Here is a 57,671-nt window from a genome sequence, read left to right as displayed (position 1 = left end):
TCGTCCCCACCGTCGCGATCGTCACCGGGCCGTCCGCCGGACACGGCGCACTGGCCGCGCCGCTGTCGGACTTCGTGGTCATGGTCGACGGCCACGGCGCACTGTTCACCGCCGGACCGCCGCTCGTCGCCGCATCCACCGGGGAACAGGTCGACAAACAGACGCTCGGTGGGCCGCAGGTCGCGATCGACATGTCCGGCGTCGCCCACAATATCGTCGAATCCGATACCGCGGCACTGGCACTGGTGCGCCGCTACCTGTCGTATCTGCCGGGCAGTGCGTGGCAGCGGCCGCCGTGGAGCGATACCGGGGACGTCGGTGCGCGCACCCTGCCGGAACTTCTCGACCTGATCCCGGTGAACCAGCGGCGCGCCTACGACATGCGGGCGATGGTGGACGCGGTCGCCGACGCCGGGACCGTCACCGAGATCCAACCCACCTACGGGCGGTCGATCGTCACCGCACTCGTCCGCATCGGCGGGCATGCGGTCGCGGTCGTCGCGAATCAGCCGACGGTCGCCGCCGGTGCGATCACCGTCGACGCGGCCGACAAGGCGGCGGCGTTCCTGCAGATGGCCGGCGCCTTCCACCTGCCGGTGCTGTTCCTCGCCGACAATCCCGGTGTCATGGCCGGAACCGCCGCCGAGAAGGCCGGCATCCTCAAAGCCGGGGCCCGCATGTTCGCGGCGCAGCACCGGTTGCGCGGACCGAAATTTCATGTGACGGTGCGCAAGGCGTTCGGATTCGGCAGTTCGGTGATGGGCATGAACCCGTACGACGACCAGACCATGACCCTCGCGTTCCCGGCCGTCACCCTCGGCGGTATTCCCGCCGACGTCGGTGGCCGCACCGCGAAGGAGGACGACGCCACCCGCCGCGCCCTCGTCGACAACGAGGCGTCCGGACCGTGGGGGCTCGCCCGGACCCTCGTCTACGACGACGTGATCGATCCGCGTGAACTGCGGAACATCCTGCTGCGCGGCCTCGCCGGGAGCGTGCGGGACACCCCGGTCGCACCCGTCGCACAGTACGGGTACCTGCGCTGACTTTTCGACACGAAACATCCGGTGAGAGTGAGGAAGTAGATATGGCAAGCCAGTGGGAGATCGAGTACGGCTACTCGGATGCGGTGCGCAGCGGTGATCTGCTGTTCTGCTCCGGACAGGTCGGTCTCGAAGCGGACGGCAGTGTCCCGTCCGATCCGACGCGGCAGTACGAGCTGGCGTTCGCGACGATCGGGGCGCTGCTCGAGGCGAACGGCGTCGGACCGCAGGACCTCGTGGACCTCACCAGCTTCCACGTCGACTACCCGAACCACATGGCCGAGTTCATGGCGGTGAAGGCGAAATTCCAGGAGGATGCACGACCGGCATGGACCGCGATCGGTGCTGCCGCCCTGGGGAAGCCGGGCATTCTGGTGGAGATCAAGGCGACGGCCCGCATCGCGTAGCGGTCGGAGGCTGCGGCCCCGGACACACACTTTCTGTTCCGGACAGTTGTGTACGAATCCTCGAGTTTTGTACAAAACTGCGTTCAGCATGGATCTGTGTGTGCCGGAGCCGCTGCCGACACGTCGTCGACCGGGTCCACCGGGCCGCGGAGAAGGCGCCCGATCGGACCCTCGTCGAGGGCGAACGCCTTCGTGAACACCGCGGCGCCGACGACGATCCCGTACGCCACGAACATCCAGCCGAGCGCGGTGAACACGAGTCCGAGTGCGCCGAACTTGGTTTCGGACGCCTCCACCGCGATCGGCAGGAAGACGTTGCCGGCCAGTCGCAGTACGGCGAGCCCGGCAGCGGTGGTCAGGCCCATCGCCCACAGCACCCGCGCCGACAGACGCTGCTCGGTGAGCAGATGCGGGATCAACGCCCACAGCGCCACCCACACCGCGAACTGGGCGCCCATCGTCAGCCAGACACCGAGATAGGGGACACCGCCGAGAGTGCGGGCCGCACCGATCAGCGCCGCCGCCGACCCCATCGACAGCAGCACCGCGATCCACCGCTACCAACTGGTGAACCGGAGCGTCGGCACCTTCCAGATCCGCCCGTACATGCGCCCGAGAGCACGCGCGAACGACGTTCCGCCGATGAGGACCATCAGTGTGCCGACGATGCCGAACGCGGCGAACGACGGATCGTCGAGCCCGACAGCGTCCACACCGACACCGACACCGACACCGTCGACGTCGATCCCGAACTGGTCGAAGAACCCCCGGGTGACGGCATCGTGATTACCGAGGCTGGACGCCACGATCGCCACCGGCAACACCGACGTGAACGACTGGGCCGCCAACGTCATCGACCGGTCCGCCCACTCGGCGTCCGCGAACCCGGACAGCACACGCTGTGCAGTCCGTCCCGCCGGAGTGCTGCGCAACCAACCCTGCGCAGACTCCGAACGAGCAACCAAGGCCTCCCGCGCCAACGCGACAGTGAACTTCGACGAACGCACAGTGGTTCCGAACCTTTCGGCACGACAAGACGATGCGCCCAGCGTAGGCGACCGATTCGCCCGTCCTATCCGGAAAGACGCGTGTCACGGGGGCGAGTCACCGCAAACCGCTGGCCGGGTTGCCATTCCGGCGTACCGTCGGGCGGGCGTGCTCCGGTAGGGCGACCACAGGGGAGTGTGACGGCACATGGGCAGGGGTATCTCTCGACGCACCTTCACCCGCGGACTCGCGTACACCGTCGCCGCGGTCGGACTCGGCACCGGAGTCGCCCGAGGCCAAGACCTCGGGGACCTCGGCGACCTAGGAAACATCGACCCGTCCCGGCCACTGCTGTACGCGTCCCCGCACCTCGAACCGTTCGTCGACGACCTACCCCGACTCCCGCACCTCACCGGCACCAGTATCGAACTGCAGGCCGGCAGCACCACCCACCGCTTCCACCGCGACCTCGCCCCGTCACCCGCCCTCTCCTACGGCGGCGTCGACTACCTCGGGCCCACGATCGAAGCGCACCGCGACGACCCGCTCACCGTCACCTACCGCAACGACATCACCGTCCACCCCCTCGCCGCCGACTTCGACACCACCCTCCACGGCGTCACCGACCGGGACCGCACCGCCGTCCCCACCTCCATGCACCTGCACGGCGCCGTCACCCCACCCGAACACGACGGCCACCCCATGTATCTGCAACGCCCCGGACAGGGCCACGTCCACCACTTCCCGAACGGGCACGAGGCCACCGGACTCTGGTACCACGACCACGCCATGGGCATCACCCGTCTCAACGTGTACGCCGGCCTCGCCGGCATGTGCCTGCTCCGCGACGACTTCGACACCGGCACACCGCAGAACGCGTGGGGACTACCGTCCGGCGAGTTCGAGATCCCCCTCGTCATGCAGGAAAAACTGTTCACCGCCGACGGACACCAGAGCTACCGCGTCTCCCCGCTGCTCCCACCCGGCCGCTGGGACCCCGCCACCCCCGGCGACGTCGGCGTCGTCAACGGCACGGTGTGGCCGAAACTCGACGTGGCCCGCGGCATGTACCGGCTGCGGATCCTCAACGCGGCGTCGTTCAGCATCTGGAATCTGTTCTTCGGCAACCGAATGCGTTTCTGGATCATCGGCGCCGACGGTGGCATGCTGCCCGCGCCACTCCCGTCCACCCAGGTGCGTCTCGCCCCCGGCGAACGTGTCGACCTCCTCGTCGACTTCGGTGGACTCGAACCCGGCACGACGGTGGAGTTGTGCAACGACGAACCACCCCCGCTCGGGGTCGCACAACGCGGCGTCCGCGCGATGCCGCTGTTCTGCCGCTTCCGCGTCGCCGCCGGGCCGGGACGCCCGACCGCCGTACCGGAAACCCTGCGCGGCGGACCCGGGCAGCCCGCCGACCTCGAACCCGTCCCCACCCCGCAGGCGCGGCGCACCGTCACCGTCCTGCAACTGCCCGACCCCGCCACCGGCGGTGTCCTCATGTCCCTGAACAATCTGCGGTTCGGCGACCCGGACATCGAGATGCCCCGCCAGGGCACCGTCGAGCAGTGGGACATCGTCAACGTCTCCCCGGAACCGCACCCGATCCACCTGCACCTGGTCAACTTCCGGGTGCTCGGACGCCAGCGCATCGACGTCGACCGGTATGTCCGGGACCATCCGCAGCCGGCCGTCGGCACCCGGTGGGCGCCCCCCGTCGACGACTATCTGACCTCGCCGCTGCTCCCGCCGCAGCCGTGGGAGACCGGACGCAAGGACACCGTCGTCGCCGACATCGGCAGTGTCACCCGGATCGTCGCCGTGTTCCCGACCTCCGACGACCTCGGCTTCGACCCCGACGCCACCTTCGGGGCGCCGGCGGGGGAGTCCGATCATGCCGGCCACGAGATGCCGGCAGCGGGCCCTCTGCAGGGCTACGTGTGGCACTGCCACATGCTCGATCACGAGGACCACGACATGATGCTCGGATTCCGCACCGTCGCAAACTAGACCCAATCGTTATCTTGACTCATTCCAGAAAAGGGGCATACTGGGTTCATGCCCCGAGGAGATCACGACTTCGACGCCCGCACTCGGTTGCGCGCCGCCGGCCTGCGGGTCACGGCACCCCGCATCGCGGTTCTGGACGTGGTTGCCGCGCATCCGCATTCGGGTGTCGACGCGATCACGGCGGAGGTGCGACGCCGGCTCGGGTCGGTGTCCACCCAGGCGGTCTACGACGTGCTCGGGGCGTGCGTCCGCGCGGGACTGCTGCGCCGCATCGAGCCCGCGGGGTCCCCGGCGCGGTACGAGGCCCGCACCGGGGACAACCATCACCATCTGGTGTGCCGCGCATGCGGCACGGTCGTCGACGTCGACTGCGTCGTCGGCCGCGCACCCTGCCTGGAGTCCTCGAACGATCACGGTTTCGAGATCGACGAGGCCGAGGTCGTGTTCTGGGGTCTGTGTCCCGACTGTCGCAACGATTCGGTGACAACCGGGGCGCACACCGTTACCAGCTCACACAATCAAGACGATCCGAAGAGCACCACAGCCCACTAGTGCCAGGAGGCTTCTCGCCATGACGTCCGGACAGTCACGCCCGACCACGAACAACTTCGGTATTCCCGTTGCGAGCGACGACGAATCGCTCACCGCGGGCACGCAGGGTCCCATCCTTCTGCACGACCACTACCTCATCGAGAAGCTTGCACACTTCAACCGGGAGCGGGTGCCGGAGCGGGTCGTGCACGCCAAGGGCGGCGGCGCGTTCGGTGAACTCGTCGTCACCGGCGACGTCAGCAAGTACACCAAGGCGACGTTCCTGCAGCCGGGCAAGAAGACCGAGTCGCTGGTGCGGTTCTCGACCGTCGCCGGCGAGCAGGGCAGCCCCGACACGTGGCGGGATCCGCGCGGGTTCGCGATGAAGTTCTACACCGAGGACGGCAACTACGACCTCGTCGGCAACAACACGCCGATCTTCTTCATCAAGGACCCCATCAAGTTCCCCGACTTCATCCACTCGCAGAAGCGGCTGCCGGGGTCGGGCCTGCGCGACCACAACATGCAATGGGACTTCTGGACGCTGCGCCCGGAGACCGCGCACCAGGTGACGTGGCTGATGGGCGACCGCGGCATCCCGAAGACGTGGCGGCACATGGACGGGTTCGGCTCGCACACCTACCAGTGGGTGAACGCGGCCGGGGAACGCTTCTGGGTCAAGTACCACTTCAAGACCGACCAGGGCATCGAGTACCTCACCGCCGCCGAGGCCGACACGCTCGCCGGCACCGACCCGGACTACCACCGCGCCGACCTGTACAACGCGATCGAGCGCGGCGAGTTCCCGAGTTGGACGCTCAAGGTGCAGATCATGCCGGTCGCCGAGGCGGAGGGCTACCGCTTCAACCCGTTCGACCTGACGAAGGTGTGGTCGCAGAAGGACTACCCGCTCATCGAGGTCGGCAAGTGGACGCTCGACCGGAACCCGGAGAACTTCCACGCGCAGATCGAACAGGCCGCATTCGAGCCGTCGAACCTGGTGCCCGGCATCGGCTTCAGCCCCGACAAGATGCTGCTCGGCCGTGTCTTCTCGTACGCCGACGCCCACCGCTACCGGATCGGCGCCAACTACGCGGAGCTACCGGTGAACACCCCGAAGAACCCCGTCAACTCCTACTCCAAGGAGGGGCCGATGCGGTACACGTTCAACTCGGCGGACACCCCGGTGTACGCGCCGAACTCGTTCGGCGGACCGCACGCGGACCCGTCCGCGGCCGGCGACGAGGGCCTGTGGGGTATCGACGGTGAGGCGGTGCGTGCCGGCTACATCGAGCACGCCGAGGACGGCGACTTCGTCCAGGCCGGCACCCTCGTCCGGGACGTCCTCGACGACGGGGAACGCGCCCGACTCGTGTCCAACGCCGTCGGACACATCCTCGGCGGCGTACGGGAGCCGATCCTGTCCCGCGTCTTCGAGTACTGGAAGAACGTGGACACCGACCTCGGCAAGAAGATCGAGGAAGGCGTGCGCGCCGGACTGAAGTGATCGACCGGTGAGGAAGGACCCGCTGCCGGAGCGTTCTCGGTGGCGGGTCCTTCGACTCTCACTCGCCGGTCAGGGGAGCATGCTCCACCAGTAGACGAGTGTCGCCGCCACCCACAGCAACACAGTGCTCATGGCCACCTCCCGTGCGTTCGATCGGACTCGGAGAACTTCCCTCCATCATGCCTTTCGAGTACCGGATGCGGAACGGCGGTCGGCCTGTCGGTGGCCGTTGCTAGCGTCTGATCCGAGGGGCCCGAGGCTCGGGCCCCTCGATTGTTGATGCTCGGTGCTCGAAAGGTGCGGTCCCCTCATGGTGATGGGTGCAACCCATGCAATGTCCGGTGCCGCGGTCGGCCTCGCCGTCGCGGACCTGCTACCCACGGACTGGGGTGGACCCACGTCGACGGCCGAGACGTTCGCATTCGCGGGGGTGTGCGCGGGGGCGGCGCTGCTACCGGACCTCGACACCACCCAGTCCACCGTCGCCCGCTCGTTCGGCCCGATCTCGAGAACCCTCGCCGCCGGCATGGACTCGCTGTCGCTCGGTGTGTACCGGGTGACGAAGGGCCGCAAGGACCCGAACCGCCGCGGCGGGCACCGCACGTTCACCCACACCGCACTGTTCGCGGCCGGACTCGGCGCGGGCGTGTCGGCGCTCGTCGGGCAGTTCGGTCGGCCCGCCCTGATCGTCACCCTGTTCTTCACGCTCGGCCTGGCGCTGCGCGGCCTGTTCGGGCACTGGGCGCGGGACAAGGGATGGCTCGTCGTCACTGCGGCCGCCGCGTTCCTGTCGATCCTCACCTGGCAATGGTTTCCCGACGAGGTCGGCTCCACCGGGCTCGGGGTGGCGGTGGCCCTCGGCTGCGCCGTGCACTGCCTCGGAGACATGATCACCAAGGAGGGGGTGCCGTTCCTGGCGCCGTTCGTGCCGTTCGGGGGACGCCGCTGGTGGGAGTTGCGGTTGCCGTCGTTCCTGGCGATCCGGGCCGGTGGCGGCTTCGAACGCGCCTTCCTCGGCCCGGCGCTCACCCTGGTGACCGTCGCGCTCGCGGTGTGGTCGATCGACGGGGCCCCCGAGGCGATCACCGATGCGCTGCGGAACTCGGTGCAGATGACGGAGTAGCGGACCGGCGGTTCGGTCGCCTCTCGGCGAAAGGCGCAACGCAGCTCCAGCCGAACGGAACCCTGCGAAGGCGATGATATTGAGCCCGGGGGACACGAACCGCCGATCCGGCCTGTTCAACCACGCCCGCGGCGCGGTTATTCCTACTTTCCTCCGGGCCTGATCTCGTGTGGGGGTCCGCACAACGAAGAAGACCCCGTCCGAAGGAATCGGACGGGGTCTTTCTGTTCTTCACTGGTCGGGGTGGCGGGATTCGAACCCACGACCTCTTCGTCCCGAACGAAGCGCGCTACCAAGCTGCGCCACACCCCGGTGTTGAACCTCGATCAGCCTACATGACCGATTGGCCCGGGGTTAAATCGGCTGGTCACCGCCCCAAAACAGCGTTTTTCTCGGCTGCCGTGACGCGGTCGACGGCGGTGTTCTCGCGGGGTGCGGGCACCAGCGTCAGCAGTGTCGCCTCGGGGCGGCAGCAGAACCGGGCCGGCGCGTACGGGGACGTGCCGACGCCCGCCGACACGTGCAGGCGCATGTGCGCACCCCACTGCGACGGACCCTTCACCCGCGACCGGTCCAGCTGGCAGTTCGTCACCAGCGCGCCGTAGAACGGCAGGCACAACTGGCCGCCGTGCGTGTGCCCGGCCAGGACCAGGTCGTAGCCGTCGTCGGCGAACCGGTCGAGGACCCGCGGCTCGGGGGAGTGCGTGATGCCCAGCTTGAGCTGCGCCAGCGGGTTCGGTGGGCCGGCGATGGTGTCGTAGCGGTCGCGCTTCAGGTGGGGGTCGTCGACGCCGGCCGCCGCGATCCGCACCCCGCCGACCTCGAGTTCGCGATGCACGTGGGTGGCGTCGAGCCAGCCGCGTTCGGTGAACGCGGCCCGCAGGTCCGCCCACGGCAGCGGCGCACCGAGCACCCGGCGGTGCTCCTTCACGAAGTACTTGAACGGGTTCTTCGGTTTGGGTGCGAAGTAGTCGTTGCTGCCGAACACGAACAGTCCCGGGCGTGCCAGCAGGCCGCCCATCGACTGCACCACCGCGGGCACCGATTTCACGTGCGACAGGTTGTCGCCGGTGTTGACCACCAGATCCGGTTCGAGCCGGTCGAGTTCGCGCAGCCAGTTCTGCTTGAGCCGCTGGTTCGGCATCATGTGCAGGTCGCTGATGTGCAGGACGCGCAGGGTCGCCGAACCCGGCTCGAGCACCGGCAGCGTCGCCTCCCGGAGCACGAACGCGTTCCGTTCGATCAGCGAGGCGTAGCCGACGCCCAACGCGGCGGCCCCGGCGGTGGCGAGTGCGACCCGGCTCAGGGCGCTGCGATTCGGGGTTCGGGCAGACAGATCAGACACCATTTCAGAATACGGGTGTACGCAATGAAGATGCAGGACACCGCGCTGGGCGCGTAGCGTTCGGCGCATGGCCGACACCGTCCCCGCCCTCGAGTCCACGCTCCGCGCCGACCTCACCACCGCGATGAAGCAGAAGGATCAACTGCGGCTGTCCACGCTGCGCATGATCCTCTCCGCGGTCCAGAAGGAGGAGACCTCCGGCAAGGAGTCCCGCAAGCTCACCGACGACGAAATCCTCAAGGTGCTCGCGAAGGAATCGAAGAAGCGCGGTGAGGCCGCCGAGATCTACACCCAGGCCGGACGCGGTGAACTCGCCGCCAACGAGCGGGCCGAGGCGCAGGTCATCGACGCCTACCTGCCCACCCCGATCACCGATGCCGAACTCGCCGACATCGCCGACACCGCGATCGCGCAGGCCGCCGAGGAACTCGGGGAACGCCCCGGCATGCGGCAGATGGGGCAGGTCATGAAGATCGCCACCGACCTCGCCGCCGGCAAGGCCGACGGATCGCGGATCTCCAAGGCGGTCAAGGACCGTCTCTAGGCTGCCGACGCCGGCGCCGGTGTCCTCGCCGGCGTCGGCGCCACGTTCTTGCCGACGAACAGGATCGATGCGAGCAGGAAGCACACGGCGCCGGCGAACGTCCCCAGGTTGGCAACGTTCGGATCGAGGCTGGCCCCGTCCTGCAGGACGAACGCGCCCGCCGCGGACACGCCGAACGCGATCGACCCGAGCATGTTGAGCCAGACGCTCCGCCACTCCTTCGACCGCGGCTCCCAGTAGCTGCCGGTCCGCCACAGCACCATCACCGCGAGCACGCTCGAGACGAGGAACCCCACCGACCCCTCGGCGTTGGGGTTCCAGACCAGATGCATCTCGCCGCGCACCGTGTGCGCGTGCAGAGCCGCACCGGTGCTGATGTTGAACAGGATCGTGCCGAACAACTGGACCGCCGCCGCCAGCCAGACGGCGCGGATCGCGGTGCCGCCGCCGTCGGTCGTGGTCGCCGGTCCGCTCAGGACCAACTGGGCGAATGCGGCCGCGGTGAAGAACCACGAGCCGACGAAGAACGCGGTGTTCGCGCCCGCCACCCCCAGCAGCGTCGCCAGGCCCGGGGCGGACCCTAGCGCGAAGAGCGCCGCACCGAATACGAAACCCCAGGACTGCATGCGCAGAGTCGGGTGAATCAACATGTGCGGCAGTGTAAGTCGAAGCCGGTGCGTTCAGGGGCGTTTTGCTCGGGTAGCGAACGGATGAAACAGGGGATGAGGTTCGGTAACGTCCCGCTTGTTCGAAGTGCACGGACCCGGCTGCGGTGTTAGCGTCCCGGCATGACAGCCGTATCGGAAACTGGAAATCGCTTGCTGCTGCGCAACGTTCGGGTGTTCGACGGGAAATCGGGGACACTCGTCGACGGGGACGTGCTCATCGACGGAACCCGCATCGCCGCGGTGTCCGATTCGCCTGTCGGGGACGATCCGGCGCGGGAGACCACTGTCATCGACGGTGGTGGGCGCGTCCTCATGCCCGGGATGAGCGACGCGCACGTCCACCTCGTCGGAAATGCCAACTCCGCCCTCGACATGGTGATGGGCACCGAGGTCCACATCGCCCTCAACGGCCTCGCCGAAGCGAAGAACATGCTGCACCGCGGCTTCACTGCGGTCCGGGACATGGCCGGCGACACCGGCAGCATCAAATCGGTGATCGACCGCGGCCTGTTCGAGGGCCCGCGCATCTATCCGTCCCAGGCGGCGATCTCGCAGACCGGTGGGCACGGAGACTTCGGTTTCGTCTACGAGTGCCCCACCATCCTCGGCGGTGATCAGAGCCGCGCCGAGCAGATCGGCTTCATGCGCGTCGCCGACGGTCCCGACCGGGTCCTCGCCGCGGTCCGCGAGCAACTCAAGAAGGGTGCCTCGCAGATCAAGCTCATGGTCGGTGGCGGCGCCGCCTCCATGTACGACCCGCTGTACACCGTGCAGTTCGTCGACGACGAACTCCGCGCCGCGGTCCATGCGGCCACCGACTACGGCACGTACGTCGCCACCCACGTCTACAACGTCACCGGGATCCGCCGGGCCATCGCGGCCGGCGTCAAATCGATCGAACACGGGCACCTCGCCGACGAGGAGACCGTGGCGCTCATGGCGGAGAAGGACGTGTGGCTGTCGATGCAGCCGTTCGCGCTCGGCGACCACCACTATCCGGACCCGGACCGGGCCGGCAAGGACCGCGAAATCTGTTCCGGCACCGACAAGATCTACGAGTGGGCCAAGAAGTACGGTGTCAAGACGGCGTGGGGCACCGACCTGCTCCTCGAACCGCAGCTCGCGCCGCGGCAGAGCGAGATGGCGGCCCGGCTCGGCGACCACTACAGCAACCTCGACGCGCTGCGGATGCTCACCTCCGGCAACGCCGAACTGTTCCGCATGGCCGGCGAACGAGATCCGTACCGGCAGGCCGAATTCGGCGTTGTCGCCGCCGGCGCCTGGGCCGATGTCCTCCTGGTCGACGGTAACCCGCTCGACGACATCGGCTTGCTCGCCGATCCGGCGAAGAACCTCGCGGTCATCGTCAAGAACGGGCAGGTCGTCAAGAACTCGCTCGGGGGGCCGGCTTGGTAGAGACATATGTCGGAGACGAACAGTCGCCACCACGGGAGATCACCGGAACCCTGGTGTCCGCGAGGGGGATCGAACTCCGCGGTCCGTGGGGTCACGTGTTCGGCCCGCTCGACATCGATATCGACGCCGGTGGTGTCACCGTCCTGGTGGCCCAGGCCGGAGCGGCCCGCACCGCACTGCTCATGGCGCTGTGCGGGCGGATGCGGATCGACCGTGGATCGATCACGGCCCTCGGTTTCCGCGACAAACCGCACAAGGTGTTCACCCGGTCGGCGATCGCCTGTTTCAAGGAACTCGACGAGGTGAGTCCGTCGGTGACGGTGCAGGATCTGGTCACCGAGCAACTCCGGTGGACCTCGCCCTGGTACAGGTTCGTGCCGCGGGTCTCCGAGCAGGGAGTGGCCGACATGTGCGGGGAGGTGTTCGGGGACATCCCACTGCCGGCACTCCACGCGTTCGTCGACGACCTGCCCGAACTTCAGCAGATGCTGCTGCGGATCGCCGTCGCGAACACCCGCCGGCCCCCGCTGCTCGTGGTGGGCCGGGTCGATCGGATCGCCGACGACACAGAACGTTTCGAAGTTCTCGAGCGTCTCGTCGCGCTCGGTGAACGCCAGTCGATCATCACGGCGGATGTCAATCCGCTTCCGCCCGACTGCGGAGTCGGCGGCGTGGTCGACATGCGCGGTCTGATCGGCGCCGGTGACATCGGCGTCATGACCGAGGGGAGGTGACAGATGCTTGCCGGAATGTCGCTGGGAAGTGACTCGAAGCGGTACTTCCGCGGCACCATGCCGCGGATCGCGATCGCCACCATCATCCTCATGCCGCTCCTGTACGGGGCAATGTATCTGTGGGCCTTCTGGAATCCGTTCGGCGCGGTCGACAAGATTCCCGCCGCCATCGTCAACAACGACACCGGACGCACCGCCACCGGACAGCAGGTCGACGCCGGTGACCAGGTGGTCAAGTCACTGATCGCGTCCGGACAGTTGGACCTGGCCGAGGTATCCGAGGCCGACGCGACCGCGGGCCTGTCGACCGGCAAGTACTACTACACGATCACGATCCCCGAGAACTTCACCGAGGCCGTCGAATCCCCGAACGGCGACAACCCGGAGAAGGCCGACCTGATCTTCACGTTCAACGACGCCAACAACTACCTCGCCACGATCATCGGCCAGGACGCGTCGGAGCAGGTCATCGGCCAGGTCAACTCCACGATCGGTGCGCAGGGCGTCGGGACCGTGCTCACCGGTCTGCAGAGCGCCGGCTCGGGCCTGAAGCAGGCCGCCGACGGTGCCGGGCAGCTCGCGTCGGGTATCGATACCGCCAAGGGTGGCTCCGATCAACTCGCCTCGGGCGCAACGGAACTCTCGACGAACATGGTCACCGCACGGGACGGCTCCGCTCAACTCGCGGCCGGCGCGTCACAGCTGGCCACCGCCATCGACGGCGTCACCGGTCCACTGCTGACCGCGCTCGACAGCGGCACCGTCGCGCAGGTCGGTGCCCAGGTGACCCAGTTGCGGCAGTCGATCGAGGCGCTCGACGCCAGACTCCCGCAGCCGTCGCAGCTCCCGGCCGGTGTGCAGACAGCTGTCGATCTGCTGACCGGGATCCCCGATCCCACGGTGCAGCAGGCGGTGTCCGCGCTGACGGCACTGGCACCCCCGCAACTGCAGGCCGACACGGCGGCGCTGCGCGCCGAGATCCAGCGGCTCGCCGGCGACGCCCGCGCGCTCGAATACCAGGTCGTCGACCCGTCGAGTCCGCTGCAACGTGGCCTGGCCATGCTGCAGGGCGGACAGATCACCGGCGACGTCCAGCAGTTGCGCAACGGCGTGAACGAACTGAACACCGGTGCCGCAACCCTGCATTCGGGTCTGATCCAGCTGACCGACGGCAGCGCCGCGCTCACCGCGGGCGCCAACCAGCTCTCGTCCGGCATGGTGGAGTTGCAGACCGGATCGCATCAGCTCGCGGACGCCCTGACGCAGGGCGCCGGCCAGGTTCCCGACTGGAGCGACGAACAGCGCACCGCGACCGCCGACACCCTGTCCACGCCGGTGGCGCTGCAACAGAACACCACCAACGAGGCGTCCACGTTCGGTACCGGATTCGCCCCGTTCTTCTTGTCGCTCGCCCTCTTCGTCGGCGGCATCATCACCTGGATGTTGTTGACCCCGTTGTTGTCCCGACCCACCGTCGGTGGTGTGGGGCTGTACCGGACGGTGCTGGCGTCGTACTGGCCGGCGCTGCTGGTCGGGGTGCTGCAGGTGATCGTCATGTACACCGTGGTGCACTTCGGGGTGGGGCTCGAGGCCCGGCACGTCACCGGCACTGTCCTGTTCCTGATGTTGGTGTCCGCGACGTACCTGGCGATGATCCAGGCGTTCAACGCGATGTTCGGGGTGGCCGTCGGACGCGTGGTCACGCTCGCGTTCCTCATGCTGCAACTCGTCTCGGCCGGCGGCATCTACCCGGTGCCGACCACCGCGACACCGTTCCAGTACATCCATCCGTTCGATCCGATGACCTACACCGTCAACGGGTTGCGTCAGCTCACCGTCGGCGAGCAGGTCGACTCCCGACTGTGGATCGCCATCGCCGTCCTCGTCGGCATCCTGCTGGTGTCGCTCACCGCGAGCGCACTGTCCGTCCGGCGGAACCGCCGCTACACGATGGAACGGCTGTACCCGCCGATCGAGGTCTGACCCGATCGGTCCGCTGCTCGTCTGTTCGTCCAACCGGAGGAGAAGAAGATGCCCGACAACCTTGCCGCTCCCGCCGAGACCCTGGCGCCCGCCTACACCGGTCGCCTCGGAACCGATCCGATTCCGGCGTTGCGGATGCCCAAGTCGGAGACCGACCCGGAAGCCGCCTACCGCTTCATCCACGACGAACTCATGCTCGACGGCAGTTCCCGCCTCAACCTGGCGACGTTCGTGACCACGTGGATGGATCCGCAGGCCGACCGGCTCATGGCGGAGACGTTCGACAAGAACATGATCGACAAGGACGAGTACCCGGCCACCGCCGAGATCGAGACCCGTTGCGTCAACATGGTGGCCGACCTCTTCCACGCCGAGAACCTCTCCGCGACCGACCCGTCGTCGGCGACCGGTGTGACCACGGTCGGCTCGTCGGAGGCCGTGATGCTCGCCGGTCTGGCCCTCAAGTGGCGGTGGCGGCAGGCGCGTGAGGCCGCCGGCAAGGACACGGCTCGACCCAATCTCATCCTCGGCAGCAACGTGCAGGTCGTGTGGGAGAAGTTCTGCCGCTACTTCGACGTCGAACCGAAGTACCTGCCGATGGAGAAGGGCCGCTACGTCATCACCCCCGATCAGGTGCGGGACACGTTGGACGAGAACACCATCGGTGTCGTTGCGATCCTCGGTACCACGTTCACCGGGGAGCTCGAACCGGTCGCCGAGATCGCGGCGATGCTCGACGAGGTGGCCGCGGCCGGCGGGCCGGACGTGCCGATGCACGTCGATGCGGCGTCCGGCGGATTCGTCGTCCCGTTCCTGCATCCGGAACTGCAGTGGGACTTCCGGATTCCACGGGTCGTGTCCATCAACGTCAGCGGCCACAAGTACGGCATGACGTACCCGGGCATCGGATTCGTCGTGTGGCGGTCGAAGGAACACCTCCCCGAGGACCTGGTGTTCCGGGTGAACTACCTCGGCGGCGACATGCCGACGTTCACGCTGAACTTCTCGCGGTCCGGCAACCAGGTGGTGGGGCAGTACTACAACTTCGTCCGCCTCGGTGTCGCCGGCTACACCGCGATCATGGAATCGCTCCGCGACACCGCGCTGATGCTGTCGGCGGAGATCGCCAGGATCGACGACATGCACGTCATCACCGACGGATCCGCCATCCCGGTCCTGTCGTTCGAGGTCGTCGGCGATCCCGGCTACACGGTCTTCGACATCTCGCACGAATTGCGGGCCCGCGGCTGGCAGGTACCCGCCTACACGATGCCGGCCGACGCCGAAGACGTCGCGGTCCTCCGAATCGTGCTGCGCGAGGGCTTCTCCCGTGACCTCGCTTATCGGCTGGCGGTCGCGATCGGGGAGGTTGTCGCCGCACTGCGGGAAGGCCGCGGCGTCGGACACTCGGCGCAGGCCTTCGCACACTGACACGTCGCCCGGGCCGGCGACAGACCTCCCGGCCCGGGCATCATGTTTCGTCCCCGACACGCCACCGCTTCCGGAGGCGTCGATCCGATTTGCACCGTACGATGCGAAAAAGGTCGGCTCTCAGGGGCGGTGGTGTGTGGTAGCAGGATACGAAGTATCGGCAGTGGTGCAGTCGAGTGTGGGCGGCACGGACCGCATGCGGGGCCTCTGCGTCGCGCTCGACACGGAACTCGCGCGGCGTCCTGCCGTGAGAATGCTGGTGTGTGCGCCGGTGGCCACCGGCAAGACTGTGCTCCTCGAGGCGTGGCGGGAGCATCGCCGTGCGCGGGCCGCGCCGACCGCATGGCTGACCCTCGACAGACTCGACAACGACCCCACCCGACTTGCGCGCCGGTTGCAGGACGCGTCCGGATGTCTGGATCCGGCGGATCCCGATGCCGCGCTCGTCCTCGACGACGGCCACACCCTCGAGGACGAGCGCGGCTCTCGCATGCCTGGTCGGGTTCCTGGAGGCCACCCCCGTCCACACGGTCGTCGCGGCACGGTGGGCCCCGAATCTGCCCTGGGCCAAGTTCGCGGCGGAGGGTTCCCTGGCGTTCCTGGGCTGGGAGGACCTGGCGCTGGATCGGCAGACCGTCGCCGAGGAGTTCACGCAGCGCGGTTGCTTCCTCGACGATACGGATCTCGATCTCGTCCTCGAGATCACCGGAGGATGGGCAGGCGCGGTGTACAGCGCCGCGGTGGTGTTCGGCGCCGACCGGCGGGCCCGGCCGGCGATCACGGAACTGCTCGATCACCCGCAGCTGATCTCCGCCTATGTCGTCGGTGAAACCATGGATCGGCTACCTGCGGACTTGGCGCGGGCAGTCCGATCGACCAGTGGTGTCGAATGGTTCACCGGCCGGCAGCTCGCCGACCACGGTGTGGCGAACGCCGACCCGGCACTCTATCTGTGTGAGCAGCACGGTGTTCCGGTGCGGCGTGAGCGGATCGGGGGCGAGCTGCGGTACTCGTGGCATCCGCTGGTGCGTGCGCACGTCAACGCCGGGTTACCGGAATCGGGTCCGGCGGAGTATCGACATTCCACGGCAGATGCTGTGCGGCAGGTCGTCGAATTCGATTGCCTGCGTGAAGTATTCGTCCAATTGATGGAGGTGTCGGACGATCGGGTCGTCGACGAGTTCGTCTACCGGTACGGACTGTCCGCGGTGTTCGGTGGGAACGGCGACGACGTCTTCGACACGGTCGGTTCGTCGCACGGGTACCTGACGAGTATCACGTTCCTGCGCGTGCTCGCCGCGCTCGAGGCGAACGATCCGGATGCGGCACGGGCGTACCTGCGATCGGTCGCGACGAGCACGGAACTTCCGGCGGTGGCGAAAGTGTTGTCGGACGCTCTCACGATCGAAGCCGCGCTCATCGGGGGGTGGCCGATCCCGGCAGAAGCGATCTCCAGGCTCGAGAACACGTCGAGTACCGGGAACCTCGACATCGACTGTTACGCGCTGATCCAGCTCGCTGCCGCACTTCTGCTGGCCCGACGTCATCGTGAGAGTGAGTGCCTGCTGCGGGAGGTCCTCACTCTCGCCGGCAACGACGGCCATCCGCGACTCGTCCTTCGGGCGATGGCGCGGCTCGCCGGCGTCGCAGTGTCCCGAGGGAACCTGGTCGAGACGGGGGAGCGAGCAGAGCGCGCGGTGGCGTACGCCGTCGAGCAGGGCCTCGAATCGCTGATCGATGCCGCGCAGAGTGCGGCGACGCTCGGTATGTGCCGGTACTACCGCGGCGAGCCGTTCCCGGACAGCGGCCCCCTGCACGAGTTGTCCTCCACCACGGCCGTGCACGTCCACCCGGACGGCACCACCTCCCCGACGGTCGGCCACCACGCCGCCGTCACGTTCGCGTTGCTGCGCGCACGGTACCGGTCGTCACAGGCCGACGACGTCGCGAGCCTCGCCCGTGCGATGTCGGGACTCCTGTGCCGGGCGGCGCAACCGGGTCTCTCCGACCGTTATGTTCCCGAAGCGGTTGCGGTCTTCGTGGATGCCGGCCGGCTGTCGCTCGCCGTCTCCGTGGTGCAGGCCGCCCGCGACGTGTTCGGTGACAGCCCCGAGGTGACGGCGGCGCGGGCGATGCTCGCCCTCGCGGACGGGGAACCGACTGTCGCCGAACAACTCGCCCGGAAGGTGGTGGCGTCGGAGCCGGCGCCGAGAAGAGTCCTCGTCATCGAAGGGTGGGTCCTCGTCGCGGTGGCGGCCTTCCGCGACCGTCGACGGGACGACGCCGTGACAGCGACCCGGCAGGCGCTGCTGCTCGCCGAAACCGACGAGATCGTGCGGCCGTTCCTGCACTTCGCCGGGGACACCGCGGAACTGCTCTCGACCGTCCGCCCGGGAGCGGGCGTCACCCAGCAGTTCCTCGACCACGCCCGGGGCAAGCTGGCCGAAACGGCCGGTGGCCGCAACCCGGGACTGACCCGGTCCGAGAAAGCGGTTCTCGCGCAACTGCACACCGGGAAGGTGCTGCGGCTGATCGCCAAGGACATGCACCTGTCGGTGAACACCGTCCGCACCCATGCGCACAGCCTGTACCGCAAGCTCGACGTCACCAGCAGAGAGGGGGCCGTCGAGGAAGCGGTCCGTCGCGGTTTGCTCTGATCGCGGCGTGCGCACCGCTCACCGATGCCCCGGCAGGACACGGTGCCGGTGCCCGTCCCTCGGCGTACGCATCGCGTCGAGGTCCGCGAGCGCCGGATCGAACGCGGGACCGGTGCTCTCCGTCGCCGCCGACATCCCGGATCCTTCCGCGAAGACGAGATGTCCACCGAGCGCCCCGCCGACACCGACGGCGGTGAGCGCCGTCGCCGACAGAGCCGTCGCGAGGGGATCGAACGCGTCCGGGTCGCGGCGGCGGCGACGGAACGACGCGAACGTCAGCACGATCCCGACGACGTTCGCACCCGCATGGATCAACCCGACCCGGCGCTGCCGGACACCGCGTTCACTCCAGTCCAGCCAGCCGGTGCCCGCAGTCGCCGGCACCGTCACCAGCCCGATCCCGAGCAGCCGTCGGGCGGCCCGATGGTCCCGGAACACGACGTCGAGGACGAGGGAACTCGTCCACGCGCCGATCGGGATCGCGACCAGGACGGGATGCACAGGATGGCCGAGCCAGCCACCACGCAACCCGGCCGCGACGGGGGTGCGGCCCGGACCGGACTGCACGAGGTGTGCGAGCGCGTCGGCGACCCCGTCGAGGGACGACGCCGACTCGGCCCGTTCGAACAGGTGGCGAAGATTCATGCCCGACGGCTACCCGCTGCGGGCCCGGGACAAACGTCCGGCCGAGCAGGCCTGCAGTCAGCAGTCCGTGGTCAGCGGCCCGGTGCCGGTGTCGCGGCGATCGAGCCGTCACTGACGTAGATCGTCACCGGCGAACCGGGCACGGCCAGACCGGACGGGGAACTCGATGTCACGTCGTCCTTCTTGACGTCGGACTTGGTGGGCACCACGTTCACCGTGAAACCGGCGTCCTTCAGCGCCGACGTCGCCGCGTCCTGCGACTTGCCGACGACATCCGGGATCTGGGCACTCTGCGAACCCTTGACGTACTTGTCGTCGAGCGGAGGCAGCGCCGTCGGGCCGAAATTGCCGACCACCGGCATCATCGCCTGATACCAGGTCTTGGCCGGTTCGGTGCCGCCGTACAGGTTGCCGTCGCCGCACGGGCGCAGCGGGCCGGAGCAGATCTCGCCGGGCGTCGTCGAGTCGCCGTAGACGAGGACACTCGCGGCCAGGTTGTCGGTGAAGCCCAGGAACCCGGACGACATGTGCGATTCGGTGGTGCCGGTCTTGCCGGACATCGGCAGCTTCCAGCCGGCCGCGCTGGCCGCCCCGAACGACGTGCCGCCCGCCTGGTCGTCCTTGCTCAGTGCCACCGACAGAGTGTCGGCGAGACCGGGTGCCACCACCTGTTCGCACGCCTGCTGGTTGATGGCGACCGGATTGCCCTCGCGGTCGGTGATCGAGTCGATCGGGGACGGTGGGCACCACTTGCCGTGCGACCCGAGGGTCGCCGCGACGTTCGCCAACTCGAGCGGGTTGACCCACGTCGGGCCGAGGGTGAACGAGCCGAGGTTCTGCTGCTTCTGCATGTCGGCCATGCTCTGATCGCCGAAACCGGACGAACCCGGAACCGTGTACGAGCGCAGGCCCAGCCGGACCGCCATATCGACGGTCGGGGTGACACCGGTCGATTCGATCAGCTTCACGAACGCAGTGTTCGGTGACTGCGCGAGCGCATCGGTCACCGACAGCTTCGCCGGATAGTTGTTGGTGGCGTTCTGGACGCAGTACGTGGCCGGGGGGCAGCCCGCCGCGCCGCCGTTACCCATGCCGCGGGCCTCGAACCGCTGCGGCACGTCGAGGATCGCGCTGGTGCCCAGACCCTTCTCCATCGCGGCGGCCGTAGTGAAGATCTTGAAGATCGAGCCGGCACCGTGCCCGACGAGCGTGTACGGCTGCGGCTGGACGGTCTGCTCGGCCGCGGTGTCGAGGCCGTACGTGCGGCTCGACGCCATCGCCAGCACCCGGTGCTGGTCCTGACCGGGCTGCACCACGTTCATCACGTTCGCGATGCCGTCCAGCTTCGGGTCGGCGTTGGCGACCAGCGCCGACTTCACCGAACGCTGCACCGCCGGGTCGAGGGTCGTCTTGATGGTGTAGCCGCCGCGGTTGATCTCGTCGCGGTTCAGGCCCGAGGTCGCCAGGTACTGCAACGCATAATCGCAGAAGAAGCCCTGGTCACCGGCCGCGATGCAGCCGCGGGGCAGCGTGTTGGGTTGGGGGAGCACCCCCAGCGGTGCAGCCTTCGCGGCACGGATCTCCTCCGCCCGGTCCGGGATGTTGGCGATCATCGTGTCGAGGACCGTGTTGCGGCGCTCGAGGATGCCGTCCGGGTTGGTGTACGGGTTCAGTGCCGAACTGGACTGCACCATGCCGGCGAGCATCGCGGCCTGGGTGACGTTCAAGTCCTTGGCATCGACCCCGAAGTACGTCTGTGCCGCATCCTGGATCCCGAACGAACCGTTACCGAACGGCACCAGGTTCAGGTAGCGAGTGAGGATCTCGTCCTTGGTCAGTTTCTTGTCGAGCGTCAGCGCCATCCGGATCTCCCGGATCTTGCGGGCCGGGGTCGTCTCGATCGCGGCGCGACGCTCGGCGTCGTTCTTCGCGACCACCAGAAGCTGGTAGTTCTTCACGTACTGCTGGTCGATCGTCGACGCGCCCTGCTGGACCTCGCCGGACGTGGTGTTCGTCATGAAGGCGCGCATCGTGCCCTGCCAGTCGACGCCGTGATGATCCGCGAAGCGTTTGTCCTCGATGGAGACGATCGCGAGTTTCATCTCGTTGGAGATCTTGTCGCTCGGCACTTCGAAGCGGCGTTGCTCGTACAGCCACGCGATCGGGGTGCCGGTGACGTCGGTCATCGTCGTCACGGCGGGGACGGTGCCCTCGACGAGTTCGGCGGAGACGTTGTCGACGGCGTCCGTGGCGCGGTTGGAGGCGTATCCGAACCCTCCTGCCAGCGGGAACAGGACTCCGGCGAGCAGGACTCCGGCGAGTGCGGAACACCCCGCGAGCTTGGCGATCGTTTTGGCTCTCGACACGCTGTACACAGTACGTCGAACCGGCCGTTCGGCCGGGTCTACACGACAGACTGGACATGCGTCCGGGCATGGGTTCGGAAATTTACCCGGTCAAACGCCGCGAACTTGGCACGGTCGTACCAGAATCTACCGCCCTCGCCTTGCGCGCCGGGCGTTCTTTACCTAAATTAGCTCTCACCGGTGTGATACAGCTAACACTGGATTAGGAATGTGGTGCAGTTCCCACGTGATACTCGGGAACTGCGGGAGCATTCCGGGCGCCGTGGGGAACGGCGTTCGGACGAAGGGGAACCGAATGCACATGACCAGCCCCGCCGAGAGGCTCGACTACGAGAAGGCAGAAGCCCGTATCCAGTGGGTCGCACAGGCCCGATGCCGGGAGATCGACCCCGACCAACTCTTCGTCCGAGGCGCCGCCCAGCGCAAGGCCGCGACCATCTGCCGGCACTGCCCGGTCCTCATGCAGTGCGGAGCCGACGCCCTCGACAACCGGGTCGAGTTCGGGGTGTGGGGCGGCATGACCGAACGTCAGCGTCGGGCACTGCTCAAGCAGCATCCCGAGGTCGAGTCCTGGGCCACCTTCTTCGAGGTGCAGCGCCACCACCAGTCCGCGATGTAACCGGCGGCGACGCCCCCCGGGGCCGGCGGGGGCAGTGGGGGCAGTGGGGGTCAGCTCTGACGCGTCAGCTGATCCCCGACGGCCCGCAGCGCCTCGAGATCGGACACCTCGAACGGCAGCGACGGCACCCCGATGATCGGAACGTGCGGGTGCGACGCGGTGAACCGGCTCAACAGCCGCACCTCACGCCGCGCCGTCACCGCCCGCTGGGCGTGCACCCGCAGGATCGCCGACGTCAACGCGTCCGCAGCGTCCGGCATGTCCGACGGGTTCCGCTCGTCGAGCCGGTCCGCACCGGTGAGCGCATGGTCGGCGGTCAGGGTACACAGCGTCGGATGTGTCCGGTTGAGGACGAGGCCGGCGAGTGGCATCCGATCGTGCGAGAGCCGGTCGACGAAGAACGCAGCCTCCCGCAGCGCGTCCGGTTCGGCAGCCGCGATCACGACGAACCGGGTGCCCGGCTCCTGCAACAGGCGGTACGTGCGGGTCGCCCGTTCCCGGAACCCGCCGAACATCGAATCCAGGGACTGCACGAACGCGGACGCGTCGGACAGCATCTGGCTGCCGACCACCGTCGACACACCCTTGAGTGCGAGACCCATCGCGCCCGTGATGAGCCGGCCGATACCGCGTCCCGGTGCAGTGAGCAGGCGGATCATCCGGCCGTCGAGGAACGCCCCGAGCCGCTGCGGTGCATCCAGGAAATCGAGCGCGTTGCGGGACGGCGGCGTGTCCACGACGACGAGATCCCACCGGTCGTCGGCGGCGAGCTGCCCGAGCTTCTCCATCGCCATGTACTCCTGCGTCCCGGAGAACGAGGTGGCGACGGTCTGATAGAAGGGGTTCGCCAGGATCTGCTCGGCGTTCTCCGGCGACGAATGCTCGAGCACCATCTCGTCGAACGTGCGCCGCATGTTCAGCATCATCGCGTGCAGCTCACCCGTCGATCCGGGCGCGAGCTGCACCAACTGCGGCTCGTTGTCCAGATCCTGCACCCCGAGCGCCTGGGCGAGCCGGCGCGCCGGATCGATCGTCAGGACCGCGACCCGCCGGCCCTGCTCGGCGGCCCGCAACGCCATCGCCGCCGCCGTCGTCGTCTTCCCGACCCCACCCGCGCCGCAGCACACGACGATACGGGTGCCCGGGTCGGCGAGGACGCCACCGAGATCGAGGGCCGGGGCGGTCCGCGGCCGTGTCGGCGCCGTCATCGCACACCCTGCTCGGTCAGCTGCTCGGCGAGCTCGTACAGCCCCCCGAGATCGACACCGTCCACCAGCGCGGGCAGATACATGCGGGCCACCTTCACCTCGTCCAGTTGTGCGGCACTCTCGTCCTGCGCGGCCAGCGTGGCCGCGTGCTCGATCGTCTCGGTCAGCAGACCGGCGAAATCGTCGTCCGACAACGCGACCCCCGCCCGCGACAGACCGGTGTGCACCGCGTCGGCGTCGACCCGGCCCTTCGCCGCGTCGGCCAGCGCGTCCTCCGGCAGGTACGCCGTCCCGGTCCGGTTGACGATCACCGTCCCCACCCGCAGATCGGCCGCCTCGAGCTCGGCGACGGCATCCGCGGTCTCCTGCACCGGCAGCGCCTCGAGCAGCGTCACCAGATGCACCGCCGTCTCCTCCGAATGCAGCAGCCGCACCACACCCTGGCTCTGCGAGTGGATGGGTCCGCCCTTCGCCAGATCCGACATCGCACGGGTCACGTCGAGGAACTTGCCGATCCGCCCGGTCGGCGGCGCATCCACCACGATCGCGTCGTACACGCGCCGGCCCGCCTTGTCGGTGCGGATCACGCACTCCTTGATCTTGCCGGTGAGCAGCACGTCCCGCAGACCCGGCGCGAGCGTCGTCGCGAACTCGACCGCCCCGATCTTCTTCATCGCCCGGCCTGCGAAACCCAGGTTGTAGAACATGTCGAGGTACTCGAGGAACGCCGCCTCGAGGTCGATCGCGAGTGCGACCACCTCGCCGCCGCCCTCCGCGGTCGCGACCTTGGTCTCCTGCGGCGGCAACGGCGGCACGTCGAACAACTGCGCGATGCCCTGCCGGCCCTCGACCTCGACGAGGAGCACCCGGCGGCCACCCGCCGCCAGCGCCAGCGCCAGCGCCGCAGCCACCGTCGACTTGCCGGTACCACCCTTGCCGGACACGAAATGCAGTCGTGCCGAATCCGCGCCGGGCGGCCAGGTGCCCGGCACTGTCCTGTTCGTCGGTGTTGCCACGGCACGAGCCTATAAGTCGAAGAGGCGATCCGGGTGGAGGATAGGCTCGTTCACCATGAGCGAATTGACGACGTGGGAGTACGCGACCGTGCCGCTGCTGACGCACGCGACCAAGGCGATCCTCGACCAGTGGGGCGGCGACGGCTGGGAACTGGTGACGGTGCTGCCCGGCCCGACCGGTGAACAGCACGTGGCGTACCTCAAGCGACCCAAGGGCTGAGTCCATGGCAGAGGATATGCAGCCGAACACGCGGTCCTGGACCGCACGCCTGGCCGAACTCGGCATAGAACTGCCCGCCGTGGCCGCCCCCGTCGCGGCGTACGTGCCGGCCGTGCGCACCGGTGACCACGTCCACACGTCCGGTCAGCTGCCGTTCGTCGACGGCGCACTCTCGATCACCGGCAAGCTCGGTGCGGGCGTTTCGGAAGCCGATGCGAAGGCCGCCGCCCGGCAGTGCGCCCTCAACGCGCTCGCCGCGGTCGACGCGCTCGTCGGCCTCGATTCGATCGTGCGGATCGTCAAGGTCGTCGGATTCGTCGCGTCCGCCGAGGGTTTCACCGCGCAGCCCGGTGTGATCAACGGTGCGTCCGAGTTCCTCGGCGAGGTGTTCGGGGACGCCGGCGTCCACGCCCGCTCCGCGGTCGGCGTGGCCGAACTGCCGCTCGGGTCACCCGTCGAGGTCGAACTCATCGCCGAGGTGCGCTGAGTCCACCCGACCCCTGCTGAGCCGCATCCTCGAACGAGGGTGCGGCTCAGTCGTTTCCGTGGGCCGGTGGGTTCCGGACCTGGTCGACCAGCCGGCGCATGCAGTCGACGGCCAACTCCGCGGGCCCGTCCGGACCCGACGCGGGGGCGTCGCTCGCCGCCCACGTCTCGACGGCCACCCGCATCGCCGCATTCGCGGATGCCGCGACCAGTCGCACCGTCAACGGATCGGTACCGACGCCCATCAGCGGGCCGATCGCCGTGACCAGACCCTCCTCCGAATCATGTTGCACGCGAAGCCATACTGCCTGCAGCCCCGGCTCGTCGCGCACCGTGCGCAGCAGTCCGCGGGTCCACTGCAGCATTTCCTCGCTCACGTCCCCGGACGGCGTCAGAGCCCGTCGGGTCGCTCGCTCGAGGGCGTGTGCGAGCGGGCGTGTGGCCGACGCCGTCTCGGGTGCGTCCACCTCCTCGGTGAGATACGCGATCCAGGTGGTCACCCCGCCCGCCAGCAGCGGCGAGACGGCGTCCTCCTTGGTGCGGAAGTAGCGGTAGAAGGTGCGCAGTCCGATGCCCGCGGCGGACGCGATCTCCTCGGCGGTCACCGTCGACGCCCCACGCGTCGAGAACAGTTCGGCGGCGTGGCGCGAGATCTCGAACTGCGTCTGCGTCTTGCGGCGCTCCGTCAATGACGGCACGGGTCGTGCGCCGGACATGTGCGGCTCCTCGGATCTGATCGGGTCGGCTCGAATCGGCAGCGTACTCGTCCGGTTCCGGGAAAATGCCGAAACTACTGACACAACGTGCCATCTGTGCGTACTGTGCCACCTAGTCCCGCTCCCCACCGTGAAACGAGGAAGACCATGAACCGATTCGAAGGACGCCGCGCACTCGTCACCGGCGCCGGCTCCGGCATCGGCCAGGCCGTCGTGGCCCGACTCCTCGAGGAGGGCGCGACCGTCGCCGCCGCCGACGTCTCCGAGACCGGCCTGACCGTCACCCGCGACCGCGCCGACACCGCCGGCGTCGCCGACCGCCTGACCACCGTCGTCGCCGACATCTCCGACGAGACCTCCGTCCGCGACAACCTCGGCGGCGCGATCACCGGACTCGACGGACTCGACGTCCTCGTCAACGCCGCCGGCATCCTGCGCTCGTCGCACACCGCCGACACCAGCCTGGACTTCTGGAACACGGTCATCGGCACCAACCTCACCGGCACGTTCCTCGTCACCCGGCAGTCGCTGCCCGCGCTGCTCGAGAACGGCAAGGGTGTCGTCGTGAACTTCAGCTCCACGTCGTCCGAGTTCGCCCACCCCTACATGGCGGCGTACGCGGCATCCAAGGGCGGCATCCAGTCGTTCACGCACGCCATCGCCCTCGAGTACGCCAAGCAGGGCCTGCGCGCCGTCTCGGTGCAGCCCGGCAGCATCGCGTCCGGCATGACCAGCAACCCCGGATTCCCCGAAGAGGGCTGCGACCCGTCGCTCATCGGCAAGCTGTACCCGTGGATCGGGGAGGGCTTCGCACCGCCGGAAACCGTCGCCAGTGTCGTCGCGATGCTCGCCTCCGACGACGGCGCATTCGTCACCGGCACCGAGATCCGCATCGACGGCGGCACCCACATGTGACGGTCGCATCCTCGACTAGGGTGCGGGACATGACGATTGCGCATCCCGCGTACGCCCGGCTCCGCCAGGTCACACCCGTCGCGGCAGTGATGCTCGAACACAACCCGGGCATGTACTCGCTCGACGGCACCAACACGTGGATCCTGCGGGCACCGGGCCGCGACGAATGCATCGTCGTCGACCCCGGCGACGACGACCCCGACCACCTCGCGCGGGTCGCCGGCGTCGGAACCGTCGTGCTGACGCTCGTCTCGCACCGGCACCACGACCACACCGGCGGCATCGATCGGTTCTTCGAACTGACCGGTGCCCCGGTGCGGGCAGTGCGCGAGGAATTCCGGCGCGGCGGAGGCGGCAGCCTCGACCACGACGAGACGATCGCGGCCGCCGGCCTCACCCTGCGGGTGCTCCGCACACCCGGCCACACCGCAGACTCGGTGTCGTTCGTCGTCGAAGACGACGGATCGGTCCTCACCGCCGACACCATCCTCGGCCGCGGCACCACCGTCCTCGACGCGTCCGACGGCAACCTCCGCGACTACCTCGCATCGCTACGGACACTCATCGACCTCGGACCCGGTCGCATCGGCCTGCCCGGACACGGCCCCGAACTGCCCGACCTGCAACCCGTCGCGCAGTACTACCTCGCACACCGTGAAGACCGCCTCGCACAGGTGCGCGGCGCCCTCGACACCCTCGGCCCCGACGCCGACGTCCGCGCCGTCGTCGAACACGTCTACACCGACGTCGACGAAACACTCTGGCCCGCCGCCGAACAATCTGTGCGCGTGCAATTGGCGTATCTGCGCGACTGAGGCCGAACTCCCCGCGTTTCGCGCACTTGTCGTCCGGTTCGGGTCCCGCATCCTCGCGTCAAGTGCGCGAAACGCGAGGGATCCGGCGCGGGAGTCGCGTCAAGTGCGCAAAACGCGAGGGGAGCGGGCGCGGACCCGGACCCGGCCCCGGAAACGCCGACACCGCCCGCCCCGGGAATGGGGCGGGCGGTGTCGGTGCGATCAGGGACGCGCGATCAGCGGGCGCGGCGTGCCAGACGCTCGGAGTCGGAGATGAGGACGCTCTTGCCTTCGAGGCGCAGCCAGCCGCGGTGCGCGAAGTCGGCGAGTGCCTTGTTGACGGTTTCGCGGGATGCGCCGACGAGCTGGGCGATCTCTTCCTGCGTGAGGTCGTGCGTGACGCGCAGCGAACCGGCTTCCTGGGTGCCGAAACGCTGGGCGAGCTGCAGCAGCGCCTTGGCGACACGGCCCGGGACGTCCGTGAAGATCAGGTCCGCGAGGTTGTTGTTGGTGCGGCGCAGGCGGCGGGCGAGGACGCGCAGCAGCTGCTCCGCGATCTCGGGGCGCTGGTCGATCCACGACTTGAGAGCGTCGCGATCCATCTGCACGGCGCGAACCTCGGTGACGGTGGTGGCCGTCGACGTGCGGGGGCCCGGGTCGAAGATCGACAGCTCACCGAACATGTCCGACGGGCCCATGATCGTGAGCAGGTTTTCGCGGCCGTCCGGGGAACGCCGTCCGAGCTTGATCTTGCCGGAGACGATGATGTACAGCCGATCGCCGGGCTCACCTTCGTTGAAGATGACGTGCCCGCGCGGGAAGTCGACCGGCTGGAGCTGCTTGACCAGCGCAGCCACCGCCGAGGGCTCGACTCCTTGGAAGATGCCGGCTCTGGCGAGAACCTCGTCCACGTGCGCTCCTAAAAACTGTTCGTCGAATGCAAGTTGCGGCACGGCGACACGGGAGACATGCAACCGGTGCGTACGAAGTCTACTTGCCGCGGCTGTGTGACGAGTCACGGACACCGCGCCGAGTTTCACGACTTTTTCGTGGATCCGCCGCGAATCCACTCATCCTTCGGGCATTACGGGCTCCGCGTTACGGTCTCACGGAACCGTCACCAGGCGATCAGCTCGCGCGGCGGTCGGCCTGGGGGTCGCCGGTCGCGGTGCCGGTGTCGGCGGCGGGCAGGTCCTCGCCGTCGGGTGTGCCGGGAGCATCGTCGGTGGCGTCGCTGTTGTCGCGGCCACGCTTACGGCGCCGGTCGAACCGGGCCATCGCATGCGGGAAACCCTCGTTCGCGAGTGTGGCGACCTCGTCCTGGCTCGCCTGGTCGAGGAACTCCTCGACCTCCTGCTCACGGACCGTCAGCCGACGGAGACGGAACTCGACCCGCTCCATGGCCAGCGCGAACAGCATGAGCAGCACAGGAAACAGCACGACAGCCAGACCTTGCATACGGGGAAGTAAACACTGCGAAGGTCTCAGAAGCGACACAGTCCGGAAACCGACCGGGTGTGCAGTCCGTAGAGTTGTCGGGGTGCGTGAGACCAGAGCAGACGCCGCCGAGTCGGGCGCGGAGACGACCGTCGCGGGCGAGTCCCGTCTCGCGCTGGTGCGTCGCGCGCGGCGCATGAACCGTCGCCTGCAGGTGGCTTTCCCGCACGTCTACTGCGAACTCGATTTCACGAACCCGCTCGAACTCACGGTCGCGACGATCCTGTCCGCGCAGTGCACGGACGTGCGGGTCAACCAGGTAACTCCCGCCCTGTTCGCGCGCTACCGGGACGCCCGCGCCTACGCGGAGACGGATCGTGTCGAACTCGAGGAGTACATCCGGAGCACCGGCTTCTACCGCAACAAGGCCACGTCGATCATCGGTCTCGGGCAGGCACTGCTCGAACGTTTCGACGGTGAGGTGCCGCGCACCCTGAAGGAACTGGTGACGCTGCCCGGGGTCGGCCGCAAGACCGCGAACGTCGTCCTCGGCAACGCGTTCGGCGTGCCCGGAATCACAGTCGACACCCACTTCGGTCGCCTCGTCCGGCGCTGGCAGTGGACGGCGGAGACCGACCCGGTCAAGGTCGAGCACGTCGTCGGGGCACTCGTCGAACGCAAGGAGTGGACCGATCTGTCGCACCGGGTGATCTTCCACGGCCGCCGCGTGTGCCACTCCCGGACCCCCGCGTGCGGGGTGTGCGTGCTGGCCAAGGACTGCCCGTCGTACGGTCTCGGCCCCACCGACAAGGTCACGGCTGCCAAGTTGGTGAAGGGCCCCGAAACCGAGCACCTGCTCGAACTGGCGGGCATGTGAGCGACATGCGGGTATCGAGTGCCGCGCGGTGGAGTCTGGCCGCGCTCGTCGTGATCGTGGCGTTGGTCGTCGCGATCTGGCCGCGGGGCGACGGTGGTGAGCAGATCGCCGACTATCCGGGTTCGGGACGGTCGACGGCTCAGCTGGAGCGGCGGGCAGCCGACACCCCGGAGGCTCTCGCGCCGCTGCGGGCCGACGCCGCCCTCGCCCCGTGCCCCGTCCCGGCAGGCCCCGCCCCGGAGGGGGCGGTGCTCGCGGGCGTCACCCTCGAATGTCTGGGCGACGGCAGCCGCGTCGATCTCGGTGCCGCACTCGCCGGTACACCGGTGCTGCTCAACATCTGGGCGTACTGGTGCGGGCCGTGCCGGGAAGAACTGCCGTATCTGCAGCAGTACGCGGACCGGGCGGCCGGCGCGGTTACCGTGCTGACCGTGCACACCGACCCCCACGAGGCCAACGGACTGCTCCGGCTCACCGAGTACGGCGTCCACCTGCCCGGCGTCCAGGACGGTTCCGCCCGCGTCCAGGCCGCGGTCGGATCCCCGTCGGTGCTGCCGGTGTCGGTGCTGATCCGCCCCGACGGCACGGTCTCGAAGATTCTTCCGCAGCAGTTCCGCAGCGTCGACGACATCGCCGAGGCCGTCCACGAGCATCTGGGGGTCGCGGCGTGACGGGCCGTCCGGTGGATCCGGCCGCCGCCCCCGAATGGCTGCGCGGAATCGCCCACACGCTCCCCGCCGACCCCAACCGGGTCAATCCCATCCTGAACCGCCGGTCCCCGAAGGGTGCGGTGGTGCGTCCGGCCTCGGTGCTGGTGCTGTTCGGTGGATCCGTCGACGCCGACCCGGTCGCGATCGGCGGCCTGCCCGCGGACGCCGATGTCCTGCTGACGCAGCGGGCGTCGACGATGCGTCAGCACAGCGGCCAGGTCGCCTTCCCCGGGGGTGCCGCCGACCCGGGCGACGACGGCCCCGTCGACACCGCGCTGCGGGAGGCGGAGGAGGAGACCGGGCTGCTCCGCACCGGTGTCCAACCCCTCGCGACGCTGCCCGAGATCTTCATTCCCCCGTCCGGGTTCGACGTCACCCCCGTCCTCGCCTACTGGCGCGACCCCAGCCCGGTCGGTGTCGTCGACCTCGCCGAGGCCGAACGGGTCGTGCGGGTACCGGTCCGTGACCTGATCGACCCGGGCAACCGGTTCCAGGTCCGGCACCGGGCCGGCTACCAGGGGCCCGCGTTCGAGGTCGACGGCATGCTCGTGTGGGGGTTCACCGCCGGTGTCCTGGCCGGACTGTTCGCGGTGTCCGGGTGGGAACTCGAGTGGGACCACCACGACGTCCGGGACCTCGACGTCACACTGACCCGGGTCGCGACCGGGGTAGGGGAAGAGGGGGAGCGTTGAGCGGATCCGGATGGATCGACCTGGCCGTGGTCCTGGTGGCGCTGCTGGCGGCGTCGTCGGGCTGGCGGCAGGGGGCGGTGGCGTCGGCCCTCGCCTTCCTCGGTGTGGTGCTCGGCGCGGTCGCCGGCATCCTCATCGCCCCGCACGTCCTCGTCCACGTCGACGAGGGCCGCATGCGGGTACTCGCCGGCATCGCACTCATCGTGGTGCTGGTGGTGATCGGTGAGGTCGCCGGCATGGTCCTCGGCCGCGCCGCCCGCGGCGGCATGCACAGCCCCGTCGCCCGTGGTGTCGACAGCACCGTCGGGGCCGGTCTGCAGCTCGTCGCGGTCCTTGTCGCGGCCTGGCTGCTCGCGATTCCGCTCGCCACGTCCACGCAGGCGAACGTCGCGGCCGCCGTCCGCGGCTCCAAGGTGCTCAGCACCGTCGACGACGTCGCTCCCACCTGGCTGAGGCAGGTGCCCGGCGAGTTCTCGGCACTGCTCGACACGTCCGGTCTGCCCGATGTCATCGGACCGTTCGGGCGTACCCCGATCACCGACGTCGAACCGCCCGATCCGAGTGTGCTCGCCAGCCCGATCGCCCAGCAGTTGCAGCCGAGTGTGTTGCGGATCCGCGGCGCCGCCCCGAGTTGCCAGAAGGCCCTCGAAGGGTCCGGGTTCGTCGTCGAACCCGGCCGGGTGATGACCAACGCGCACGTCGTGGCCGGCACCACCACGGTCGTCGTCGACACCGCGACCGGACCGCTCGACGCCCACGTCGTGCTGTTCGATCCGGCGGTCGACGTCGCGATCCTCGACGTGCCCGGGCTGACGGCGCCGGTCCTGCAGTTCGCAACCGACCCGGCCCGCACCGGTGACAATGCGATCGTCCTCGGCTACCCGGGCGGCGGTCCGTACACCGCGTCCGCAGCCCGCATCCGCGAGACCCTCGACCTGCGCGGCCCGGACATCTACCGCGACGGCACCGTCGAACGGGAGGTGTACACGGTGCGCGGCTCCATCCGGCAGGGCAATTCGGGTGGCCCGCTGGTCGACGAGCAGGGCCGTGTCCTCGGCGTCGTGTTCGGTGCCGCCGTCGACGACAGCGACACCGGTTTCGTGCTCACCGCAGCCGAGGTGTCCCGTCAACTCGAGCAGGCGAACGGTTCGACCGCCGCGGTCGACACCGGGGTGTGCATCGTCTGATCCGTCACCGGGATGCGAGTGCGAACCGGACCAGGGCGTCGGTCACCTCGTCCGGGGACTCCTGGTGCGCGAAATGCCCGGCACCGGACACCCGGTGCAGCTGCTGTCCCGGCGCCCACCGCGTCGACCGGTCGATCGTGCCGGGCAGCACGTACGGGTCGAGTTCGCCGTGGACCTGCAGGACCGGGATCCGCACCTGCCCGTCCATCGCCGTCATGAAACGTTTCCCGTCGGGGCGGAACTGACTGCGGAACGCCCACCGCTGGTATTCGAGTGCGGAGTGCGCGACGCGGGGGATCCGGATCGCGGACCGTAACCGGGCGACGACGTCGGCGAACTCGTCGGAGGTCGGCCAGGCCGGCCCGGACCGGGCCCGCAGCAGCCGCTCGATCTCGGCGCCGTCGTCGCGGACCAGTCGGCGTTCGGGCCGCCACGGCACCTGGTAGTCGAGGAACGTGGGCAGCAGTGCCCGCCGCTGCCGGTCGTCCCGCAGTACCGCCTGCTTCAGCGCGATCGGATGCGGTGAGCTGATCAGGCCGATCGACGTGACCAGCCGCGGGTGCAGCAGGGCCGTCGCCCAGCACACCAGGCCGCCGTCCGCGTGCCCGATCAGGGTGGCGGTCGTGTGACCCATCGCCCGGATCAGTCCGGCGATGTCCCCGGCGAGGGTCCAGCCGTCGTAGCCGCGGGGCGGGGTGTCGGTGTCGCCGTAGCCGCGCAGGTCGACCGCGGCGGTGCGGAAACCGGCGTCGGCGAAGGCGGGCAGTTGATGCCGCCACGACCACCAGAAGTCCCCGAAACCGTGCAGCAGCACGACCAGGGGTGCGTCGGGTCGCGACGGCCCGGTCTCCGCGATGTGGATGCGGATGCCGTTGGCATGGATGTCACGATGCGTCCACGGTCCGTCGAAACGGACCGTGGACGGGTCGGGTTGTGTCACGGGTGCGGTCACGGCCGATTCAGCCGACGGTGCCCGTTCCCGAGCCCAGCGGCGCGCCGGTGTCCGGGCGGGCCGTCGGCAGGACCGCCGCGGTCTGCTTGAGCGAGTCGATGGTCTTGTTCGGGGCCCGCAGCTTGCGCACCCGCAGGTAGCCGAGCAGTGCGAGGACTCCGGTGACCACGAGCATCAGCACGAAGACGATCAGGAACGACGCCCACCGGTCGAGCCACACGCTGAGCAGTTCGGCGAGGAAGAAGAAGAAGAAGAACGCGCTGAAGATCAGCACCGACAGTGCCAGGATGAAGAACAGGCTGCCCTGCAGGCCCTTCTTCACCTCGCTGGTGACCTCGGCCTTCGCGAGTTCGACCTCGGCGCGGAACAGCGTCGAGACCTGGGCGGTGGCATCCCGGACCAGGGTGCCGATCGACGCCGTCTGCGGATCGTGGAGGTCTGTGAGGGGGATCGAGGAGACCGTCGTCGGAACGCCGTCGCCGGTGGACCGGCTACCGCTGCCGGTGCCTCCGTTGCCGTTGGTGAAGCTCACTTGTCGACCCCTCCAGGTTGTTCTCACATCTCGGTGGCAGCGGCGCGGGCCTGGTGGACCCGTCCGCGCCGCAACAGTAGCGCCGATCCGACCAGGGATGCAGCCAACGAGGTCATGAGCACCGCCGCTTTCGCGATGTCCGCTTCGCTGCCGTCGCCGACGCCTGCGAGTGCAAGATCGGCCACCAGAAGGCTAACGGTGAACCCGATCGCGCCGAGCACCGACAGGGCGAACATGTCCCGGAATCCGAGTCGGCTCGGCTTGGTGGCGATGCCGAGGCGGATCGCGAGCCACGACACCCCGAAGATGCCGACGGTCTTGCCGATCAGCAGTCCCAGGATGACGGCGAGCGAGACCCGGTCGGTGAACAGTTTCCCGAGAACCTCCCCGTCGATGGGGACGCCCGACGCGAACAGTGCGAACAGCGGTACGCACAGGGCCGCCGACCACGGCTGCAGGCGATGCTCGAGCCGGGCCGCCGGCGCGTACTCCTCGTCCGGGTCGCGGCGGACCCGGGTGAGCAGGCCCAATGCGACGCCGGCCAGGGTCGCGTGGATACCGGCCTCGTGCATGCTGTACCAGGCGAGCAGGGCCAGCGGGACGTAGAGCAGCGGTGTGGTGATGCGTTTGCGCTGGGCGTACCAGTAGGCGGCGAGGCAGACGACCGCGCTCAGAATCCACAGCATCGCGATCGAGCCGGTGAACAGCACCGCGATCAGGAGGATCGCGAGCAGGTCGTCGACGACGGCGAGGCTGAGCAGGAACACGCGGGCGCTGGCCGGGATACGGGATCCGGTGAGGGCGAGCACGCCGAGCGCGAACGCGATGTCGGTGGCGACCGGGATCGCCCAGCCGCGGTCCATGCCGGGGGCGCCGGCGCCGACGACGGCCGCGATGATCGCGGGCAGCACGACGCCGCCGCACGCGGCGATGATCGGCAGGGCCGCCTTCTTGCGGTCGGCGAGTTCGCCGATGACGAGTTCGCGTTTGAGTTCGATGCCGGCGACGAAGAAGAAGATCGCCAGCAGACCGTCCTGCGCCCATGTGCCGAGGGTGAGGTTCAGGTGGAGGGCGCTGGGGCCGATCTGCCAGTCCCGCAGCGACGTGTAGGCGTCGGCCAGCGGGGAGTTCGCCCAGATCACGGCGACCGCGGCGGCGATGAGGAGGATCGATCCGCCCACCGTCTCGGTGCGGAGGTAGCGGGCCAGTTCGGAACGTGCGGCAGTGATCAAGGAAAGCCTCTCGACTGGATGCGTCTCGGTACGGCAAATGCGTCGCCGACCAGACTTCCCGGCACTCCTACCGAGGATCTTAACGGGTTCTTGACGACGGGCCGTGTCGCGACCCCCGTTTGCGTCGTCCAGCACGCCGGGTGTTCAATTCCTACCTATTGGGATAGATGCCCAATACTCGAGACATGTCCGGTTTGTGGGCAGGTGAGTGCGTAGGAGCGTGCAGTGTGAGCGAGAAGGTGGTGGCCGCCGAGCGCGGCGCGGAACGGACACCGATCGGTGGCGACTCGGACACCGTCGCGGGTGTACCGCGGCGGCGGATCGTCATGGCCAGCATGATCGGTACGTCGATCGAGTTCTACGACTTCTACATCTATGCGACCGCTGCGGTATCGGTGTTCCCGCACCTGTTCTTCCCCAAGAGCGACGACAGCACCGCGCTGCTGGCGTCGTTCGCGACGTTCGGTCTGGCGTTCGTCGCCCGTCCGCTCGGCTCGATCCTGTTCGGTCACTTCGGTGACCGGGTCGGACGCAAGGTCACGCTGGTCGGGTCGCTGCTCACGATGGGCGTCGCGACGTTCCTGATCGGCCTGCTGCCCACGTACCACCAGGTGGGCATCATCGCGCCGGCGCTGCTCGCGCTCATGCGGTTCTGTCAGGGCCTCGGCCTCGGCGGCGAATGGTCCGGTGCGGCCCTGCTCGCGACGGAGACCGCCAAGAGCGGTAAACGTGCGTGGGCGGCCATGTGGCCGCAGCTCGGTGCCCCCATCGGGTTCTTCTTCGCGAACGGCCTGTTCCTGTTGATCACGCTGGGGCTCGGCTACGCGGACAGTACCGACCCGGATCTCGACAGCGCCTTCATGACGTGGGGTTGGCGTATCCCGTTCCTGCTGAGCGCGGTGATGGTGATGATCGGCCTGTACGTGCGTCTCAAGCTGGAGGAGACGCCGGTGTTCGCGCGCGCCGTCGCGAACGGCGAGAAGGTCGAGACCCCGCTCACCGAGGTGTTCAAGACCAGCTGGCGGCAGCTGATCATCGGCACGTTCGTGATGCTCGCGACGTACACGCTCTTCTACCTGATGACGACGTGGGTGCTCAGTTACGGCACCGCGAAGTCGGCTGCCGACGGCGGACACGGGGTGGGTTTCCAGTACCGCGACTTCCTGGTGCTGCAGCTGATCTCGGTGCTGTTCTTCGCGGCCGCGATCCCGGTCGCGGGCTGGCTCGCCGACCGGTTCGGGCGCCGGATCACGCTGCTCGTGATCACCGCCGCGATGATGGTGTTCGGTCTGACGTTCGGGGTGATCCTCGATCCCGAGGGTATGGGCGACGCCCGCATGCTGGGCTTCCTGATCGCCGGCATGGTCCTGATGGGTCTGACGTTCGGCCCGATGAGTGCCGTGCTGCCCGAGTTGTTCCCCACCAACGTCCGCTACACCGGATCCGGTATCGCCTACAACGTCGCGAGCATCCTCGGTGCGGCCGTCGCGCCGTTCATCGCGACGTGGCTGGCGACCGAGTACGGCGTCGGCTGGGTAGGCATCTACCTGCTGATCGCGTCGGTGCTGACGTTCGTGGCATTGCTCGCCATGCGGGAGACGAAGGACGAATCACTCGACACGGTCTGATTCGGCACGGTCTGATTCGGCACGGCCCGATCGGGCCTGGAACGTGAAAGGAGGGTGTGACCGTGACGGTCACACCCTCCTTCGTTCCGTGTCGGGGCCGGTTCGTCCGGGGCCGGCCGGTCCGCGGTCACTGCTGCACGAACAGCGGGTACCGCTCGCCCGGGATCATCCGGTCGTAGCGGACCCGGATGGGCATGCGCCGGGTATCGGGGGCGCCCTCGATCCACGCGTACGTCCACGGGCCGTCGTCGAGTGCGACGATCGCGATCGTGTACGGGGTGAAGTCGGTGCACGTCCGGCTGGGGGAGAGTTCGACGACGGTCCACGAGACGATGGACCCGATGCCCGACGACGGCGTCCGCCCGATCTCGGTGCCGCGGCACGCCGAACACGTCGACGCGTCCGGCGCGAGAAGTTCGCTGCAGTCGTCGCAGCGGCCGATCGTGAAAGTGTCCACAGCGGTGGTGACGGTGTGGTGACGGTGATCGTGCATCGGGGGACCTCGCCTTCGTGACCCTTGGTTGTCCGACTCCCACACTTCCAACGGGGACGCCACCCCGCGACGGTAGAACTACCGGGGGTCCTACCTGTTTTCGATCCGGGTACCTACCCGGTTCGCGGAAATGCCAGGTCAGGAGGTTTCGGCCGTGGGGCGTCCGGCGCGTCCGACCACCCAGCCCGCGATCTGGGTGCGGGAGGCGAACCCGAGTTTCGCCAGGATGTGTTCGACGTGCCCCTGCACGGTGCGCGGGGAGATGACGAGTCGGTCGGCGATCGCCCTGTTCGTCAGGCCCTCCGCGACGAGGTCGGCGACCTCCGTTTCGCGGGGTGTCAGCCCGGTGGCGTCGCGGTCCCGTGCGGCACCGGGGAGACGATCGTCGACGGCGAACGCGACGATCCGGTCGAAAGTCAGCCGTGACCCCCGCCGGACGGCGGCGTCGAACACCCGATCGCCGAGCGCGGTACGGGCCTGCTCGTGGGTGGCGTCGTGGTGCTCGCGCAGTGCGGGGACGGGGACGCCGTGACTGCCGCCGGCCAGCCACAGGGCGTCGGCCGCACCGAACAGGATCGCCGCCCTCCGGGGTTCGGACGTCTCGGCGGCGATCCACGCCAGGATCTCGACGCAGATCGCGGTGCCGAGCAGGTCGTCGAGGGTGCTGCTCAGTTGCACGGCCTCGGTGAACAGGGCACTCGCCTGCCGGGGGTCGTCGTGCCACAGGGCGAGGCCGCGTACGCACAGCGCGTACGAGCGGAGGAGAGACTCACCGCACTCGCGGGTGACGTCGACGGCTTCGTCGGCGTAGGCGGCGGCCCGTTCGGTCTTGCCGAGCAGGGCCGCGGCCATCGCCAGATCCAGCAGGGTGCTCACGTATCGCTGCCGATCGCCACCGTCTCGGGCCGCGTCCAGGAGTGCCCCGAGAAGTTCGAGTGCGCGCGCGGGATCGCCGACGTAGATCTGCAGGTGACCGTCCGCGTACGCGACCGCGGCATCGACGTCCGGGTCGGTGATCTGCGCGGCCACGGCACGGGCCCGGGACACCGATGCGGCTGCCGCGTCGACCTCGCCCTGGACGGCGGCGAGGACCGACGATGCGGCGAATGCCTTCGCCCGCTGGGCGGTGGGTGCCCCGCCCTGCGCGGCGAGGGCCCGGTCGAGCCACCGCCGGCCCCCGTTGAGGAATCCTCGCGCGATCCAGAAGATGTACAGCGCGTTCGCGATCCGCAGCCCGGTCTCGGCCTCGCCCGGTTCGTTCAGACAGTACTCGAGGGCGTCCCGTACGTTGAGACGTTCCCGGGTGAGGCGGGCGATCCAGGCCGGCTGGTCCGGTCCGATCCACTCGGTTTCGTACCGCAGGATCAGGTCGCGGAACCAGTCCCGGTGCCGGCGCTGCAATGCCGCGTACCCGCCGGAGTCGTGCAGTCGCCGGATCCCGTAGTCGCGCAGCGTCTCGAGCCACCGGTACCGCGTCACACTGCCGTGGTCCTCCACGACGAGAATCGACTTGTCGACGAGGGAGACGACGCCGTCGAGCAGATCGTCCGGGGTGAGGTCACCGGCCGCGACGGCCTCGGCCGCGTCGAGTTCGAAGCCTCGGGGGAAGACCGACAACCGCTGCCACAGCCCCTGCTCGGCGGGGGTGCACAGGTCGTAGCTCCAGTCGACGCTGGTGCGGAGTGCCTGCTGCCGGTCGGGGGCGGTCCGGTCACCGTCGGTGAGCAGCCGGAACCGGTCGGTCAGACCGGCGAGCACCTCGTCGATCGACATCGAGCGCAGCCGGGCCGCGGCGAGTTCGATCGGCAGCGGCAGCCCGTCGAGGGCCGAGCAGATCGCGGTGACGGCCGCCCGGTTGCCCTCGGTGAGCGCGAACTCGGGTTCGGCGTCGGCTGCCCGTTCGACAAACAGGCTCACCGACTCGTTCCGGGCGAGGTCCCGCAGTGCCGTCGGCCGGCCGGTGTCGGGCAGCGGCAGCGGCGGCACCCGCAGGACCGTCTCCCCGCGGATCGCGAACGGTTCACGGCTCGTCGCCAGGATCCGCAGACCCGGACTCGAGCGCAGCAGCGTATCGGCGAGTTCCGCCGCCGCGTCGACGACGTGTTCGCAGTTGTCGAGGACGATCAGCATGCTCCGGGTCGCCAGGTAGTCGGTGAGCATCTGCATCGTCGACGCCGCGCTCTGCCCGCGCAGGCCGAGAGCCACGGCCACCTGCTCGTCCAGCAGCGGATCGTGCCCGTCACCGAACTCGACGAGCCGGACACCGTCGTCGAAGGAGCGTCGCACCTCCGTCGCCACCTTCACGGCCAGCCGCGTCTTGCCGACCCCTCCGATCCCGGTGAGCGTCACCAGCCGGGACGCCGCGAGCAGCCGTCTGGCCTCGGTCAGCTCCCTGCGCCGGCCGACGAAACCGGTCGGACCGGGTGGCAGGTCGCCGAGTCCGGCGCGCACCGCAGGTGACATGCGTGACCTTCTTCCGGTCGCCTGCGGTCACGGTACGCCGCGGGCCCGCTACCTGCCGCGGATCGCGTCGAACACCTTCGGATCGACGAGCGTCGACGTGTCACCCAGATCCCTGCCCTCGGCGACGTCCCGCAGCAGCCGGCGCATGATCTTGCCGGAGCGGGTCTTCGGCAGTTCGGGTACGACGGTGATCTGCCGGGGCTTGGCGATCGGGGAGATCTCGGTGGCCACCTGTGCACGCAGCTCGGAAACCAGAGTGTCCCCGGTATTTTCGGCGCCTTCCCGCAGGATCACGTACGCGACGATGCCCTGACCGGTCGTCTCGTCGTACGCGCCGACGACGGCCGCCTCGGCCACCGCGGTGTGCCCGACGAGCGCGGACTCCACCTCGGACGTGGAGATGCGGTGACCGGAGATGTTCATGACGTCGTCGACGCGGCCGAGTACCCACAGGGCGCCGTCGTCGTCGAACTTGGCGCCGTCCCCGGCGAAGTACCAGCCCTGCTCGGAATAGCGGGACCAGTAGGTTTCCCGGAACCGGTCCATGTCGCCCCACACGCCGCGCAGCATCGACGGCCACGGCCGGTCGAGCACGAGATACCCGGACTGGCCGTCCCCGAGTACCTCGCCGAAGTCGTCGACGATCTTCGCGGAGATACCGGGCAGCGGTGCCATCGCCGAACCCGGCTTGGTGGCGGTGACACCGGGCAGCGGGGAGATCATGATGGCGCCGGTCTCGGTCTGCCACCACGTGTCGACGATCGGGCAGCGTCCCGCGCCGATGACGTCGTGGTACCAGCGCCACGCCTCCGGGTTGATCGGTTCGCCCACCGAGCCGAGCAGTCGCAGCGACGACAGGTCGTGGGCGTCGGGGATCTCACGGCCCCACTTCATGAACGTACGGATCAGTGTCGGCGCCGTGTAGTAGATGCTGACGCCGTGCTTCTCGATGATCTGGAAGTGGCGGTGCTCGTCGGGGGAGTTGGGGGTGCCCTCGTAGACGACCTGGGTGGCACCGTTGCTCAGCGGCCCGTACACGATGTAGGTGTGCCCGGTGACCCAGCCGATGTCGGCGGTGCACCAGTACACGTCCTGGCCGGGCTTGTGATCGAACACGTTGTGATGCGTGTACGACGCCTGCGTCAGGTAGCCGCCGGACGTGTGGACGATGCCCTTGGGCTTCCCGGTGGTGCCGGACGTGTACAGGATGAACAGCGGGTGTTCGGCGTCGAACGACTGTGCCTCGTGTTCCGGTGACGCCTGCTCGACGGTGTCGTGCCACCACAGGTCCCGGTCGGCGGTCATGTCGACGTCCACACCGGTCCGCTTGACCACCAAGACGTTTCGAACGGATTCGGCCCCGTCGACTGCCTCGTCGGCGGACGGCTTGAGCGGCGCCGCCTGCCCGCGCCGCCACTGGCCGTCGACGGTGACGACGAGCTTGGCCTCGGCGTCGTCGATGCGGGAGCGCAGTGCGGTCGCGGAGAAACCGCCGAAGACCACCGAATGCGTCAGGCCGAGCCGGGCACACGCCAGCATCGTGACGATCGCCTCGGGGATCATGGGCATGTACACCGCGACACGATCACCGGCCACCAGGCCGAGGTCGGTGAAAGTGTTTGCCGCCCGGCACACTTCGTCGAGCAGTTCCTTGTAGGTGATGCTGCGGCTGTCGCCGGGCTCACCCTCGAAGTGGATCGCGACGCGGTCGCCGTTGCCCGCCAGCACGTGCCGGTCGACGCAGTTGTAGGCGACGTTCAGTCGGCCGCCGACGAACCATTTCGCGACGGGGGCGTCGGACCAGTCGAGCACCTCCGTCCACGGAGTCGCCCAGTCCAGGCGTCGCGCCTGGTCGTCCCAGAACGCCAGCCGGTCGCGGTCGGCCGCGGCCTGCAACTCGGGGCCGGCGTTCGCCGTGGCCGCGAACTCCGCACTGGGCGGGTAGACCTCGGGGGCGTCGGTAGCACTGCTCGTCATCTCGGCTTGCCTTCTTTCCGGTATCGACGGTGTCGCACATGTGAGGGTAGTCACACGTGATCGGCGTCGCAGTACGCACTCCGGGGGAGTGGCCGTCACGTGCGCCGATCGGTCGGATCCGTGCGACGGACGGTCGATCCGGGACGGCCGCACCGGCCGGGTAGCGTCGGGGCCGTGACTGTTCCCGTGACTGATCCCCTGCGTCCGCTCGTGGACCTGCCCGGTGTGCTCGACGCGGCGGATCGCGCACGTGACGCACTCGGTGAGGTGCACCGGCACCGGACCAACCGTCGCGGTTGGCCGCAGACGGCGACCGAGGCGTCGGTTCGTGCCGCGCGGGCGTCGGCGTCCATCGACGGCGGATCCACCGAACTGCCCGCACCCGGAACCGTCGGCGACCCCGTCCTGTCCGGGGCGCTGCGTGTCGCGCAGGCACTCGACGGCGAGTCGCTGACCGTGATCCTGCCGACCTGGGAACGGGCGCCGCTGCAGGCGCTCGCCCGTCTGCACCTGCTTGCCGCCGCCGACCTCGTCGCCGACGACGCGGTTCTCGGCCGGCCGCGCACCGACCCCGGGGTGGGGGAGCGGTTGGATCTGCTCGCGCAGTTGATCACCGGTGGAACCGTGGCGCCCGCACCGGTGCTCGCGGCGATCGTGCACGGCGAACTGGCGTCCCTGCGCCCCTTCGGGGTGGCCGACGGTATCGTCGCCCGCGCCGCATCCCGGCTGGTGGCCACGTCGACCGGACTCGACCCGCACAATCTCGGGGTGCCGGAGGTCAGCTGGATGCGCCGCATCCCGGCCTACCGTGACGGCATCACCGGATTCGCGTCCGGGACCGCGGAGGGTGTCGGCAGTTGGGTGATCCTCTGCTGCGGGGCCCTCGAGGCGGGTGCGCGGGAGGCGCTGTCGATCGCAGAGGCCGCGGCACCCTGACCGCAGCGGATTCGTGTTTCTGTTAGCCGCGCAAAGGATTTGCGGTTCCGGGCAGCGCCCGGTGCGCATACGAAGCGGGCGGCGTCACCGATCGTGATCGGCAGCGCCACCCGCTAGCGCGGGACTTCCGGGTTACCATGCGTGCAAGGTGGGTTGTGTGTCAACGGCCTCGGCGTGGTTCTCGGCGGTGCCGGTTCGTCCCCGCAACCCGTGCAGGGTCCTTGCCGGCAGTCATCCGAGTCACGCAAGCCCACAACGCTTCTGCCCTTATAGTGGCTTGTGCTCCGCGTGGGTACCTGGTGCCCGTGCTGGGAAGTCCGTGCGGGGAATCGATCCTTCTCTTCCGGATCGATCCTGGCCTTCAGGCCTTCCGTAACTCCTTTGTACCCTGTGCTCCACCCCACTTCAAGAGCCAATTTTCCTTTGTGGGAGAGAATCGTTCGGCGCCCGGCGGATCGGTGTCAGGGTTTGCGGCGCAACAGGGTGTAGGTGAGGGCCGCGGCCGCGGCAGCGCCCGACAACACCGCCGCGCCCGCGGCGACGGTGGTTCGCGGTGAGGTCTGCAACCGTGCGCGCAGTGACACCGGATTCGAGAAAGTAAGTACGGGCCAACCTTTTTCGGTTGCAGCCCGACGTAGCGACCGATCGGGATTGACCGCGGTCGGATGGCCGACCGCGGCGAGCATCGGCAGGTCCGTCACCGAATCGGAGTAGGCGTAGCAGTGATCGAGGTCGTAGCCGTGCCGCTCGGCGAGCTCGCGCATCGCCTCGACCTTCCCGTCGCCGTAGCAGTAGAACTCGAGTTCGCCGGTGTACCGGCCGTCCTCCACGACCATCCGGGTGGCGGTGCTGTAGGTGGCGCCGAGGGCCGCCGCGATCGGCGTCACCACCTCCTCGCCGGACGCGGACACGATCACCACGTCGTGGCCACGGGCCTTGTGGTCGGCGATGAGATCGGCGGCTTCCGCGTAGATCAGCGGGTCGACGATGTCGTGCAGGGTCTCGGTGACGATCGCGCGCACCTGCGCGACGTCCCACCCGGCCGTCATGGTCGTCAGGTGGGCCCGCATGCGTTCCATCTGATCGTGATCGGCGCCGGCGAGCAGGAACAGGAACTGGGCGTAGCTGCCCTGCAGGACCGACCGGCGGGTGATGAGCCCCTGCGCGAAGAACGGTCGACTGAATGCGAGGGCACTCGACTTCGCGATGACGGTCTTGTCCAGATCGAAGAACGCGGCCACACGGCCGCGTTCGAAGGACGCACTCGGGTGCCCGGTCACGCACCCAGGATAGGTGAGTGTGACCGGCGGTGCCGACGAGTCCGCCGCGCCCCTCGGCGACACCGCGTCGTCTGCGCCACCCGAACTTGCGTTCGGTCCCGGATCTGGGTGTAGTATCGACCTCACCTGGACGCGATCCAGGCGTGTTCAGCCCGACCCCCCGGGGCTGAACTCCTGACGACCCCCGCCTCCTCCCCCCCTGGCGGGGGTCGTCCCCTTTCTTCTCCCTTTTCGTGGTTGCCGTACCGGCGTGTCCATCTCCCCGGTACGCGATGCCGACCTCCCGGTGCGTGCCCGAGTTCGACTGCGGCGGCACATATTTCCCCTGGTGACGATGATGTAGGCGTTCCTGTGGCGCACAACAGTGGTACGGGTGTACCGGAATTTGTCCACAGCCCCCGAATCCATCCACATTCGACGAAGCCGTCCGCCGCCGGGCGGTTCGGGGCGGCAGGCTCGGGGCATGGCTATCGATCACATCGACCTGCCCGGCCGGATCGGCGTGCTGGGCGTCGTGAGTACACCGGGCGTCGCGGCGTGCCTGCGGTCGATCGCGGCGGCCACCGACCAAACATTCGTTGAGGCGTCGCACCCGGTCGGCCGGGCCGACTGGATGTCGGCGGACCTCGTCGTCGTCGACGCCGACAGTGCCCGCCGCTGCGCAGAACTGCTCCCGCGCCGCGACCGGGTCGTCCTCGTCTGTGCCGGCACCCCGACACTCGACGACTGGCGGACCGCCACGGTGATCGGTGCCGACCGGGTCCTCGGCATTCCCGACGACGAACCGGCCCTCGTGGCCGCGTTCGGTGAACACCGCGTCGGCACCGTCGCGGACGGTGCCGTCGTCGCGGTCGTCGGAGGCTGCGGCGGCGCGGGAGCGTCCACCCTGGCCGCGGCCGTCGCCCTCGCGTCGGCGCGACGGCAACGCGACGGCCACACCCCCGCGTGGACGCTGCTGGTCGACGTCGACCCGTTCGGCGGTGGACTCGACCTGCTGCTCGGTATCGAGGGGCGGCCCGGCCTGCGCTGGCCGGGCCTCGCCGTGGAAGGCGGTCGGGTCGCCGCCGACGCACTGCGCGCGGCGCTGCCGGCGCACCCCGGCGGGCTCGGTGTCCTCGCCTGCGGGCGGGGCCGTGGCGACAGCGTCGGGCCGACGCCGGTCGCCGTGAGTGCGGTCGTCGACGCGGGGCGGTCCACGGGCGCGGTCGTCGTGTGCGACGTGCCGCGGCATCCGTCCGCGGCCGGTGACCGGGTCCTCGACGACGCGGATCTCGTCGTCGTGGTCGTGCCCGCGACGGTCCGCGGCGGGTTGGCGGCCGAATGCGTACTCGCCCGGATTGCCGACCGAAACCTCAACCGGGGGATCGTGATTCGTGGACCAGCGCCGGGAGGCCTGCGGGGGCGTGACCTCGCCGAGAGTCTCGGTGTGCCGCTGCTGGCGTCGGTGCGGCCGGAACCACGGATCGCGTCGATGCTCGAACGCGGAGGACTCGACCTCGGCCGCCGCTCGCCCCTCGCCGCGGGTGCCGGTGCGGTGCTCGACGTATTGTCGTCCCGGCCGCGGCGCGGACGGGCGGCGGCATGAGCGCGATCGCCTCCCCCGACCTGCTCGAACGGGTGCGGGAGCGGCTGGCGCTCGCCGACGGGAACCTCACCCCGGCCACGGTCGCCGCCGCCATCCGCACCGAGTCCGGCGGGGTGCTCGGCGACGTCGACCTGCTCGACACGCTCCGCGCACTGCAGACCGAACTCACCGGAGCCGGCCCTCTCGAGGCGTTGCTCGCGGTACCGGGGGTGGCCGACGTCCTGGTCACCGCACCCGACGAGGTGTGGATCGACCGCGGGGCCGGACTCGAACGCTCCGCGGTGACGTTCCCGGACGAGGCCGCGGTGCGCCGGCTGGCGCAGCGACTCGCGCTGTCCGCGGGCCGGCGGCTCGACGACGCGCAACCGTGGGTCGACGGACGACTCGACGGAATCGGCCACGGCGACTACGGGATCCGGCTGCATGCCGTTCTGGCACCGGTGGCACAAGGGGGGACGTGCGTATCGCTGCGAGTCCTGAGACCCGCCACCCACGGCCTCGACGACCTGGTGGCACGCGGCGCGGTACCGGTCGACGTACGCCTCCTCCTCGACGAGATCGTGCACGCCAGGCTCGCGTTCCTCGTGACCGGCGGCACCGGGGCCGGGAAGACGACGGTGCTCGCGGCGATGCTCGGCCGGGTCGATCCGACCGAACGGATCGTGTGCGTCGAGGACGCCGCCGAACTGGCGCCGGCCCACCCGCACGTCGTGCGGTTGGTGGCGCGTGCACCGAACGTCGAAGGCGTCGGCGAGGTCACGGTCCGCGACCTGGTGCGGCAGTCCCTGCGGATGCGGCCGGACCGGATCGTCGTGGGGGAGGTGCGGGGAGCCGAGGTCGTCGACCTGCTCACCGCACTCAACACCGGCCACGACGGTGGCGCCGGCACCGTGCACGCGAACTCGCCCGGCGAGGTTCCGGCGCGGCTCGAAGCCCTGGCCGCGCTCGGCGGCATGGACCGCAGTGCGCTGCACAGCCAGCTCGCGGCCGCCGTGCAGGTGATCCTGCACGTGCGCCGGGACGCGTCCGGGATGCGAAGCCTCGTCGAAATCGGTGTGCTCGACCGTGATTCGTCGGGTGTGGTGCGGGTGGTCCCGGCCTGGACCCGCGACTCGGGGGCAGGCCCGGCGGCCGGGGCGCTGCGAGAACTGCTGGACACGCGGAGTGCTCGATGACGGCGGCACTGATCTGCCTGGCGGCCGCGTTCGTCGCGGCACCGGCGCATCCCGCCCGCGCCCGGTTCCGCACGTCGGCCCAGCCGGGTGCACCGGCGACGGGGCCGGACACCCGGGTCCGCCGATGGGCGGCCCGACACGGACCGGTCCCGCACGACCTCGGTTTCCTGGTGTGCATTCCTCTCGCCGTGACCGGTGCGATCGGACCGGCAGTCGCCGCCGCCATCGTCGTCGCGACACTGCGGCGACGCTACCGCCGCCGCAGCGCTGCCGCGGCCCGCGACCGAGCCTGCGACGGCGTGCTCGCGGGCCTCGACATCGTGATCGGGGAACTGCGCGTGGGCGCCCACCCGGCCGTGGCCTGCGCGACTGCCGCCGACGAATGTGCCGGAACCGGAAAGGGAACCGGCGCCGCCGTCGGAGGCACTGACGCCGCCGTCGCCGCCTTCCGGGGAGCCGCGGCACGCGCCCGACTGGGTGGTTCCGCGGCCGCCGGGTTCGCCGTACCGGACAGTGTCGTCGCCGACGATCTGCGACGGATCGCGACGGCGTGGACGGTCGCGGAGGACCGCGGCCTGGCCCTCGCCGATCTGCTGCACGCCGCGCGCACGGACCTGCAGGGCCGCAAGAGGTTCCGGAGCCGTACGGAGGCGAGCCTGTCCGGTGCCAGGGCCACCGCCGCTGTCCTGGCGGGTCTGCCGCTGCTCGGTGTCGGACTCGGCCAGATGATGGGTGCGGCGCCGATCCGGGTTCTGCTCGGTGGCGGGCTCGGTGCCGTGCTGTTGGTCGTCGGGACGGCGCTGGTCGCGTCCGGGCTGGTGTGGACGGATCGGATCGTCGACGGGGTGGTGCGCTGATGTGGCTGCAACTGGTCCTGGCCGCCGGTGCCGTGCTCGTGGCACCCGGCGGGATCCGGGTGCGTCGACGACTCCGCGGTGCGGTTGCCGTGGCGCCCGGTGGTCCGGCCGACGGTCCGGTCGCGGATGCATCCGATCCGCAGGCGGTGGCGGGCACGTTCGATCTGCTCGCGGCGTGTCTCGAGGCGGGTCTGCCGCCGTCCACCGCGGCCGCGGCAGTCGCGCCGTCCGCGCCGCCACCGTTGTCGGAATCGCTGCGCCGCACCGCGGACCTGCTCGCGCTGGGCGCCGACCCGGCCACCGCGTGGGCGGCCACCGACACCGATCCGGCGACGGAGGCGCTCGCCCGGATGGCGCGGCGTTCCGCCCGGTCGGGTGCCGCGTTGTCCGGCGGGATCGCCGAGTTGGCGGCGGGACAGCGCGCGGACGCCGAGGACCGTGCCGTCGCGGCCGCGGAACGTGCCGGCGTGCTCATCAGCGGCCCGCTGGGACTGTGCTTCCTGCCCGCATTCATCTGTCTGGGGATCGTCCCCGTGGTGATCGGGTTGGCCGGAGGGGTACTCGCGGGAGGACTCCTGTGACCGGTAGGGGGAACCCCGGTGCGGAACTGCCGCACCGGAATCGAATGGAGGGGAACATCATGTGGTCGGACAAGTTTCACGAGATCCAGGCCCGGATCGTGCTCGCGGCGACCGCCGACGACGGAATGAGCACCGCCGAGTATGCGATCGGGACCATCGCGGCCGCGGCGTTCGGGGCGATTCTCTACACCGTCGTGACCGGCGACTCCATCGTCGACGCGCTCACCGGGATCATCGACAAGGCCCTGTCGACGAAGGTGTGAGCGGGACCCGGAGCCTGCGCCGGGACGACGGTGCGGTCACGGTCGAGGCGGCCATCGCGCTCGCGTCGATCGTGACCGTCGTGGTGCTGTGTGTCGGTGCGATCGTCGCGGCATCGGCGCAGATCCGCTGTATCGACGCGGCCCGGGAGGCGGCGCGCCTCGCCGCCCGTGGGGATCGGGACGCGGTCGCGGTCGCCACCCGGGTCGGGCCGCCCGACGCCGACATCACGCTCCGGGACGACGGTGGGTTCGTCGTCGCGACGGTGCGGGCACGGGTACCGCTGCTGCCGCTGGTGGAGTTGTCGGCCGACGCGGTCGCCGCGCGGGAACCCGGCCCGGATACCGCATGAGGAGGATCGTGCGCGACGACGAGGGGGGTGCCACGGTGTTCGCGTGTTTCGCGCTGGCCGGGCTCGTCGCGGTGACCGCGATTCTGCTGCATCTCGGTGGGGCGGTCGCGGCGCGGCACCGGGCGCAGTCCGCCGCCGACCTCGGTGCGCTCGCGGCGGCGCAGGCACTGGCGGACGGCGAACCGGCGTGCCCGGTAGCGATGTCGGTGGTGTCGCGGATGCGCGCGCAGGTGAGCGGATGCGTCGTCGACGGATGGGATGTGCAGGTCTCGACCGAGGTCACGCCGGGTGGTGTCCCGTTCGGGTCGGGGCCGGCCCGGGCGGTCGCGCGCGCCGGTCCGGCGGAGTGACCGGGGGAGCGGGAGGGGCGAGGTCAGTCGGCGGCGACCGCGTCGAGCACCGCCGACAGCACCTGTACCGCCCCGTCCTTGTCGAGGGGATGGTTGCCGTTGCCGCACTTGGGGGAGTGCACGCACGACGGGCACCCGGCGGCGCATTCGCAGGACGTGATCGCCGACCGGGTCGCGTCCAGCCAGCGCTCGAGCTCGGCATGCCCGCGGTCGGCGAACCCCGCGCCGCCGGGGTGCCCGTCGTAGACGAACACGGTCGGCAGCCCGGTGTCCGGGTGCTGGGCGGTGGAGACCCCGCCGATGTCGCCACGGTCGCAGGTCGCGACGAGCGGGAGCAGCCCGATCGCGGCGTGCTCGGCGGCGTGCAGTGCGCCCGGGACGCGGTCGGCGTCGATCCCGGCGTCGGCGAGCCGTTCGGGGGTGATCGTGTACATCACCGCGCGGGTCCGCAGTGTCTGCGCGGGCATGTCGAGGTCCACCGAGTCGAGCACCTCACCGGACGGCAGGCGCCGCAGGTAGCCGACCACCCGATGCGTCACCTCGACGTGCACGAGCGCGACGTCGACGGCGTTGTACCGGGAGTGTTCGGCGACGTCGACGACAGTGATGTCGGTCGTCTCGCGGGCCGACGTGGTCCACTCGGGTTCCTCCGCGTGGACGAGCGCGATCCCGTCGTCGAGGTCGAGACGGTCGACGACGAACGAGTCGCCCTGATGGATGTGGACGGCGCCGGGGTGCACGGTGGCCGGGGCCCGTCCGGCGTCGACGGTCCCCAGCAGCCGCCCCGATTCACCGTCGACGATCGCGATCTGGCCGCCGACGCCACCACGGATGTCGACGGCGGCGTGCGGATCGACGTCCGCGGTGACGAACCAACCGTGGGGGCGCCGCCGGATCAGCCCGTCCGCGGCCAGGGCGGCCACGACGTCCGCGGCCTCGAGCTCGGTGATCTCGGCGTCGGTCAGCGGCATCTCGGTTGCCGCGCACAACAGTTGTGGACCGAGCACGTACGGGTTGGTCGGGTCGGTGACCGTCGCCTCGACGGGACGGTCGAGCAGAGCCGACGGGTGGTGCACGAGATACGTGTCGAGGGGGTCGTCGCGGGCGACGAGCACGACCAGCGAGCCCTCGCCCCGGCGCCCGGACCGTCCGGCCTGCTGCCAGAACGATGCGACGGTGCCGGGGAATCCGGCGACCACGACGGCGTCGAGACCGGCGATGTCCACGCCCAGTTCGAGCGCGTTGGTGGTCGCGACACCGAGGAGACGCCCGTCGGAGAGCGCGGCCTCGAGGTCGCGGCGGTCCTCCGCGAGGTAGCCGGCCCGGTACGCCGCCACCCGGTCGGGGAGGTCGGAGTCGATCTCGGCGAGGAGCCGGCGGGTGCCGACGGCGGTGAGTTCGGCGCCGCGCCGCGACCGCACGAACGTCAGTGTCCGGGCGCCTTCCACCAGCAGATCGGCCATGATCCGCGACGCTTCCGAGCCCGCGGCCCGCCGCACCGGTGCACCGTTCTCGCCGGTCACGGATTCGAGCAGAGGGGGCTCCCACAGGGCGATCGTGCGCGGGCCGTGGGGGGAGCCGTCCTCGGTGACCTCCGCACACGGGGCACCGACCAGTCGGGACGCCGCGGCGCCGGGGTCGGACGTCGTCGCGCTCGCCAGCACGAAGACGGGGTCCGCGCCGTACCGGGCGGCGAGCCGGCGCAGTCGGCGCAGCACCAGGGCCACGTTCGACCCGAACACGCCCCGGTACGAGTGGCATTCGTCGACCACCACGTAGCGCAGGTTGCGCAGCAGCCGGGACCACCGCTGATGGGAGCGGAGGATCCCGATGTGCAGCATGTCCGGGTTGGTGAAGATCCACCGTGAGTGGGCCCGCGCCCACTGCCGGATCTCGGTGGGGGTGTCGCCGTCGAATCCGCACGGGTGGATCGCCGTCAGGTCGGGTTCGGACGCGGTGAGGGTCACGGCCGAGCGCAACTGGTCGGCACCGAGTGCCTTCGTCGGGGACAGGTAGAGGGCGGTGCCGAGGGACTCGCCGGCGAGATCGGTCAGTACCGGAAGTTGATAGACGAGCGATTTCCCGGACGCCGTTCCGGTCGCGACGACGACGTGTCCGCCGCCGGCCGCGATCGACGCCGCCTCCGCCTGATGGCTCCACGGCCGGGGAATACCTGCGGACTGCATTGCCCGGACCGCGACGGGGTCGCACCATTCGGGCCACTCGACGTACCGGGACTCGCGCGCGGGAAGGTCTGCGGAGAAGGTCAGCGGCCGTTCGCCGTGCGGCGTGCCGGCCAGTACCCGATCGAGAAGGTTCCGTCCGTACGAGTCGTCCCCGTTTCCGTTCGGGTGTCGGGACCGGGACGAAAGACTCACGGGCGCCTCTTCCGAAAATTGTCGTGACGAGTGTTCGGGCCGCGTTCGATGCGTTCTCCACGCCCGGGACCTGCGGTTTCGATGATATCGAGGGGTGCTGTGGAGTCGGGGTCAGGGGTGTACCGGGCGGTAACCGGTGTGGCACTCCGTGCAAGATCATCCGTTTGCAGTATTTGTTCGTCTTTCGACTGTCGCACCGCCGTCAGACGTGGTTGACTGTGACCTGGTCGCAGCTTCTGTGTTCGTTTAACGCCCGCAGGATCGATGTTGCGAGCGCGGTGCTTGCGCGTTCCTGAGGGGGAATCGAGAAAGTACAGCGGTCGGAACCGGCCCGGTGGACCAGAAGTGCTGTTGTCCATCGAATCCGGTGTAAGAAAGAGAAGGACAAAGCATGGCACAGGGCACTGTGAAGTGGTTCAACGCCGAAAAGGGCTTCGGCTTCATCGCTCCCGAGGACGGCTCCGCTGACGTCTTCGTCCACTACTCGGAGATCCAGGGCAACGGCTTCCGTAGCCTCGAGGAGAACCAGCGCGTGGAGTTCGAGGTCGGCCAGGGCACCAAGGGCCCGCAGGCCACCGGCGTTCGCGCGCTCTGATCCGTTCACGAACTGAACGAACGGCAGGTCCGGTCCCAGCGGCCGCTGCCTCACTCGGCCCCTGACACCGGTTCGGTGTCAGGGGCCGAGTGCGTTTCGGGTCCTGATGTGTTTCGGGCTTCGATGCGTTTCGGGCCCTGATTCGATACCGCAGTGGATTACTGTCCAAGCGTGGCGCAGTTGTCGTTCTTCTCCGCCGAGTCGGAGTCGCCCGCGGTCACCGACCTCGCGGGACTGCTGGCTGCCCAGGGGCAGACGGCCGTTTCGGGGGACGGCGTCCGGGTCTCGATCGTCGTCGACGACGAGTGGCGGGCCGCCGCGATCGCCGATCTGGTGCGCGCAACCGGTATCGCCGTCGACGTCACCCGATCGGAGGAGGGGCGTCCACTCGTCCGGACCGCGTACACGCCGGACCTGGTCGAGTTGGCGGCCCGGTGGACGCGGGGTGCTGTCAAGGCGGTGCCCGCCGGGTGGATTCCGGGTTCCCGCGAGCAGCGGGCGTGGGTGCTGGCGTCCGGTCGCGTCGAGGTCGACGGCGAGCGGTACACGCTCGGACTCGACCCGCACGCCCCCGACACCCATCCCGTGCTGGCGCAGTCGTTGATGCGGGCCGGGGTCGCACCCACGATCATCGGTGCCCACGGGACGGCACCCGCACTACGGATCTCCGGCCGACGCAGGTTGATGCATCTCGCCGAGAACATCGGGCAACCACCGGACGATCCCGACGCTCGCCGTAACTGGCCGCACACGTGACCGATCATGGTGGGACGGACATACGCGGCCGTCTTGCGCGTGTGACACCCTGTTACTGACCGGACCCGGTATAACGGGGCGGAGACGAGATTCGCATCAGGTGCACAGCGGCACTGATCGAGCAGGAAAGGTGCGGACAGACTGGTGGCATCACGGGAGAAGAGCACGGCGGACGGAGCGTCTGCCACGCGCCGCCTCGTCATCGTCGAGTCACCGACGAAGGCCAAGAAGATCGCGCCCTACCTCGGGAAGAACTACGTGGTGGAGGCGTCGGTCGGTCACATTCGGGACCTTCCGCGCGGCGCCGCCGACGTGCCGGCCAAGTACAAGGGCGAGCCGTGGGCGCGTCTCGGCGTGAACGTCGACCGCGACTTCGAGCCGCTGTACGTCGTCAGCCCCGAGAAGAAGTCGAAGGTCACCGAGCTCAAGAGCCTGCTCAAGGACGCCGACGAGCTCTATCTGGCCACCGACCCCGACCGCGAGGGCGAGGCCATCGCCTGGCATCTCCTCGAGACGCTCAAGCCGAAGGTCCCGGTCCGCCGGATGGTGTTCCACGAGATCACCGAGCCGGCGATCCTCGCTGCCGCCGCCGACACCCGTGATCTGGATCAGGACCTGGTCGACGCGCAGGAGACCCGCCGTATCCTCGACCGTCTCTACGGTTACGAGGTCAGCCCGGTTCTGTGGAAGAAGGTCATGCCGCGGTTGTCGGCTGGCCGCGTCCAGTCCGTCGCGACCCGTGTCATCGTGCAGCGGGAGCGGGAGCGGATGGCGTTCCGGTCCGCCGAGTACTGGGACATCTCCGCCACCCTCGACGCCGGGGCGTCGGCCAGTCCCCGCGCGTTCGGTGCCCGCCTCGTGTCGGTGGACGGCTCCCGGGTCGCCGCCGGACGTGATTTCGGCCCGGACGGCAAGCTCAAGTCGACCGGTGTGACGGTGATCGACGAGGCGTACGCGCGTCGTCTCGCCGAGTCGCTCGAAGGTGTCGACCTGGTCGTGTCCTCGGCGGAGGACAAGCCGTACACGCGTAAGCCGTATGCGCCGTTCATGACGTCGACGCTGCAGCAGGAGGCCGCCCGCAAGTTGCGGTTCTCCTCGGAGCGGACCATGCGGATCGCGCAGCGTCTGTACGAGAACGGCTACATCACCTACATGCGAACCGACTCGACGACGCTGTCGCAGTCGGCGATCGCCGCGGCCCGCGCGCAGGCCACGGAACTGTACGGCGCCGAGTACGTCCATGCGACGCCGCGTCAGTACACCCGCAAGGTCAAGAACGCGCAGGAGGCGCACGAGGCGATCCGTCCCGCCGGTGACGTCTTCCAGACGCCCGGCCAGTTGCATTCGCGTCTCGAGAACGACGAGTACCGTCTGTACGAACTCATCTGGCAGCGCACGGTCGCGTCGCAGATGGCCGACGTGCGCGGCACGACGTTGACGCTGCGTATCACCGGCACCGCCGGTACCGGTGAGGAGTGCACGTTCTCGGCGTCGGGTCGCACGATCACGTTCCCCGGCTTCCTCAAGGCGTACGTCGAGAGTGTCGACGAGGAGGCCGGCGGTCAGTCCGACGACGCAGAGTCGCGGCTGCCGGTGCTCACCCAGGGGCAGGGGGTGACCGCGACGAAGCTCGACCCGGACGGTCACACCACCAATCCGCCGGCCCGCTACACCGAGGCCAGTCTCATCAAGGCCCTCGAGGATCTCGGGATCGGCCGCCCGTCGACGTACTCGTCGATCATCAAGACGATCCTCGACCGCGGGTACGTCTACAAGCGCGGTAGCGCGCTGGTGCCGGCGTGGGTCGCGTTTGCGGTGATCGGCCTGCTCGAGGCGCACTTCGGCCGGCTGGTCGACTTCGATTTCACGGCGGCCATGGAGGACGATCTCGACGAGATCGCCGGTGGCCGGGAGCAGCGGGGCAACTGGCTGTCGCACTTCTACTTCGGTGACACGCAGGCGGCGGACGATTCGATCGCGGCGGCCGGTGGCCTGAAGAAGATGGTCGGCGAGAATCTCGAGGGCATCGACGCCCGCGAGGTCAACTCGATCCGCCTGTTCGACGACGCCGAGGGCCGTGAGGTCCACGTGCGGGTCGGCCGGTTCGGTCCGTATCTGGAGCGCATGGTCCAGGATTCCGCCGAGGGTGCCGACCCGGACGAGCTGGTCTCGCAGCGGGCGAACCTGCCCGACGATCTGCCGCCGGACGAACTCACCCCCGAATATGCGGAGAAGCTGTTCTCGACGCCGCAGGAGGGACGCAAGCTCGGTATCGACCCGCTGAGCGGGCACGAGATCGTCGCGAAGGAGGGCCGATTCGGCCCGTACGTCACGGAGATCCTGCCCGAGCCGACGCCCGAACCCGAGCCTGCCGTCGTTCCCGTCGAGACGGCCGCCGACGGCACTGCCACGACGAAGGCTGCCAAGAAGGCGCCGGCGAAGAAGGCCGCGAAGAAGGTGGCCGGCCCCAAGCCGCGCACCGGATCGCTGCTCAAGTCGATGGATCTGGCGACCGTCACGCTCGAGGACGCCCTCAAGTTGCTGTCGTTGCCGCGGGTCGTCGGCGTCGACCCGGAGTCGAAGGAAGAGATCACCGCGCAGAACGGCCGGTACGGGCCGTACCTGAAGAAGGGCACGGATTCCCGTTCGCTCGAGAACGAGGACCAGATGTTCACGGTGACCTTGGAAGAGGCGCTCAAGATCTACGCCGAACCCAAGCGGCGTGGACGCCAGGCCGCGGCCACCGCAGCCCTGCGGGAACTCGGCAACGACGCCGCCACCGGCAAGCCGATGGTGATCAAGGACGGTCGCTTCGGCCCGTACGTCACCGACGGTGAGACCAACGCGAGCCTGCGCAAGGGCGACGAGGTCGAGTCGATCACCGACGAACGTGCCTCCGAACTGCTGGCCGACCGTCGTGCCCGCGGCCCGGTGAAGAAGAAGGCCGCCGCGAAGAAGGCTCCGGCCAAGAAGGCGGCGGCGAAGAAGGCCGCAGCGAAGAAGGCTCCGGCCAAGAAGGCGGTCGCGAAGAAGGCGGCGGCGAAGAAGTCGTGACCGTCGTCGCTGTCGGTTCGGATCGCTAGGCTCGGCGCGTGGCGGGTGTATTCGAACGACTGGTCGGCCAGGGGCACGTCGAAACGGAGTTGACGGCTGCCGCGACGGCGGCCCGCGGCGGGGACGCCGGATCCCGGATGACGCACTCGTGGCTGTTCACCGGCCCGCCCGGGTCCGGTCGTTCCGTCGCGGCGCTGTGCTTCGCGGCGGCACTGCAGTGCACGTCCGACGGCGTGCCCGGCTGCGGTGAGTGCCAGGCGTGTACGACGACGACGGCCGGCACCCACGGCGATGTCCGACGGATCGTCCCGGAGGGCCTGAGTATCTCGGTCTCGGAGATGCGCGCGATCGTGCAGACGGCGTCGCGTCGCCCGAGCACGGGCCGGTGGCAGATCGTCGTCGTCGAGGATGCCGACCGTCTCACCGAGGGCGCCGCCAACGCTCTGCTGAAAGTGGTGGAGGAGCCGCCGGACCGGACGGTGTTCCTGCTGTGCGCGCCGTCGGTCGATCCGCAGGACATCTCGGTGACACTGCGGTCCCGGTGCCGGCACATCCCGTTGGTCACGCCGTCCACGGACTCGATCGCCCGGGTGCTGCGGGAACGGGACGGTATCGACGCCGCCGCCGCGGGGTGGGCCGCATCGATCTGTGGTGGCCATGTCGGTCGTGCGCGCCGGTTGGCCACGGACGAGGATGCTCGTGCCCGACGCAAGCGTGCCCTCGCGATCGCGCACGCGGCGATGCGTCCGGGTACCGGATATGCCGCGGCGGAGGAGTTGGTGCGGGCCGCCGATCAGGAAGCCAAGGAACTGACGACCGCACGCGACGAACGCGAGACCGAGGAACTGCGGACGGCGCTCGGCGCCGGCGGCACCGGTAAGGGTGCCGCGGGAGCACTGCGCGGATCAGCCGGTGTCCTCAAGGATCTCGAGCGTCGACAGAAGTCGCGTGCGACCCGCACCGGACGCGACGCCCTCGACCGCGCTTTGATGGATCTTGCCGGTCTGTACCGGGATGCGCTGGCCCGATCGTTCGGCTCGGCCGCCGCATCGAACCACCCGGACATGGCAGAGCAGTCCGACGACCTCGCGGAACGCACCTCCAGGGAGGGACTGCTGCGCTGCGTCGAGGCGATCCTGCACTGCCGTGAGGCGCTGGACCGGAACGTCAAGCCCAAGTTCGCGCTCGACGCCCTCATCGCGCGGATCGGCGCCGAGTACCGGTAGCCGGATGCCCGATTTGCATTGGGGGCGGGGTGTCAGGATAAACTCGCACGCGCCGAAAGGCACGCTGCCTTAGCTCAGTCGGTAGAGCATTTCACTCGTAATGAAAAGGTCGCGAGTTCGATTCTCGCAGGCAGCTCGGAGAGGCCCCGGTGGACACAGTCCACCGGGGCCTTTCTCGTTCCGACAGGCCGTGACGCCCCTCCGCCGGCCCCCCTCTCCTGTGCGACCCGCGGTAAGAGCATCTGTGGAGCCCTCGACAAGAGCAGTCGCCGGCACCATGCTCGGAGGGGTGAGCGATTCACTGAAGACCCGTGTCCGCGAGAAGCTGCTGCGGCAACTCGTCGAGAACGGCGGGCATCCGGTCGAGGAGTTCGAGGGCGACGACCCGAGGTTGGTCGCGATCGACGGAGACCTGGCCGCGCTCGACGAAGTTGCCGACGACGACCCGCTCGTCGAGGAGTTGGCTGCCAAGTACTGGGTTCCCTGACCTGATCGGGTGCGTTCCAGTCCCGGCCGGGAGGGCTGTCCGGGGCCGAATACGGCCGTACGACGCCTCTCCGCTGCCGTTTACCGCCGTTGACCTGGCGATTTGGTGTTTGTCGGATGGTTCGCGTAACTTATTCCAGGTCAGAGCGACACGGACACCGACCCGGACGCGATCTTCACAGGTCAGCGAGGGAAAACGAGGTTGTACGGGGAGCGCCTGACGGTCTCCGAGTTTGACTGGTGTTCAC

54 protein-coding genes and 2 tRNA genes (1 of these 56 running past the window's edge) are annotated in these 57,671 nt (G+C 69.2%); 36 read left to right on the top strand and 20 right to left on the bottom strand.

Annotation, left to right across the window (positions count from 1 at the left end; all coding sequences use genetic code 11):
* Positions 1-1,046, top strand: the 3' portion of a protein-coding gene (locus E0497_RS14535; protein WP_137725504.1) for an acyl-CoA carboxylase subunit beta. 463 nt of this gene lie to the left of the window's left edge; the window shows 1,046 of its 1,509 coding nt (coding positions 464-1,509); its start codon lies off the left edge, out of view; its stop codon occupies positions 1,044-1,046.
* Between the two features lie 41 nt (positions 1,047-1,087).
* Entirely contained in the window at positions 1,088-1,450 is a 363-nt protein-coding gene (locus tag E0497_RS14530; RefSeq protein ID WP_137725503.1) for a RidA family protein, read from the top strand.
* An 83-nt stretch (positions 1,451-1,533) separates the two neighbouring features.
* Here E0497_RS14530 and E0497_RS20855 read toward each other — a convergent pair whose 3' ends face one another.
* Positions 1,534-1,995, bottom strand: coding sequence for a hypothetical protein (locus E0497_RS20855; protein ID WP_241665891.1), 462 nt, complete (start codon positions 1,993-1,995; stop codon positions 1,534-1,536).
* Positions 1,996-2,007: 12 nt separating this feature from the next.
* Entirely contained in the window at positions 2,008-2,457 is a 450-nt protein-coding gene (locus E0497_RS20850) for a hypothetical protein (protein ID WP_241665890.1), read from the bottom strand.
* A gap of 187 nt (positions 2,458-2,644) precedes the next feature.
* Between E0497_RS20850 and E0497_RS14520 the strand changes: the two genes are divergently transcribed.
* The 4 genes from E0497_RS14520 to E0497_RS14505 all read left to right on the top strand — a co-directional run bounded on the left by E0497_RS14520 (position 2,645) and on the right by E0497_RS14505 (position 7,608).
* Complete coding sequence (locus tag E0497_RS14520; RefSeq protein WP_137725502.1) at positions 2,645-4,447, top strand: multicopper oxidase family protein; 1,803 nt, start codon at positions 2,645-2,647, stop codon at positions 4,445-4,447.
* Between the two features lie 48 nt (positions 4,448-4,495).
* Positions 4,496-4,999: a Fur family transcriptional regulator gene (locus E0497_RS14515; protein ID WP_137725501.1), complete on the top strand. Its 504-nt coding sequence runs from the start codon at positions 4,496-4,498 to the stop codon at positions 4,997-4,999.
* Between the two features lie 19 nt (positions 5,000-5,018).
* Positions 5,019-6,485: a catalase gene (locus E0497_RS14510; RefSeq protein ID WP_137725500.1), complete on the top strand. Its 1,467-nt coding sequence runs from the start codon at positions 5,019-5,021 to the stop codon at positions 6,483-6,485.
* A gap of 310 nt (positions 6,486-6,795) precedes the next feature.
* Positions 6,796-7,608, top strand: a complete 813-nt coding sequence (locus tag E0497_RS14505; protein ID WP_137725499.1) for a metal-dependent hydrolase — start codon at positions 6,796-6,798, stop codon at positions 7,606-7,608.
* Between the two features lie 235 nt (positions 7,609-7,843).
* Here the strand turns inward: E0497_RS14505 and E0497_RS14500 are convergent.
* Positions 7,844-7,920, bottom strand: a tRNA-Pro gene (locus tag E0497_RS14500).
* A 55-nt stretch (positions 7,921-7,975) separates the two neighbouring features.
* Complete coding sequence (locus E0497_RS14495; RefSeq protein ID WP_137725498.1) at positions 7,976-8,956, bottom strand: metallophosphoesterase; 981 nt, start codon at positions 8,954-8,956, stop codon at positions 7,976-7,978.
* Between the two features lie 64 nt (positions 8,957-9,020).
* Between E0497_RS14495 and E0497_RS14490 the strand changes: the two genes are divergently transcribed.
* Entirely contained in the window at positions 9,021-9,497 is a 477-nt protein-coding gene (locus tag E0497_RS14490) for a GatB/YqeY domain-containing protein (protein ID WP_137725497.1), read from the top strand.
* On the opposite strand, the gene E0497_RS14485 is transcribed toward E0497_RS14490, so the two are convergent.
* Entirely contained in the window at positions 9,494-10,147 is a 654-nt protein-coding gene (locus E0497_RS14485; protein WP_137725496.1) for a hypothetical protein, read from the bottom strand. The two genes, E0497_RS14490 and E0497_RS14485, sit on opposite strands and share 4 nt — an antisense overlap.
* A gap of 138 nt (positions 10,148-10,285) precedes the next feature.
* On the opposite strand from E0497_RS14485, the gene E0497_RS14480 reads away from it, so the two are divergent.
* The 5 genes from E0497_RS14480 to E0497_RS14460 all read left to right on the top strand — a co-directional run bounded on the left by E0497_RS14480 (position 10,286) and on the right by E0497_RS14460 (position 18,386).
* Positions 10,286-11,581 (top strand): metal-dependent hydrolase family protein, encoded by a 1,296-nt coding sequence (locus tag E0497_RS14480; RefSeq protein ID WP_137725495.1) that lies wholly within the window; start codon positions 10,286-10,288, stop codon positions 11,579-11,581.
* Between the two features lie 53 nt (positions 11,582-11,634).
* On the top strand, positions 11,635-12,315 hold the full coding sequence (locus E0497_RS14475; RefSeq protein WP_241665889.1) for a hypothetical protein: 681 nt from the start codon (positions 11,635-11,637) through the stop codon (positions 12,313-12,315).
* A gap of 3 nt (positions 12,316-12,318) precedes the next feature.
* The gene (locus tag E0497_RS14470) at positions 12,319-14,298 is read left to right on the top strand and encodes a YhgE/Pip family protein (protein ID WP_137725494.1); all 1,980 of its coding nucleotides are present in this window, start codon (positions 12,319-12,321) and stop codon (positions 14,296-14,298) included.
* A 48-nt stretch (positions 14,299-14,346) separates the two neighbouring features.
* Positions 14,347-15,729 (top strand): glutamate decarboxylase, encoded by a 1,383-nt coding sequence (gene gad / locus E0497_RS14465; RefSeq protein WP_137725493.1) that lies wholly within the window; start codon positions 14,347-14,349, stop codon positions 15,727-15,729.
* A gap of 434 nt (positions 15,730-16,163) precedes the next feature.
* Positions 16,164-18,386, top strand: a complete 2,223-nt coding sequence (locus tag E0497_RS14460; RefSeq protein ID WP_137725492.1) for a LuxR C-terminal-related transcriptional regulator — start codon at positions 16,164-16,166, stop codon at positions 18,384-18,386.
* Between the two features lie 18 nt (positions 18,387-18,404).
* On the opposite strand, the gene E0497_RS14455 is transcribed toward E0497_RS14460, so the two are convergent.
* Together E0497_RS14455 and E0497_RS14450 are read right to left on the bottom strand one after the other, a co-directional pair.
* On the bottom strand, positions 18,405-19,031 hold the full coding sequence (locus E0497_RS14455) for a DUF2231 domain-containing protein (protein WP_137725491.1): 627 nt from the start codon (positions 19,029-19,031) through the stop codon (positions 18,405-18,407).
* A 71-nt stretch (positions 19,032-19,102) separates the two neighbouring features.
* Positions 19,103-21,379, bottom strand: coding sequence for a penicillin-binding protein (locus E0497_RS14450; RefSeq protein ID WP_137725534.1), 2,277 nt, complete (start codon positions 21,377-21,379; stop codon positions 19,103-19,105).
* 313 nt (positions 21,380-21,692) lie between these two features.
* On the opposite strand from E0497_RS14450, the gene E0497_RS14445 reads away from it, so the two are divergent.
* On the top strand, positions 21,693-22,016 hold the full coding sequence (locus tag E0497_RS14445; protein WP_137725490.1) for a WhiB family transcriptional regulator: 324 nt from the start codon (positions 21,693-21,695) through the stop codon (positions 22,014-22,016).
* Between the two features lie 50 nt (positions 22,017-22,066).
* On the opposite strand, the gene bagB is transcribed toward E0497_RS14445, so the two are convergent.
* Together bagB and bagA are read right to left on the bottom strand one after the other, a co-directional pair.
* Entirely contained in the window at positions 22,067-23,224 is a 1,158-nt protein-coding gene (gene bagB, locus E0497_RS14440; RefSeq protein ID WP_137725489.1) for an ATPase BagB, read from the bottom strand.
* Positions 23,221-24,240 carry an ATPase BagA gene (gene bagA / locus E0497_RS14435; protein ID WP_170312980.1) on the bottom strand — a complete coding sequence of 340 codons (1,020 nt, stop codon included), beginning with the start codon at positions 24,238-24,240 and terminating at the stop codon, positions 23,221-23,223. Before bagA ends, bagB begins: the two co-directional genes overlap by 4 nt.
* Before the next feature lie 55 nt (positions 24,241-24,295).
* Here bagA and E0497_RS14430 point away from each other — a divergent pair, with 55 nt between their 5' ends.
* Together E0497_RS14430 and E0497_RS14425 are read left to right on the top strand one after the other, a co-directional pair.
* Positions 24,296-24,460, top strand: coding sequence for a Sp36 family protein (locus E0497_RS14430; protein ID WP_005515911.1), 165 nt, complete (start codon positions 24,296-24,298; stop codon positions 24,458-24,460).
* 4 nt (positions 24,461-24,464) lie between these two features.
* The gene (locus tag E0497_RS14425; protein ID WP_421958351.1) at positions 24,465-24,947 is read left to right on the top strand and encodes a RidA family protein; all 483 of its coding nucleotides are present in this window, start codon (positions 24,465-24,467) and stop codon (positions 24,945-24,947) included.
* A gap of 46 nt (positions 24,948-24,993) precedes the next feature.
* Here the strand turns inward: E0497_RS14425 and E0497_RS14420 are convergent, their stop codons facing one another.
* The gene (locus E0497_RS14420; RefSeq protein ID WP_137725488.1) at positions 24,994-25,662 is read right to left on the bottom strand and encodes a TetR family transcriptional regulator; all 669 of its coding nucleotides are present in this window, start codon (positions 25,660-25,662) and stop codon (positions 24,994-24,996) included.
* A gap of 147 nt (positions 25,663-25,809) precedes the next feature.
* Between E0497_RS14420 and E0497_RS14415 the strand changes: the two genes are divergently transcribed.
* Positions 25,810-26,577 (top strand): SDR family NAD(P)-dependent oxidoreductase, encoded by a 768-nt coding sequence (locus E0497_RS14415; protein ID WP_137725487.1) that lies wholly within the window; start codon positions 25,810-25,812, stop codon positions 26,575-26,577.
* A gap of 29 nt (positions 26,578-26,606) precedes the next feature.
* Entirely contained in the window at positions 26,607-27,392 is a 786-nt protein-coding gene (locus E0497_RS14410; RefSeq protein WP_137725486.1) for an MBL fold metallo-hydrolase, read from the top strand.
* A gap of 215 nt (positions 27,393-27,607) precedes the next feature.
* On the opposite strand, the gene E0497_RS14405 is transcribed toward E0497_RS14410, so the two are convergent.
* Both E0497_RS14405 and E0497_RS20845 read right to left on the bottom strand, forming a co-directional pair.
* Positions 27,608-28,282, bottom strand: a complete 675-nt coding sequence (locus E0497_RS14405; protein ID WP_072845440.1) for a Crp/Fnr family transcriptional regulator — start codon at positions 28,280-28,282, stop codon at positions 27,608-27,610.
* A 217-nt stretch (positions 28,283-28,499) separates the two neighbouring features.
* Positions 28,500-28,829 carry a hypothetical protein gene (locus E0497_RS20845; protein WP_241665887.1) on the bottom strand — a complete coding sequence of 110 codons (330 nt, stop codon included), beginning with the start codon at positions 28,827-28,829 and terminating at the stop codon, positions 28,500-28,502.
* A 175-nt stretch (positions 28,830-29,004) separates the two neighbouring features.
* On the opposite strand from E0497_RS20845, the gene nth reads away from it, so the two are divergent.
* From nth to marP, 4 genes are read left to right on the top strand one after another with little or no spacing between them, the layout of a single operon-like run.
* Positions 29,005-29,685, top strand: coding sequence for an endonuclease III (gene nth, locus E0497_RS14395; protein WP_137725531.1), 681 nt, complete (start codon positions 29,005-29,007; stop codon positions 29,683-29,685).
* A 5-nt stretch (positions 29,686-29,690) separates the two neighbouring features.
* Complete coding sequence (locus E0497_RS14390; protein WP_137725485.1) at positions 29,691-30,356, top strand: TlpA family protein disulfide reductase; 666 nt, start codon at positions 29,691-29,693, stop codon at positions 30,354-30,356.
* Positions 30,353-31,087: an NUDIX hydrolase gene (locus E0497_RS14385; protein ID WP_241665886.1), complete on the top strand. Its 735-nt coding sequence runs from the start codon at positions 30,353-30,355 to the stop codon at positions 31,085-31,087. The genes E0497_RS14390 and E0497_RS14385 overlap by 4 nt, the downstream gene beginning before the upstream one ends.
* Positions 31,084-32,274: an acid resistance serine protease MarP gene (gene marP / locus E0497_RS14380; RefSeq protein ID WP_137725484.1), complete on the top strand. Its 1,191-nt coding sequence runs from the start codon at positions 31,084-31,086 to the stop codon at positions 32,272-32,274. The genes E0497_RS14385 and marP overlap by 4 nt, the downstream gene beginning before the upstream one ends.
* 4 nt (positions 32,275-32,278) lie before the next feature.
* On the opposite strand, the gene E0497_RS14375 is transcribed toward marP, so the two are convergent.
* Genes E0497_RS14375 through nhaA form a run of 3 tightly spaced genes read right to left on the bottom strand, consistent with a single transcriptional unit; the run spans position 32,279 to position 34,990 of the window.
* The gene (locus tag E0497_RS14375) at positions 32,279-33,214 is read right to left on the bottom strand and encodes an alpha/beta fold hydrolase (RefSeq protein WP_137725529.1); all 936 of its coding nucleotides are present in this window, start codon (positions 33,212-33,214) and stop codon (positions 32,279-32,281) included.
* 19 nt (positions 33,215-33,233) lie between these two features.
* Complete coding sequence (locus tag E0497_RS14370) at positions 33,234-33,758, bottom strand: phage holin family protein (RefSeq protein ID WP_137725483.1); 525 nt, start codon at positions 33,756-33,758, stop codon at positions 33,234-33,236.
* A 23-nt stretch (positions 33,759-33,781) separates the two neighbouring features.
* A complete protein-coding gene (gene nhaA, locus E0497_RS14365; protein ID WP_137725482.1) occupies positions 33,782-34,990 on the bottom strand; it encodes a Na+/H+ antiporter NhaA in 1,209 nt (402 codons plus the stop codon).
* Positions 34,991-35,316: 326 nt separating this feature from the next.
* Between nhaA and E0497_RS14360 the strand changes: the two genes are divergently transcribed.
* Positions 35,317-36,618 carry an MFS transporter gene (locus E0497_RS14360; protein ID WP_241665895.1) on the top strand — a complete coding sequence of 434 codons (1,302 nt, stop codon included), beginning with the start codon at positions 35,317-35,319 and terminating at the stop codon, positions 36,616-36,618.
* A 127-nt stretch (positions 36,619-36,745) separates the two neighbouring features.
* On the opposite strand, the gene E0497_RS14355 is transcribed toward E0497_RS14360, so the two are convergent.
* The 3 genes from E0497_RS14355 to acs form a co-directional block, all read right to left on the bottom strand.
* Positions 36,746-37,111, bottom strand: a complete 366-nt coding sequence (locus E0497_RS14355; protein ID WP_137725480.1) for a Zn-ribbon domain-containing OB-fold protein — start codon at positions 37,109-37,111, stop codon at positions 36,746-36,748.
* Positions 37,112-37,249: 138 nt separating this feature from the next.
* Positions 37,250-39,574: an ATP-binding protein gene (locus tag E0497_RS14350; RefSeq protein WP_137725479.1), complete on the bottom strand. Its 2,325-nt coding sequence runs from the start codon at positions 39,572-39,574 to the stop codon at positions 37,250-37,252.
* Positions 39,575-39,622: 48 nt separating this feature from the next.
* A complete protein-coding gene (acs, locus tag E0497_RS14345; RefSeq protein ID WP_137725478.1) occupies positions 39,623-41,551 on the bottom strand; it encodes an acetate--CoA ligase in 1,929 nt (642 codons plus the stop codon).
* Positions 41,552-41,737: 186 nt separating this feature from the next.
* On the opposite strand from acs, the gene E0497_RS14340 reads away from it, so the two are divergent.
* On the top strand, positions 41,738-42,487 hold the full coding sequence (locus E0497_RS14340) for a Fic family protein (protein ID WP_137725528.1): 750 nt from the start codon (positions 41,738-41,740) through the stop codon (positions 42,485-42,487).
* Between the two features lie 461 nt (positions 42,488-42,948).
* Here the strand turns inward: E0497_RS14340 and E0497_RS14335 are convergent, their stop codons facing one another.
* Positions 42,949-43,767: an HAD family hydrolase gene (locus E0497_RS14335; protein WP_137725477.1), complete on the bottom strand. Its 819-nt coding sequence runs from the start codon at positions 43,765-43,767 to the stop codon at positions 42,949-42,951.
* A gap of 463 nt (positions 43,768-44,230) precedes the next feature.
* On the opposite strand from E0497_RS14335, the gene ssd reads away from it, so the two are divergent.
* Genes ssd through E0497_RS14300 form a run of 7 tightly spaced genes read left to right on the top strand, consistent with a single transcriptional unit; the run spans position 44,231 to position 48,928 of the window.
* Positions 44,231-45,352, top strand: a complete 1,122-nt coding sequence (ssd, locus tag E0497_RS14330) for a septum site-determining protein Ssd (protein WP_137725476.1) — start codon at positions 44,231-44,233, stop codon at positions 45,350-45,352.
* Positions 45,349-46,527 (top strand): TadA family conjugal transfer-associated ATPase, encoded by a 1,179-nt coding sequence (locus tag E0497_RS14325; protein WP_137725475.1) that lies wholly within the window; start codon positions 45,349-45,351, stop codon positions 46,525-46,527. Before ssd ends, E0497_RS14325 begins: the two co-directional genes overlap by 4 nt.
* On the top strand, positions 46,524-47,384 hold the full coding sequence (locus E0497_RS14320) for a type II secretion system F family protein (RefSeq protein ID WP_137725474.1): 861 nt from the start codon (positions 46,524-46,526) through the stop codon (positions 47,382-47,384). The genes E0497_RS14325 and E0497_RS14320 overlap by 4 nt, the downstream gene beginning before the upstream one ends.
* On the top strand, positions 47,384-47,965 hold the full coding sequence (locus tag E0497_RS14315; protein ID WP_137725473.1) for a type II secretion system F family protein: 582 nt from the start codon (positions 47,384-47,386) through the stop codon (positions 47,963-47,965). Before E0497_RS14320 ends, E0497_RS14315 begins: the two co-directional genes overlap by 1 nt.
* Positions 47,966-48,024: 59 nt before the next feature.
* Positions 48,025-48,228, top strand: a complete 204-nt coding sequence (locus E0497_RS14310; protein WP_137725472.1) for a DUF4244 domain-containing protein — start codon at positions 48,025-48,027, stop codon at positions 48,226-48,228.
* Positions 48,225-48,578, top strand: a complete 354-nt coding sequence (locus tag E0497_RS14305) for a TadE family type IV pilus minor pilin (RefSeq protein ID WP_137725471.1) — start codon at positions 48,225-48,227, stop codon at positions 48,576-48,578. The genes E0497_RS14310 and E0497_RS14305 overlap by 4 nt, the downstream gene beginning before the upstream one ends.
* An 8-nt stretch (positions 48,579-48,586) precedes the next feature.
* Complete coding sequence (locus E0497_RS14300) at positions 48,587-48,928, top strand: Rv3654c family TadE-like protein (protein ID WP_241665885.1); 342 nt, start codon at positions 48,587-48,589, stop codon at positions 48,926-48,928.
* A gap of 23 nt (positions 48,929-48,951) precedes the next feature.
* On the opposite strand, the gene E0497_RS14295 is transcribed toward E0497_RS14300, so the two are convergent.
* Positions 48,952-51,306: a DEAD/DEAH box helicase gene (locus E0497_RS14295; RefSeq protein ID WP_137725469.1), complete on the bottom strand. Its 2,355-nt coding sequence runs from the start codon at positions 51,304-51,306 to the stop codon at positions 48,952-48,954.
* Positions 51,307-51,697: 391 nt separating this feature from the next.
* Between E0497_RS14295 and E0497_RS14290 the strand changes: the two genes are divergently transcribed.
* From E0497_RS14290 to E0497_RS14265, 6 genes are all read left to right on the top strand, one after another.
* Entirely contained in the window at positions 51,698-51,901 is a 204-nt protein-coding gene (locus E0497_RS14290; RefSeq protein ID WP_137725468.1) for a cold-shock protein, read from the top strand.
* 171 nt (positions 51,902-52,072) lie between these two features.
* The gene (locus E0497_RS14285; RefSeq protein WP_137725467.1) at positions 52,073-52,657 is read left to right on the top strand and encodes a hypothetical protein; all 585 of its coding nucleotides are present in this window, start codon (positions 52,073-52,075) and stop codon (positions 52,655-52,657) included.
* Between the two features lie 144 nt (positions 52,658-52,801).
* Complete coding sequence (gene topA, locus E0497_RS14280; protein WP_137725466.1) at positions 52,802-55,711, top strand: type I DNA topoisomerase; 2,910 nt, start codon at positions 52,802-52,804, stop codon at positions 55,709-55,711.
* 38 nt (positions 55,712-55,749) lie between these two features.
* Complete coding sequence (locus E0497_RS14275; RefSeq protein WP_137725465.1) at positions 55,750-56,937, top strand: DNA polymerase III subunit delta'; 1,188 nt, start codon at positions 55,750-55,752, stop codon at positions 56,935-56,937.
* A 63-nt stretch (positions 56,938-57,000) separates the two neighbouring features.
* Positions 57,001-57,073 (top strand) — tRNA-Thr (locus tag E0497_RS14270).
* Positions 57,074-57,226: 153 nt separating this feature from the next.
* Complete coding sequence (locus E0497_RS14265; protein WP_137725464.1) at positions 57,227-57,424, top strand: hypothetical protein; 198 nt, start codon at positions 57,227-57,229, stop codon at positions 57,422-57,424.
* The last annotated feature ends 247 nt before the right edge of the window (positions 57,425-57,671 follow it).

Source organism: Prescottella subtropica (genome assembly GCF_005434945.1).
Lineage (GTDB): Bacteria > Actinomycetota > Actinomycetes > Mycobacteriales > Mycobacteriaceae > Prescottella > Prescottella subtropica.
Note: the sequence above shows the minus strand (reverse complement) of the source record. Positions and strands in the feature narration are given on the sequence as shown.

Excerpts from the sequence above, each read along its gene's own strand:
- E0497_RS14490 (WP_137725497.1), top strand. The coding sequence starts at position 9,021 with ATGGCCGACACCGTCCCCGCCCTCGAGTCCACGCTCCGCGCCGACCTC.
- E0497_RS14325 (WP_137725475.1), top strand. The coding sequence starts at position 45,349 with ATGAGCGCGATCGCCTCCCCCGACCTGCTCGAACGGGTGCGGGAGCGG.
- E0497_RS14485 (WP_137725496.1), bottom strand. The coding sequence starts at position 10,147 with ATGTTGATTCACCCGACTCTGCGCATGCAGTCCTGGGGTTTCGTATTC.
- E0497_RS14315 (WP_137725473.1), top strand. The coding sequence starts at position 47,384 with ATGTGGCTGCAACTGGTCCTGGCCGCCGGTGCCGTGCTCGTGGCACCC.
- E0497_RS14480 (WP_137725495.1), top strand. The coding sequence starts at position 10,286 with ATGACAGCCGTATCGGAAACTGGAAATCGCTTGCTGCTGCGCAACGTT.
- E0497_RS14510 (WP_137725500.1), top strand. The coding sequence starts at position 5,019 with ATGACGTCCGGACAGTCACGCCCGACCACGAACAACTTCGGTATTCCC.
- E0497_RS14520 (WP_137725502.1), top strand. The coding sequence starts at position 2,645 with ATGGGCAGGGGTATCTCTCGACGCACCTTCACCCGCGGACTCGCGTAC.
- E0497_RS20845 (WP_241665887.1), bottom strand. The coding sequence starts at position 28,829 with ATGCAAGGTCTGGCTGTCGTGCTGTTTCCTGTGCTGCTCATGCTGTTC.
- E0497_RS14320 (WP_137725474.1), top strand. The coding sequence starts at position 46,524 with ATGACGGCGGCACTGATCTGCCTGGCGGCCGCGTTCGTCGCGGCACCG.
- nth (WP_137725531.1), top strand. The coding sequence starts at position 29,005 with ATGAACCGTCGCCTGCAGGTGGCTTTCCCGCACGTCTACTGCGAACTC.
- bagB (WP_137725489.1), bottom strand. The coding sequence starts at position 23,224 with ATGACGGCGCCGACACGGCCGCGGACCGCCCCGGCCCTCGATCTCGGT.
- E0497_RS14515 (WP_137725501.1), top strand. The coding sequence starts at position 4,496 with ATGCCCCGAGGAGATCACGACTTCGACGCCCGCACTCGGTTGCGCGCC.
- E0497_RS14310 (WP_137725472.1), top strand. The coding sequence starts at position 48,025 with ATGTGGTCGGACAAGTTTCACGAGATCCAGGCCCGGATCGTGCTCGCG.
- E0497_RS14470 (WP_137725494.1), top strand. The coding sequence starts at position 12,319 with ATGCTTGCCGGAATGTCGCTGGGAAGTGACTCGAAGCGGTACTTCCGC.
- E0497_RS14505 (WP_137725499.1), top strand. The coding sequence starts at position 6,796 with ATGGTGATGGGTGCAACCCATGCAATGTCCGGTGCCGCGGTCGGCCTC.
- ssd (WP_137725476.1), top strand. The coding sequence starts at position 44,231 with ATGGCTATCGATCACATCGACCTGCCCGGCCGGATCGGCGTGCTGGGC.
- E0497_RS14430 (WP_005515911.1), top strand. The coding sequence starts at position 24,296 with ATGAGCGAATTGACGACGTGGGAGTACGCGACCGTGCCGCTGCTGACG.
- E0497_RS14495 (WP_137725498.1), bottom strand. The coding sequence starts at position 8,956 with ATGGTGTCTGATCTGTCTGCCCGAACCCCGAATCGCAGCGCCCTGAGC.
- acs (WP_137725478.1), bottom strand. The coding sequence starts at position 41,551 with ATGACGAGCAGTGCTACCGACGCCCCCGAGGTCTACCCGCCCAGTGCG.
- E0497_RS14455 (WP_137725491.1), bottom strand. The coding sequence starts at position 19,031 with ATGAATCTTCGCCACCTGTTCGAACGGGCCGAGTCGGCGTCGTCCCTC.
- E0497_RS14530 (WP_137725503.1), top strand. The coding sequence starts at position 1,088 with ATGGCAAGCCAGTGGGAGATCGAGTACGGCTACTCGGATGCGGTGCGC.
- E0497_RS14445 (WP_137725490.1), top strand. The coding sequence starts at position 21,693 with ATGCACATGACCAGCCCCGCCGAGAGGCTCGACTACGAGAAGGCAGAA.
- E0497_RS14410 (WP_137725486.1), top strand. The coding sequence starts at position 26,607 with ATGACGATTGCGCATCCCGCGTACGCCCGGCTCCGCCAGGTCACACCC.
- E0497_RS14360 (WP_241665895.1), top strand. The coding sequence starts at position 35,317 with ATGGCCAGCATGATCGGTACGTCGATCGAGTTCTACGACTTCTACATC.
- E0497_RS14390 (WP_137725485.1), top strand. The coding sequence starts at position 29,691 with ATGCGGGTATCGAGTGCCGCGCGGTGGAGTCTGGCCGCGCTCGTCGTG.
- E0497_RS14355 (WP_137725480.1), bottom strand. The coding sequence starts at position 37,111 with ATGCACGATCACCGTCACCACACCGTCACCACCGCTGTGGACACTTTC.
- E0497_RS14425 (WP_421958351.1), top strand. The coding sequence starts at position 24,465 with ATGGCAGAGGATATGCAGCCGAACACGCGGTCCTGGACCGCACGCCTG.
- E0497_RS14415 (WP_137725487.1), top strand. The coding sequence starts at position 25,810 with ATGAACCGATTCGAAGGACGCCGCGCACTCGTCACCGGCGCCGGCTCC.
- E0497_RS14420 (WP_137725488.1), bottom strand. The coding sequence starts at position 25,662 with ATGTCCGGCGCACGACCCGTGCCGTCATTGACGGAGCGCCGCAAGACG.
- E0497_RS14460 (WP_137725492.1), top strand. The coding sequence starts at position 16,164 with ATGCCGCGCTCGTCCTCGACGACGGCCACACCCTCGAGGACGAGCGCG.
- gad (WP_137725493.1), top strand. The coding sequence starts at position 14,347 with ATGCCCGACAACCTTGCCGCTCCCGCCGAGACCCTGGCGCCCGCCTAC.
- E0497_RS14350 (WP_137725479.1), bottom strand. The coding sequence starts at position 39,574 with ATGTCACCTGCGGTGCGCGCCGGACTCGGCGACCTGCCACCCGGTCCG.
- E0497_RS14290 (WP_137725468.1), top strand. The coding sequence starts at position 51,698 with ATGGCACAGGGCACTGTGAAGTGGTTCAACGCCGAAAAGGGCTTCGGC.